49 protein-coding genes, 1 tRNA gene and 1 pseudogene are annotated in these 57,671 nt (G+C 71.1%); 33 read left to right on the top strand and 18 right to left on the bottom strand.

What is annotated here, in order from left to right; genetic code table 11:
• The first annotated feature begins 151 nt into the window (after positions 1-151).
• Positions 152-1,402: a polysaccharide deacetylase family protein gene (locus CUT83_RS26790; RefSeq protein ID WP_101258492.1), complete on the top strand. Its 1,251-nt coding sequence runs from the start codon at positions 152-154 to the stop codon at positions 1,400-1,402.
• 95 nt (positions 1,403-1,497) lie between these two features.
• Here CUT83_RS26790 and CUT83_RS26785 read toward each other — a convergent pair whose 3' ends face one another.
• Positions 1,498-2,499 carry an ATP-binding protein gene (locus CUT83_RS26785; RefSeq protein ID WP_101258401.1) on the bottom strand — a complete coding sequence of 334 codons (1,002 nt, stop codon included), beginning with the start codon at positions 2,497-2,499 and terminating at the stop codon, positions 1,498-1,500.
• A gap of 104 nt (positions 2,500-2,603) precedes the next feature.
• Here CUT83_RS26785 and CUT83_RS26780 point away from each other — a divergent pair, with 104 nt between their 5' ends.
• Entirely contained in the window at positions 2,604-3,428 is an 825-nt protein-coding gene (locus CUT83_RS26780) for a Fic family protein (protein ID WP_101258400.1), read from the top strand.
• A 459-nt stretch (positions 3,429-3,887) separates the two neighbouring features.
• Here CUT83_RS26780 and CUT83_RS26775 read toward each other — a convergent pair whose 3' ends face one another.
• Positions 3,888-4,724 (bottom strand): HAD family hydrolase, encoded by an 837-nt coding sequence (locus tag CUT83_RS26775; RefSeq protein ID WP_101258399.1) that lies wholly within the window; start codon positions 4,722-4,724, stop codon positions 3,888-3,890.
• A gap of 453 nt (positions 4,725-5,177) precedes the next feature.
• Between CUT83_RS26775 and ssd the strand changes: the two genes are divergently transcribed.
• The 7 genes from ssd (at position 5,178) to CUT83_RS26740 (ending at position 10,412) form a co-directional block, all read left to right on the top strand.
• On the top strand, positions 5,178-6,281 hold the full coding sequence (gene ssd, locus CUT83_RS26770; RefSeq protein ID WP_240958071.1) for a septum site-determining protein Ssd: 1,104 nt from the start codon (positions 5,178-5,180) through the stop codon (positions 6,279-6,281).
• A 92-nt stretch (positions 6,282-6,373) separates the two neighbouring features.
• Positions 6,374-7,519 (top strand): TadA family conjugal transfer-associated ATPase, encoded by a 1,146-nt coding sequence (locus CUT83_RS26765; protein WP_101258490.1) that lies wholly within the window; start codon positions 6,374-6,376, stop codon positions 7,517-7,519.
• Between the two features lie 65 nt (positions 7,520-7,584).
• Positions 7,585-8,436, top strand: a complete 852-nt coding sequence (locus CUT83_RS26760) for a type II secretion system F family protein (RefSeq protein ID WP_101258491.1) — start codon at positions 7,585-7,587, stop codon at positions 8,434-8,436.
• A 461-nt stretch (positions 8,437-8,897) separates the two neighbouring features.
• A complete protein-coding gene (locus CUT83_RS31550; protein ID WP_338104188.1) occupies positions 8,898-9,329 on the top strand; it encodes a type II secretion system F family protein in 432 nt (143 codons plus the stop codon).
• Positions 9,330-9,561: 232 nt separating this feature from the next.
• The gene (locus CUT83_RS31760) at positions 9,562-9,699 is read left to right on the top strand and encodes a DUF4244 domain-containing protein (protein WP_241713936.1); all 138 of its coding nucleotides are present in this window, start codon (positions 9,562-9,564) and stop codon (positions 9,697-9,699) included.
• Complete coding sequence (locus CUT83_RS26745) at positions 9,686-10,048, top strand: TadE family type IV pilus minor pilin (RefSeq protein ID WP_101258395.1); 363 nt, start codon at positions 9,686-9,688, stop codon at positions 10,046-10,048. The genes CUT83_RS31760 and CUT83_RS26745 overlap by 14 nt, the downstream gene beginning before the upstream one ends.
• On the top strand, positions 10,032-10,412 hold the full coding sequence (locus tag CUT83_RS26740) for an Rv3654c family TadE-like protein (protein ID WP_101258394.1): 381 nt from the start codon (positions 10,032-10,034) through the stop codon (positions 10,410-10,412). Before CUT83_RS26745 ends, CUT83_RS26740 begins: the two co-directional genes overlap by 17 nt.
• On the opposite strand, the gene CUT83_RS26735 is transcribed toward CUT83_RS26740, so the two are convergent.
• The gene (locus CUT83_RS26735) at positions 10,336-12,801 is read right to left on the bottom strand and encodes a DEAD/DEAH box helicase (RefSeq protein ID WP_101258393.1); all 2,466 of its coding nucleotides are present in this window, start codon (positions 12,799-12,801) and stop codon (positions 10,336-10,338) included. The two genes, CUT83_RS26740 and CUT83_RS26735, sit on opposite strands and share 77 nt — an antisense overlap.
• 162 nt (positions 12,802-12,963) lie before the next feature.
• Here CUT83_RS26735 and bldG point away from each other — a divergent pair, with 162 nt between their 5' ends.
• From bldG to CUT83_RS26705, 6 genes and pseudogenes are all read left to right on the top strand, one after another.
• A complete protein-coding gene (gene bldG, locus CUT83_RS26730; RefSeq protein ID WP_093657489.1) occupies positions 12,964-13,305 on the top strand; it encodes an anti-sigma factor antagonist BldG in 342 nt (113 codons plus the stop codon).
• Between the two features lie 130 nt (positions 13,306-13,435).
• The gene (locus tag CUT83_RS26725) at positions 13,436-13,867 is read left to right on the top strand and encodes an ATP-binding protein (protein ID WP_101258392.1); all 432 of its coding nucleotides are present in this window, start codon (positions 13,436-13,438) and stop codon (positions 13,865-13,867) included.
• 461 nt (positions 13,868-14,328) lie between these two features.
• Positions 14,329-16,725, top strand: a pseudogene (locus CUT83_RS26720) (sodium-translocating pyrophosphatase); the annotation flags it as partial.
• A gap of 351 nt (positions 16,726-17,076) precedes the next feature.
• Complete coding sequence (locus CUT83_RS26715; protein ID WP_240958074.1) at positions 17,077-17,655, top strand: small secreted protein; 579 nt, start codon at positions 17,077-17,079, stop codon at positions 17,653-17,655.
• 168 nt (positions 17,656-17,823) lie between these two features.
• Complete coding sequence (locus CUT83_RS26710; RefSeq protein ID WP_101258389.1) at positions 17,824-19,410, top strand: DUF7059 domain-containing protein; 1,587 nt, start codon at positions 17,824-17,826, stop codon at positions 19,408-19,410.
• A 128-nt stretch (positions 19,411-19,538) separates the two neighbouring features.
• Entirely contained in the window at positions 19,539-19,736 is a 198-nt protein-coding gene (locus CUT83_RS26705) for a hypothetical protein (RefSeq protein ID WP_101258489.1), read from the top strand.
• A gap of 115 nt (positions 19,737-19,851) precedes the next feature.
• Here CUT83_RS26705 and CUT83_RS26700 read toward each other — a convergent pair whose 3' ends face one another.
• The 3 genes from CUT83_RS26700 to CUT83_RS26690 all read right to left on the bottom strand — a co-directional run bounded on the left by CUT83_RS26700 (position 19,852) and on the right by CUT83_RS26690 (position 21,316).
• The gene (locus CUT83_RS26700) at positions 19,852-20,097 is read right to left on the bottom strand and encodes a TM2 domain-containing protein (protein WP_101258388.1); all 246 of its coding nucleotides are present in this window, start codon (positions 20,095-20,097) and stop codon (positions 19,852-19,854) included.
• A 224-nt stretch (positions 20,098-20,321) separates the two neighbouring features.
• Entirely contained in the window at positions 20,322-20,729 is a 408-nt protein-coding gene (locus CUT83_RS26695; protein ID WP_240958076.1) for a DUF2752 domain-containing protein, read from the bottom strand.
• A 113-nt stretch (positions 20,730-20,842) separates the two neighbouring features.
• On the bottom strand, positions 20,843-21,316 hold the full coding sequence (locus CUT83_RS26690; RefSeq protein WP_101258387.1) for a TM2 domain-containing protein: 474 nt from the start codon (positions 21,314-21,316) through the stop codon (positions 20,843-20,845).
• A 412-nt stretch (positions 21,317-21,728) separates the two neighbouring features.
• On the opposite strand from CUT83_RS26690, the gene topA reads away from it, so the two are divergent.
• The 5 genes from topA to CUT83_RS26665 all read left to right on the top strand — a co-directional run bounded on the left by topA (position 21,729) and on the right by CUT83_RS26665 (position 31,283).
• A complete protein-coding gene (topA, locus tag CUT83_RS26685) occupies positions 21,729-24,605 on the top strand; it encodes a type I DNA topoisomerase (protein ID WP_101258386.1) in 2,877 nt (958 codons plus the stop codon).
• A gap of 127 nt (positions 24,606-24,732) precedes the next feature.
• Positions 24,733-27,951 (top strand): dTMP kinase, encoded by a 3,219-nt coding sequence (gene tmk / locus CUT83_RS26680; protein ID WP_101258385.1) that lies wholly within the window; start codon positions 24,733-24,735, stop codon positions 27,949-27,951.
• 219 nt (positions 27,952-28,170) lie between these two features.
• Complete coding sequence (locus CUT83_RS26675) at positions 28,171-29,400, top strand: DNA polymerase III subunit delta' (protein ID WP_101258384.1); 1,230 nt, start codon at positions 28,171-28,173, stop codon at positions 29,398-29,400.
• 75 nt (positions 29,401-29,475) lie between these two features.
• The gene (locus CUT83_RS26670; protein WP_101258383.1) at positions 29,476-31,080 is read left to right on the top strand and encodes an alpha/beta hydrolase; all 1,605 of its coding nucleotides are present in this window, start codon (positions 29,476-29,478) and stop codon (positions 31,078-31,080) included.
• A gap of 129 nt (positions 31,081-31,209) precedes the next feature.
• Positions 31,210-31,283: transfer RNA gene (locus tag CUT83_RS26665), tRNA-Thr, on the top strand.
• Between the two features lie 129 nt (positions 31,284-31,412).
• Here CUT83_RS26665 and CUT83_RS26660 read toward each other — a convergent pair.
• Positions 31,413-33,035, bottom strand: coding sequence for a tyrosine-type recombinase/integrase (locus CUT83_RS26660; RefSeq protein WP_101258382.1), 1,623 nt, complete (start codon positions 33,033-33,035; stop codon positions 31,413-31,415).
• A complete protein-coding gene (locus tag CUT83_RS26655) occupies positions 33,032-33,712 on the bottom strand; it encodes a helix-turn-helix transcriptional regulator (RefSeq protein WP_101258381.1) in 681 nt (226 codons plus the stop codon). Before CUT83_RS26655 ends, CUT83_RS26660 begins: the two co-directional genes overlap by 4 nt.
• A gap of 96 nt (positions 33,713-33,808) precedes the next feature.
• Between CUT83_RS26655 and CUT83_RS26650 the strand changes: the two genes are divergently transcribed.
• From CUT83_RS26650 to CUT83_RS26625, 6 genes are all read left to right on the top strand, one after another.
• A complete protein-coding gene (locus tag CUT83_RS26650) occupies positions 33,809-34,039 on the top strand; it encodes a hypothetical protein (RefSeq protein ID WP_101258380.1) in 231 nt (76 codons plus the stop codon).
• 233 nt (positions 34,040-34,272) lie between these two features.
• Positions 34,273-35,562 carry a DUF3631 domain-containing protein gene (locus CUT83_RS26645; RefSeq protein ID WP_101258379.1) on the top strand — a complete coding sequence of 430 codons (1,290 nt, stop codon included), beginning with the start codon at positions 34,273-34,275 and terminating at the stop codon, positions 35,560-35,562.
• Positions 35,563-36,110: 548 nt separating this feature from the next.
• Entirely contained in the window at positions 36,111-36,995 is an 885-nt protein-coding gene (locus CUT83_RS26640) for a DUF2637 domain-containing protein (RefSeq protein WP_101258378.1), read from the top strand.
• A 578-nt stretch (positions 36,996-37,573) separates the two neighbouring features.
• Positions 37,574-37,915 carry a plasmid mobilization protein gene (locus tag CUT83_RS31220; protein WP_338104189.1) on the top strand — a complete coding sequence of 114 codons (342 nt, stop codon included), beginning with the start codon at positions 37,574-37,576 and terminating at the stop codon, positions 37,913-37,915.
• A gap of 4 nt (positions 37,916-37,919) precedes the next feature.
• On the top strand, positions 37,920-39,587 hold the full coding sequence (locus tag CUT83_RS26630) for a relaxase/mobilization nuclease domain-containing protein (protein WP_101258376.1): 1,668 nt from the start codon (positions 37,920-37,922) through the stop codon (positions 39,585-39,587).
• A 93-nt stretch (positions 39,588-39,680) separates the two neighbouring features.
• Positions 39,681-40,538 (top strand): hypothetical protein, encoded by an 858-nt coding sequence (locus CUT83_RS26625; protein ID WP_101258375.1) that lies wholly within the window; start codon positions 39,681-39,683, stop codon positions 40,536-40,538.
• On the opposite strand, the gene CUT83_RS26620 is transcribed toward CUT83_RS26625, so the two are convergent.
• The 8 genes from CUT83_RS26620 to CUT83_RS26585 form a co-directional block, all read right to left on the bottom strand.
• Positions 40,526-41,386, bottom strand: a complete 861-nt coding sequence (locus CUT83_RS26620; protein WP_101258374.1) for an aldo/keto reductase — start codon at positions 41,384-41,386, stop codon at positions 40,526-40,528. The genes CUT83_RS26625 and CUT83_RS26620 overlap by 13 nt on opposite strands.
• Positions 41,326-42,531 (bottom strand): JmjC domain-containing protein, encoded by a 1,206-nt coding sequence (locus CUT83_RS26615; RefSeq protein WP_101258373.1) that lies wholly within the window; start codon positions 42,529-42,531, stop codon positions 41,326-41,328. The genes CUT83_RS26620 and CUT83_RS26615 overlap by 61 nt, the downstream gene beginning before the upstream one ends.
• An 82-nt stretch (positions 42,532-42,613) precedes the next feature.
• Positions 42,614-42,775 carry a hypothetical protein gene (locus CUT83_RS30420; protein WP_155071312.1) on the bottom strand — a complete coding sequence of 54 codons (162 nt, stop codon included), beginning with the start codon at positions 42,773-42,775 and terminating at the stop codon, positions 42,614-42,616.
• A 542-nt stretch (positions 42,776-43,317) separates the two neighbouring features.
• Positions 43,318-43,905, bottom strand: coding sequence for a class IV adenylate cyclase (locus tag CUT83_RS26605; RefSeq protein ID WP_101258372.1), 588 nt, complete (start codon positions 43,903-43,905; stop codon positions 43,318-43,320).
• On the bottom strand, positions 43,902-44,579 hold the full coding sequence (locus CUT83_RS26600) for a class I SAM-dependent methyltransferase (protein ID WP_101258371.1): 678 nt from the start codon (positions 44,577-44,579) through the stop codon (positions 43,902-43,904). The genes CUT83_RS26605 and CUT83_RS26600 overlap by 4 nt, the downstream gene beginning before the upstream one ends.
• Complete coding sequence (locus CUT83_RS26595; protein ID WP_240958079.1) at positions 44,497-45,138, bottom strand: P-loop nucleotide/nucleoside kinase family protein; 642 nt, start codon at positions 45,136-45,138, stop codon at positions 44,497-44,499. Before CUT83_RS26595 ends, CUT83_RS26600 begins: the two co-directional genes overlap by 83 nt.
• Positions 45,131-46,033, bottom strand: a complete 903-nt coding sequence (locus tag CUT83_RS26590) for a radical SAM protein (RefSeq protein ID WP_101258370.1) — start codon at positions 46,031-46,033, stop codon at positions 45,131-45,133. The genes CUT83_RS26595 and CUT83_RS26590 overlap by 8 nt, the downstream gene beginning before the upstream one ends.
• A gap of 107 nt (positions 46,034-46,140) precedes the next feature.
• Complete coding sequence (locus CUT83_RS26585) at positions 46,141-46,833, bottom strand: HAD family hydrolase (RefSeq protein WP_101258369.1); 693 nt, start codon at positions 46,831-46,833, stop codon at positions 46,141-46,143.
• Between the two features lie 96 nt (positions 46,834-46,929).
• On the opposite strand from CUT83_RS26585, the gene CUT83_RS26580 reads away from it, so the two are divergent.
• A complete protein-coding gene (locus CUT83_RS26580; protein WP_173915155.1) occupies positions 46,930-47,703 on the top strand; it encodes a DUF5919 domain-containing protein in 774 nt (257 codons plus the stop codon).
• A complete protein-coding gene (locus CUT83_RS26575) occupies positions 47,690-48,157 on the top strand; it encodes an NUDIX hydrolase (RefSeq protein WP_101258367.1) in 468 nt (155 codons plus the stop codon). Before CUT83_RS26580 ends, CUT83_RS26575 begins: the two co-directional genes overlap by 14 nt.
• Here CUT83_RS26575 and CUT83_RS26570 read toward each other — a convergent pair.
• Positions 48,139-48,708, bottom strand: a complete 570-nt coding sequence (locus tag CUT83_RS26570; protein ID WP_101258366.1) for an HD domain-containing protein — start codon at positions 48,706-48,708, stop codon at positions 48,139-48,141. The two genes, CUT83_RS26575 and CUT83_RS26570, sit on opposite strands and share 19 nt — an antisense overlap.
• Positions 48,709-49,577: 869 nt before the next feature.
• Between CUT83_RS26570 and CUT83_RS26565 the strand changes: the two genes are divergently transcribed.
• The 5 genes from CUT83_RS26565 to CUT83_RS26550 are packed head-to-tail and all read left to right on the top strand — an operon-like array spanning position 49,578 to position 56,321.
• The gene (locus CUT83_RS26565) at positions 49,578-51,374 is read left to right on the top strand and encodes a hypothetical protein (RefSeq protein WP_143688630.1); all 1,797 of its coding nucleotides are present in this window, start codon (positions 49,578-49,580) and stop codon (positions 51,372-51,374) included.
• Positions 51,374-53,524, top strand: coding sequence for a DEAD/DEAH box helicase family protein (locus CUT83_RS26560; protein ID WP_101258364.1), 2,151 nt, complete (start codon positions 51,374-51,376; stop codon positions 53,522-53,524). The genes CUT83_RS26565 and CUT83_RS26560 overlap by 1 nt, the downstream gene beginning before the upstream one ends.
• 60 nt (positions 53,525-53,584) lie before the next feature.
• A complete protein-coding gene (locus tag CUT83_RS29900; protein ID WP_143688629.1) occupies positions 53,585-53,770 on the top strand; it encodes a hypothetical protein in 186 nt (61 codons plus the stop codon).
• Entirely contained in the window at positions 53,767-55,845 is a 2,079-nt protein-coding gene (locus CUT83_RS26555; RefSeq protein WP_101258363.1) for an AAA family ATPase, read from the top strand. Before CUT83_RS29900 ends, CUT83_RS26555 begins: the two co-directional genes overlap by 4 nt.
• A complete protein-coding gene (locus CUT83_RS26550) occupies positions 55,845-56,321 on the top strand; it encodes a DNA phosphorothioation-associated protein 4 (RefSeq protein ID WP_101258362.1) in 477 nt (158 codons plus the stop codon). The genes CUT83_RS26555 and CUT83_RS26550 overlap by 1 nt, the downstream gene beginning before the upstream one ends.
• A gap of 459 nt (positions 56,322-56,780) precedes the next feature.
• Here CUT83_RS26550 and CUT83_RS26545 read toward each other — a convergent pair whose 3' ends face one another.
• A complete protein-coding gene (locus CUT83_RS26545; protein WP_101254054.1) occupies positions 56,781-57,527 on the bottom strand; it encodes a transposase family protein in 747 nt (248 codons plus the stop codon).
• Between the last annotated feature and the right edge of the window lie 144 nt (positions 57,528-57,671).

The raw sequence follows: 57,671 nt of genomic DNA, 5'->3' as shown, positions 1-57,671 counted from the left end.
TCGGGCTCACTGTTCACACCCGAGGGTGAATAAGTCATAGGAACCGGTCTCCTCGCTTGCGCCTCTCACAGTGCGTGTGAGGTTGGTCGCAGGTCGAACGAATCGGCCGGAAGAGCGCGAAAGCGACGACGGAGGCGATGAGGTGGAGAGCATGGGAGTCGCGAGGAGGCTGACCAGAGGCGCTGCGGGAGCGGCCGTACTGACCGTGCTGGCGGTCGGTTGCTCGAGCTCGTCCCCGAGCGTGTCGAAGGACGAGGGCCGCGCGAACAAGGACGGGCGGAAGGCGAAGTCCGCGGGCAGGGTCGAGCTCATAGGCGACGGCTCCACCGCCTACATAGGCGCCCAGCCGAACCAGCCCGAGTTCGGGCGTCTGAAGCCCGGCGACAAGCCTCCGCAGTTCGTCGTCTTCTCCTGGGACGGCGCGGGGGAGGACAGCAAGAAGCTCTTCTCGCACTTCCGCGAGGTGGGAAGGAAGTACGACGCGCACATGACGTACTTCCTCAGCGGCGTGTACGTGCTGCCCGAGGACGAGGCCCACCGCTACGAGCCCCCCGGCCGCGGCCGGGGCGCCTCGGACATCGGCTACCTCAAGGACGAGAACATACGGGCCACACTGGAGCAGCTCCGCGGCGCCTGGCTCGAGGGGAACGAGATAGGCACCCACTTCAACGGCCACTTCTGCGGGGCGAACGGCGTCGGCAGCTGGACGCCCGAGCAGTGGAAGAGCGAGATCGAACAGGCCAAGTGGTTCGTGAAGAACTGGAAGACCACGACCGGCTGGAAGGACCTGGAGCCCCTCCCCTTCGACTACGACCGGGAACTGGTCGGCGGCCGCACCCCCTGCCTGGAGGGCCGCGAGAACCTTCTCCCCGCCGCGAAGGAGATGGGCTTCCGCTACGACTCCTCCGGCAACGGCACCCAGGTCTGGCCCGACAAGGAGGGCGGTCTGTGGGACCTGCCGCTCCAGCAGGTGCCGATGCCCGGGCGTTCCTTCGAGACGCTCGCGATGGACTACAACTTCCTGGCCAACCAGTCGGGGACGGTCAACGGTGATCCGGCGCAGCGCGAGGCCTGGGGGCGCCAGATGCGCGACGGCCTGCTGGAGGGCTTCGACCGCGCGTACGACGGCAACCGCGCACCGCTGATCATCGGCAACCACTTCGAGGGCTGGAACGGCGGCGTCTACATGAAGGCCGTCGAGGACGTCATCAAGAAGGTGTGCCCCATGGCCGACGTGCACTGCGTCTCCTTCAGGCAGCTCGTCGACTGGCTCGACGCCCAGGACCCGCGGATCCTGGAGAGGCTCCGCACGCTCGGGGTGGGGCAGGCGCCCGAGGGCGGATGGAAGAGGTTCCTGACCGCCCCCTCGACGGCGGTCCCCTCCCGGCCCTCCGGCACGTAGCCCCCGGCCCTCCGGCAGGTAGCCCCCGGCCCCGGCATTCCTGTGGAAGCTGTGCGGCCGGAGCCGGGACCGGAGGGACGGGGACGGGAACCGGCTCAGACCGCCCGGGAGGCGGGGGCCGGCTCCTCGCGGAGCACGAAGGCGGGGTCGACCTGGGCCGCCAGGTCGGCTCCCGTTTTCGCGTTGCCCCAGCTCTCGGCGTTCTTCAGGTGGAAGTGCACCATCTGCCGGGTGTAGCGCTCCCAGTCGCGCAGCCCGTACGACGCGTCCGCCGTCTCCTGCATCATGCGCAGCGCCTTGTGGTTCGCGTCCTCCAGCTCGGAGAAGGGCCGGACACGGCCCTTCTCCATCGCGCGTACCCAGTCGGAGTGCCCGACGGTCACCAGCAGGTCGTCCCCGGCCTCCGCGTGCAGGAAGTCCAGGTCGTCCTGGCCCTGCACCTTGTTTCCCACCACACGCAACTGGACGTCGTAGTCCCGGGCGTACTCCTTGTACTGCCGGTAGACCGCCATGCCCTTGCGGGTCGGCTCGGCCACCAGGAACGTCATGTCGAAGCGTGTGAACATCCCGGAGGCGAAGGAGTCCGAGCCCGCCGTCATGTCGACGACCACGAACTCCCCGCGTCCGTCGACCAGATGGTTCAGGCACAGCTCGACGGCGCCGACCTTGGAGTGGTAGCAGGCCACGCCCAGATCCGCCTCGGTGAAGGGGCCGGTGGCCAGCAGCCGTACCTCGCCGCCGTCGGGGACGCCGCCGGGCCGGACGCGGCGGGCGCATGCGTCGTACACGGGATTGTCCTCGGTGATCCGCAGCAGCCGGGATCCCTCACCGGGCGGAGTCGTCTTGATCATCGTCCCGGCCGAGGCGATCCGGGGGTTGGCGCCGCGCAGGTAATCCTTGATCAGCGGCAGGTGGGCGCCCATCGCGGGCAGGGCGGCCGCCTCCTCCTCGTCCAGGCCCAGCGCGACGCCCAGGTGCTGGTTGATGTCGGCGTCCACGGCGACGACGGGAAGGTGCTGGGCGGCGAGGTGACGGACGAACAGCGAGGACAGCGTCGTCTTGCCGCTGCCGCCCTTTCCTACGAAAGCGATTTTCATGGTCGGAAGCGTAGTGGGGTGCTCGCGGTACGGAGGGGGACCGCGTGAAGAAGACCACTCGATCGTGGGGCGTTCACGCCGCCGGGGGTGCGTAGGGTCTAGGCATGTCTACGACTGCTGATCCCCTCGCCGCGCTGGGCGCGCTGCCCGGCGTCGCCGACTCCGTCGAATCGGTGCGCAAGGCCGTGGACCGGGTGTACGGGCACCGGGTGATGCGGCGGCGCAGCAGCGAGGTCACCGCCGAGGCGGTGCTGCGGGGCGCCCGCGCCTCGGCGGCGCTCGGCGGCGCCGACTGGCCGCTGGAGGAGGTGCGGCGCCGCAGCGACTTCGGTGCGGACACCGAGGCTCGTACGGTCGGCGCGGCCCTGCGGGCCACCGCGGAGGCGGGCCAACTGCTGGACGTGTGGCGGCAGTCGCCCCTGCGGGTGCTGGCCAGACTCCATCTGGTGGCGGCGGGCGGCGAGGCGGAGGGCGACCGTGTGGGCCGGCCGCGGCTGGCGGGCGAACCGGTGGAGGAGACGCTGGTGTCCGGGCCGGCGCTGCCGGACGCCGCCGAGGTCTCGGCCCGGCTGGACGCCCTGGCGCAGCTCGTCGTGGCGGGCACCTCCGCGCCCGCGCTGGTGGTGGCGGCGGTGGTGCACGGCGAGCTGATGGCCCTGCGGCCCTTCGGCACGTACAACGGCCTGGTCGCCCGGGCGGCGGAGCGGATCGTGCTGATCGGCGGCGGTCTGGATCCGAAGTCCGTCTGCCCCGCGGAGGTCGGTCACGCGGAGCAGGGCGCCGACGCCTATGTCGAGGCGCTGAAGGGATATGTCTCCGGCACCCCGGAGGGAGTGGCGGGATGGATCGGCCACTGCGGCCGGGCGGTGGGGCTGGGCGCGCGGGAGAGCACCGCGGTCTGTGAGGCCCTTCAGCGCGGGGCGGCCTGACGCCCGGGAACCCGGGAGGCGTTGCCGAAGACCTCCGCACACAGTGATGCGGCGGCACCGGCGCGAGGTCGGTGTCGCCGCTGGCACGTCGGCCGGGGTACCAGGCGTGCACGGTATCGCCGTCATCAGGGGGGACTTCGCCCGACCCTGGTGCGGCCGGCCCTATCGCGGGTCTGCTGCGCGTGGGTTCCCGGCTTCCATGCTCGGTCCGTGGGGCCTTCGTCTGTGCCGAGCCTCCCTTTCGGGTGGTATCGACCAGGTCTCGCGGGCCGTTGACTCCTTTGTACCCCACCCGGGGACGAAGTGGAACCCATCCCGGCAGAGCTTTGCTTTACCTTTCAAAAGCCCCATGGACGCCCATGGATACCCATAGGCGTCCATGAAGGCCCGTGGACGCCCACGGGTGCCTGCGGGGGGTGTGCGGGGCGCCCATGGGATCCGGCCGGGGAGGGGCGGCGCTCATGCCGTGTTGAGGCGGGCGCGCCGCCGGTTCGCGTACCAGACCAGGCCGGCGGTCGCCGCCGCCGCTCCCACCGCCACCGCGGCGGCCAGCGCGGGACGCCGGGGCATGGCGAGGGAGGGCACCCGCTGCTTGAGGCGGACCGGGCGCTGGAAGGCGAGGATCGGCCAGTCCCGGGCCACCGCCTCCCGGCGCAGTGCCCGGTCGGGGTTGACGGCGTGCGGGTGGCCGACCGCCTCCAGCATGGGGATGTCGGTGGCCGAGTCGCTGTAGGCGTAGCAGCGCGAGAGGTCGTATCCCTCGGACTCCGCCAGTTCCCGCACGGCCTCCGCCTTGGTCGGGCCGTACGCGTAGTACTCGATCTCGCCGGTGAAGCAGCCGTCCTCGACGACCATGCGCGTCGCCACGACGCGGTCCGCGCCTATCAGCTCGCCGATCGGCTCGACCACCTCCGCGCCGGAGGTGCTCACGATCACGACGTCGCGTCCGGCGAGGTGGTGCTCCTCGATGAGGGAGGCGGCCTCGTCGTAGACGATCGGGTCGATGAGCTCGTGGATGGTCTCGGCGATGATCTCCCTGACCTGCTGGACGTTCCAGCCGCGGCACATCGCGGACAGATAGGCGCGCATCCGTTCCATCTGGTCGTGGTCGGCGCCTCCGGCGAGGAACACGAACTGCGTGTACGCGGTGCGCAGCGCGGCGCGCCGGCTGATCAGCCCGCCATGGTAGAAGGACTTGCCGAAGGTGAGCGTGCTCGACTTCGCAATGACCGTCTTGTCCAGGTCGAAGAAGGCAGCGGTGCGCGGCAGCGAGTGGTTTTCCACGAGGTTGAGCATATGCGCCCACCATTCGGCGTAAGGTAGGGCGCGTGGGTTTGCCTGAGAAGGCTCTCGGGTACACCATGGAAGTCACGGATCGTTCGCGACCGTGCTACCCCGGTCCGGCTCCTCCCCCCCCCGAGTCGGCCGTGGAGACGACCCCCGCTCTCCCCCCCGGCGGGGGTCGTCGCATGTCCGGGCGCGTTTTCGCCTTGCCGGGCCCTCTTCCTCCCCTCCCGCGGTCTGCGGCGGTGCGGGTCTCCCCTCTCTGCGATCGGTCACTCTCCGTATTCGTCAGTCTGCTCATGCGGAGTCGCTCGTTTGGGTGAGTGAGTTATTCACAACTGCCGAGTTGTCCACGTATTTAGACCAAGATCATCGAGTTTTTCCGTTCCCCGGCACGGTGATTGAGCACGGAGTTCGCGGATCCGCCGCGAACTGGAGAGCGAGAATCCGGAAGGGGAACGGGACGTGACCGGAAGCATCCTGATCGTCACCGAGGACGAGAAGTTGCTGGACGATCTGCTGCGTCTGTGCGCGGCGGCCGGGGCCGAGGCGGAGGTGGCCCACGGGGCGCCGCCGGTCCAGGGGCGATGGGAGAACGCACCGCTGGTGCTGGTCGGTGACGACCGGGCCGACGCGCTGTACCGGTCGGCGCGTGCGCCTGCGCGCCGACCGGGGGTGCTGCTGATCGGCCGGGATCTGGACGACCCCGGCGTCTGGCGGCGCGGCGTGGGGATCGGAGCGGAGCACGTGGTGCTCCTGCCCGACGGCGAGTCGTGGCTCACCGGCCGGATCGCCGACGCGGCCGAGGGCGTCGGGCGGCAGGCGCTGACCGTCGGGGTGATGGGAGGCCGAGGCGGGGCCGGGGCCTCCACACTGGCCTGCGCACTGGCTCTTACGGCCGCGCGTGCCGGGCATCGCACGATGCTCGTCGACGGCGATCCGCTCGGCGGCGGGCTCGACATCCTGCTCGGAGGGGAACGGGCGGAGGGCCTGCGCTGGCCCGCGTTCGCCGACTCGCGCGGCCGGGTCGGCGGTGCGGCTCTGGAGGAGTCCCTGCCCAGGCTGCACGGTCTGCGGCTGCTCAGCTGGGACAGGGGGGAGAGCGCGGCCGTCCCACCGGAGGCGGTGCGCGCGGTCCTGGGGGCGGCCAGACGGCGCGGCGGAGTGGTCGTGGTCGACCTGCCGCGGCGGCTGGACGAGACGGTCGCCGAGGTGCTGGCGCAACTCGACCTCGGTCTGCTGGTCGTGCCCGCCGAACTGCGGGCCGTCGCGGCGACGCAGCGGGTCGCCTCCCGGGCCGGCCTGGTACTGCGGGACATGCGGGCGGTGGTGCGGGGCCCCTTCGGGGCGGGGCTGGACGGTGCGGAGATCGCCCGGCTGCTGGGGCTGAGGCTCGCCGGTGAAATGCCCTCCGAGACAGGACTGCCGGCCGCGGTGGAAGCGGGTCGGCCGCCCGGAGCGGACACGCGTGGTCCACTGGCCCGGTTCTGCTCGGAGTTCTGGGCCCGCGCACTGCCGGAGGGCGGCGGAGCACGGCCCGCCGGCGGCCGGGGGAGTGTGGCCGCGTGAGCGCGCGTGCGCACGCCCTGGGAGGGACACGCGGGGGAACGGACGCCCGGGCGCGGGCGGATGCTTACGGCGGGGCGCCCGCTCCGCGGACGCTGGTGGACGCGGTGCGTCTGCGGCTGGCGGAAGCCGGCGCGGAACCCACGCCCGCCCGGGTCGCGGCGGCGCTGCGGGCCCAGGGGCGGCTGCTCGGGGACAGCGCGGTGCTGGGCGTGGTGGAGGCACTGCGGTCGGAGATGGTCGGTGCCGGTCCGCTGGAGCCGCTGCTGGCGGAGCCGGAGGTCACGGACGTCCTGGTGACCGCTCCGGACGAGGTCTGGGTGGATCGCGGTGGCGCGGTGGAGCGGACCGCCGTCCGTTTCCCCGACGCGGCGGCGGTGCGCAGGCTCGCCCAGCGGCTGGCCACCTCGGCGGGGCGGCGGCTGGACGACGCCCACCCCTGGGTGGACGCCCGGCTCCCGGACGGCACCCGGCTGCACGCGGTGCTGCCCCCGGTGGCGGTCGGCTGCACATGCCTGTCCCTGCGGGTGGTCCGCCCGCGGGCCTTCGCCCTGCCGGAACTGGTGGCGGCCGGCACGGTGCCCCCGGGCGGAGAGGCACTGCTGGGGGCGATCCTGGACGCCAGGCTGTCGTTCCTGGTCAGCGGCGGGACGGGGTCGGGAAAGACGACCTTGCTGTCGAGCCTGCTGGGGCTGGTGGGGCCGAGGGAGCGGATCGTCCTGGCCGAGGACTCCGCCGAGCTGCGTCCCGACCATCCGCATGTGGTGCGGCTGGAGACGCGTCCGGCCAACCAGGAGGGCGTAGGCCGTGTCACCCTGCGGGATCTGGTGCGGCAGGCGCTGCGCATGCGGCCGGACCGGCTCGTGGTCGGCGAGGTGCGCGGCGCGGAGGTGACGGATCTGCTGGCCGCGCTCAACACAGGCCATGAGGGGGGCTGTGGGACGGTTCACGCCAACGCGGCGGCCGACGTACCGGCCCGGCTGGAGGCGCTGGGCACCACGGCGGGGCTCGACCGGACGGCGCTGCACAGTCAGCTCGCGGCGGCGCTGTCGGTGGTGGTCCATCTGGTCCGGGACCGCCGGGGCCAGAGGCGGATCGCCGAGATCCATGTGCTGGAGCAGGACCGGTACGGCCTGGTGGTGACGGTGCCCGCCGCCGTCCGGGGGCCGGACGGCTTCCTGCGGGAGCGGGGCTGGCCGCGGCTGGAGCGGCTGTGCGCACGGGGCGGTGGTGCGCTGTGACGGCGGCCGGAGCGCAGGCCGGTGCGCAGCCCGAGGTGGTGTACGCGGGTTCGCTGTGCGCGGCGATGGTGTGCGCCAAAGCGATGAGCCGGCTGCCGGGCCGCCCCGGTGAGGGGCTGCGGAGAGCCCGGCTGCTGTGCACCGACGGTGCCGAACCGGTGTCCCGGTGGGGCGGTCCGACAGCCGGTGCCGTGGGGGCGGTCGCCCGGACGGTGCGCGGGTTCGGGGCCCGGGTGGGTCCTGCGGGGTGGTGTCCGGTGGGAGGCGCCCTGCTGGCGCTACTGGGGGAGTCGGTGCTGCCGCTGCTGGCCGGTGCGGTGGCGGTGCCGCTGCTCGGCCGCCGGTTGCGCGCACGGGAGCGGCGCCGTGTGGGGGCGGTGAGGGAGGCCGCCGTCATCGCCCTGTGCTCGTCGGTCGCAGGCGAGCTGCGGGCGGGCCGTACGCCCGAGCGGGCTCTGCTGGCGACGGGCATGCCCGGCTTCGGGGACACCGGAGCGGTGGTGCTGGCGGCCGCCCGCTTCGGAGGGGATGTACCGGGGGCACTCCGGCAGGCGGCCCGGCAGGAGGGGGCGGAAGGACTCGGCGGGATGGCCGCCTGCTGGCAGGTGGCGGTGGACGGGGGCGCCGGCCTCGCGGACGGGCTGGACCGGGTGGCCGGTTCGCTGCGGGCGGAGCGCGACCGGCGGGAGGAGTTGCGCGCCCAGTTGGCGGGGCCGCGTTCCACGGCGCTCGTCCTGGCTCTGCTGCCGCTCTTCGGGCTGCTGCTGGGCGGTGCGATGGGGGCGAGACCGCTGCACGTGCTGCTCCACAGCCCTGCCGGGTGGGCCTGCCTGGCCGGTGCCGGGCTGCTGGAGTGGGCCGGGCTGGCGTGGGTTTCCAGGATCGTCCGGAGGGCGGAGGAGGGCGGGCGGAGATGAGTGGCGGCTTTGTCCACAGTGTGTGGACAACGTGTGCGGAGCTCTCCTCGTCGCCTCTGTCGCCGCTGCCCGCGCTGTCTCTGTCGGCCGTGGCGCTGTGTCTGGCCGGCGGGGCGTCGGCGGCCGGCCGGGTGCGGCGCCGCCGAGGCCGGCCGGTGGAACTGCTGGGGTCCGGGTCCGGGTCCGGGGTCGGGGTCGGATCCGGCACCGGGGCCGGGGTGCGGAGAGTGCTGCGCGTGATCGGCGTGCGGCGATCGCCGGTCCGGGAGGCGGCCGCGATGGCCGGGGCCGTCGCTCTGGGGGTCGCCCTGGTCGGAGGTCCGGTCGGCTGTCTGCTCGGGGCGGTGGCGGCGTACGGGGTGCGGTGCCTGCTGCGAGACAGGGGGGCGCGAGGAAACACCGCGAAAAGATCATATGTGAACGAAAAGGATACAGAGGGTTCCGCGGGTGTCGGGTCGGCGGTGACCGGACAACTGCCGATCACCGCGGAACTGCTGGCCGCCTGTCTGGCGGCCGGATCGGGGCCGGGCGAGGCGGCCGGCGCGGTGGGGGGCTCGGTTGGCGGTCCGCTCGGTGAGGGACTGGTGCGGGCCTCGGCCGAACTGAGGCTCGGCGGCGACCCGGCGGCCGTCTGGGCGCGGCTGGGCGGACTGCCGGGAGCGGCGGAACTGGCCCGGTGCATGGAACGGGCGGCGACGACCGGCGTGCCCGCGGTGGAGCCGGTGGGCCGCCTGGCCGCCGAGTGCCGGGCCCGGCGGGCCCGGGCGGCCACCGGGCGGGCACGGCGGGCCGCGGTCCTGGTCACCGGACCGCTGGGGCTGTGCTTCCTGCCCGCCTTCCTGCTGGCGGGGGTGGTCCCGGTGGTCATCGGTCTGGCGCGGTCGCTGCTGTGAACCGCGCGGTACGGGCCGCGCCCGCGGTGGGTGCGGCCGACAGGACGGACGGCGAGACGGAGAGCGGGTCATGTGGGGACGAACGACGGAAGGACGAGCGGTGCGGACACGAGCGGTGCGGACACGAGCGGTACGGGCACGGGTGTTGCGGGCACGGAGCGGGCAGGGGCGGACGGCGGCGTGGCTCGGCCGGAGAACGCGCGGAGTCCGGGGCCGGGACGCACAGGCCGGGATGAGCACCGCGGAGTACGCGGTGGGCACGATCGCCGCCGCGGGTTTCGCGGCGGTGCTCTACAAGATCGTCACCAGCGGCCCGGTCTCCACGGCGATGCGGCAGCTGATCGAGCGGGCGCTCGATGCGGGCTTCTGAAAGGCGGGCTTCTGAAAGGCGGGACCAGGGCTATGTCACCGCGGAGACCGCCGTGGTGGTGCCCTCCCTGATCGCGCTGCTCGGTCTGCTGCTGTGGGGCGGGGCGGCGGTGGTCGCACAGGTCCGTTGTGTGGACGCGGCGGGCGCGGGAGCGCGGGCGGCGGCGAGGGGCGAGCCGCCCGAGAGGATCCACCGGGCCGTGCGGGAGGTCGCCCCGCGGGGAGCGGGGCTGCGGACGTCCCGGGAGGGCGATCTGGTGCGGGTACGGGTCACGGCGAGGGCGGCCGGCCCCGGTCCGCTGGGCGTGGAACTGGAAGCCGAGGCGGTGGCGTATGCGGAACCGGGATGATCGCCGGCCACCTCGCGGAGGCGTCCGATCCGGGGAGCGGGGTTCGGCCACGGTGTGGGCCGCGCTGTGCGGACTGGTGCTGTGCACGGTGGCGGCGGGCGTACTGGCACTGGGGCAGGCCGTCGTCACGCGCCATCGCGCGGGCGCGGCGGCGGACGCGGCGGCGCTCGCGGCGGCCGATCACGCTCTTCGGGGCGCTCAGGAGGCATGCGACGCCGCGCGGCGGGTGGCCGCCGCGCAGCGGGCGAGGGTGGTGCGCTGCCAGGTGCGGGAGGAGATCGCGGACCTCACGGTGCGGGCGCGGGCGGGTCCGTACTCCGCCGGGGTGAGGGCTCGGGCGGGGCCTGCCGCAGCAGCTCCGTGAGGAGCCGTACCGCGCCGCGCTTGTGCAGGGGGTCGTTGCCGTTGCCGCACTTGGGCGACTGGATGCACGACGGGCAGCCGTTGTCGCACTCGCACGCGGCGATGGCCCGGCGGGTCGCGGTCAGCCAGTCGCGGGCGGTGTGGAAGGCGCGTTCGGCGAAGCCCGCGCCGCCTGGGTGCCCGTCGTAGACGAAGACCGTCGGCAGCAGGGTGTCGGGGTGCAGCGGCACCGAGACGCCGCCGATGTCCCAGCGGTCGCAGGTGGCGAAGAGCGGCAGCATGCCGATGGAGGCGTGCTCGGCGGCGTGCAGGGCGCCGGGCAGCACCTCGGGGCCGATCCGGGCGGCGTCGAGCTGGTCCTCGGTGACCGTCCACCACACCGCGCGGGTGCGCAGGGTGCGCGGCGGCAGGTCCAGTTTGGACTCCCCGAGCACCTCGCCGGTGACGAGCCTGCGGCGCAGATAGGAGACGACCTGGTTGGTGACCTCGACCGAACCGAAACACAGCCGTGCCTCGCCCCAGGGGATCTCGGTGTCGGTCTCCAGCACGGAGACCGAGGTGGTGTCCCTGGCCATCGTCGTCCAGGGCGGGCTCGCCTCCTCCACCAGGGCGACCGAGTCCTCCAGGTCGAGGCGGCGGACCACATAGGTGCGGCCCTGATGGAGGTGGACCGCGCCGTCGTGGACGGTGGTGTGGGCCGCCGCGGCGTCGACCGTGCCCAGCAGCCGCCCGGTGCCGTCCTCCACCACCTGGACGGGCCGGCCGCCCTGGCCGCGGATGTCGGTGAGGTCGGCGGCCCGCTCGCGGCGGGTCCAGTACCAGCCCGTCCCGCGGCGGCGCAGCAGTCCGCGCCGCTCCAGGAGCGGCATCAGCTCGGGCACGGACGGCCCGAACATTTCGAAGTCCGCCTCGGTGAGCGGTGCCTCCGCCGCCGCGGCGCACAGATGGGGGGTGAGGACGTAGGGGTTGTCCGGGTCCAGGACGGTGGACTCCACGGGGCGGCGGAAGATCGCGTCGGGGTGGTGGACGAGGTAGGTGTCCAGCGGGTCGTCCCGGGCGACGAGGACGGCCAGGGCGCCCTGGCCCGCGCGTCCGGCGCGCCCGGCCTGCTGCCACAGGGAGGCGCGGGTGCCGGGATAGCCGGCCAGGATCACGGCGTCGAGACCGGACACGTCGATGCCGAGTTCGAGCGCGGTGGTGGCGGCCAGCCCGAGGAGTTCACCGGAGTGCAGGGACCGCTCCAGGGCGCGGCGTTCCTCCGGCAGGTAGCCGCCCCGGTAGGCGGCGACCCGCCCCGCCAGGGCGCGGTCCACCTCCGACAGCCGCTCCCGGGCGATCACCGAGATCAGCTCGGCGCCGCGCCGGGAGCGTACGAAGGCGACGGTCCGCACGCCCTGGACGGCGAGGTCGGTCAGGAGGTCGGCGGCCTCGGCGGTGGCGGTCCGTCGTACCGGGGCGCCGCGCTCGCCGTGCATCTCCGTCAGCGGGGGCTCCCAGAGGGCGAAGACCACCTCGCCGCGCGGGGAGGCGTCCTGAGTGATCTCGGTGACGGGCAGGCCGGTGAGACGGGTGGCCGCCTCGCCCGGCTCGGCGGCGGTCGCGGAGGCCAGCAGGAAGACCGGCTCGGAGCCGTGGCGGGCGCACACGCGCCGCAGTCGGCGCAGTACCTGGGCGACATGGGAGCCGAACACGCCGCGGTAGGTGTGGCACTCGTCGACGACCACATACCGCAGGGCGCGCAGGAAGGAGGACCAGCGGGGGTGGGCGGGGAGTATCCCGCGGTGCAGCATGTCGGGGTTGGTGAGCACGTGGTTGGCGTACCGCCGCACCCACTCGCGCTCCTCGACGGGGGTGTCCCCGTCGTAGACCGCCGGGCGGACGGCGCTGCCCAGCGGCGCGGCCAGTTCGCTCACGGCCCGCCGCTGGTCGGAGGCCAGTGCCTTGGTCGGGGCGAGGTAGAGGGTGGTGGCGCCGCGCCCGTTCGGAGCCTGCGCGCCCTCCAGCAGCACGCTGAGCACCGGGGCCAGATAGGCCAGCGACTTGCCCGACGCCGTACCGGTGGCGACCACCACCGATTCTCCCCGCAGCGCGTGCTCGGCGGCACGGGCCTGGTGCTCCCATGGACGGTCGATGCCGGCGGCGCGGATCGCGGCGACCACTTCCGGCCGAATCCGACCAGGCCAGTCCGCATGACGACCGTTCCTCGGGGGCAGGTGCTCCACATGGGTGATGCGCACGGCCCGGTCGGCCCCCGCGGCGAGGCTTTCGAGGACCGCTCGGGGAGACGGGGACGGGGGATGTGCGCCTGCGGACGCCGCACGGTGGTTGGTGGCCATCGGAATCGAGTGTGTCACCGGCGCGACGGACAATGGCCGCAAGGCGTCGTGCAGGCCCCCGGGTAAGTGATTGAATGCTTCTGCGGCTGCCGATCCGTCCTCTACCTTCGGCGGGGAGACGACCTCCCCACGTCCGGTGGGGATGGCCCGTCCTCACCTTCCGGTGGGGAGGTGCCAAGGGGGCGGACCGCTCGATAGCAAGGTGCTGGAGGATCTGTGGACCTGTCCCTGTCGACCCGTACCGTCGGCGATCGCACGATCGTCTCGGTGGGTGGCGAGATCGATGTATACACCGCGCCCAAGCTGCGCGAGCAGCTGGTCGAGCTGGTGAACGACGGCAGCTACCACCTGGTCGTGGACATGGAGGGCGTTGACTTCCTCGACTCCACCGGCCTCGGTGTGCTCGTCGGCGGACTCAAGCGCGTACGCGCCCACGAGGGATCTCTGCGTCTGGTCTGCAACCAGGAGCGCATTCTCAAGATCTTCCGTATCACCGGCCTGACCAAGGTGTTCCCCATCCACACCTCGGTCGACGAGGCCGTGGCGGCCACCGACTGAGAGCCGAGCCGAACAAGCTCGCACAAGGCGCGCAGGGGCGCCGGACCGGCACCTGACCGGTCCGGCGCCCCTGAACGGCCGTCAGGCAGCAGGTCACCGGGTGACCGCAGGCATTACCGAGGGGGATGGCATGGCCACCGTCGAACTGCGCTTCAGCGCGCTGCCCGAGCATGTGAGGACGGCGCGCCTGGTGGCGGCCGCCGTCGCGCGCCGGGCCGGTGTCGACGACGCCGTACTGGACGAGGTACGGCTCGCGGTGGGTGAGGCGTGCAGCAGAGCGGTCGGTCTTCACACCGGCCACGATCTCGGCACACCCGTCCGGGTGGCGCTGACCGAGGACGAGAAGGTCTTCCGCATCGAGGTGGGCGACGACGTTCCCCAGGCGGCGCGGGGCGCGGCCCGCACTTCTCCCGAGGGCGCGGACGGCGCCGAGGGCGACGACGAGGTCGACATGGGGCTCGCGGTGATCAGCGGGCTGGTGGACGATGTCGAGGTGACCGCCGACGAGCGCGGCGGCCTGATCCGCATGAGCTGGCCGACCAACCCCGAGCCGCTCGTCTGACCGTCCCGCGCGGGTTCGCCCGCGCGGCCGACCGGCTTCCTGGCTCTCCCGGCCCCCGGAGCCCTCCCAGCCCTCCCAGGCGCCCCTTACCGGGGCGCCTGTCCCATGTCCGGCCCCGTCCGGTCCGTTCCGCCTGTCCGGCCCGGCCGCCCCCGCTCCCGCCCTGCCGCCCCCGCTCCCGCCCTGCCGCGGCCTGCCTGCGCATATCCGTCCCGCGCCCCGGCAGGGATCTCCCGGGTATTCCGAGATCTTTTTCTTCCGTGTCGCCGGAGAGGAATATCTCGGCCGTCCAGGGGAATTATCTCCGGTGCCCGCTATTCGATCTTTGCGGGTGCGGACCGGCAGGAAATACCGCACTCTGTTGTGAGACGAAGCAGCTCCCTACAATCCGTCCACATCTTTGCAGCAGGACGCCTGAGCGTGCTTGCGCGCGCCCATGTGCCAAACGTCAAGGAGGACGAATGGCGGGGCACCACACCCCTTTGCAGGCTTTCCAGCCTTTCCAGGACCGGCTACAACTGGCCGATGCCGTGCTCACCAGCGGCAACCGCGGCCTGGTGCTGGTGATCGCGCTCGTCGCCGCGGCAGCCCTGGCGGTCGCCGTGGTGCTGGTACGTCAAGTGCTCGCCGCGGGCGAGGGCACCGACAGCATGAAGGAGATCGCATCCGCCGTACAGGAAGGCGCGAACGCCTACCTCGCGCGGCAGTTGCGCACTCTCGGCATATTCGCCGTCGTGGTCTTCTTCCTGTTGATGTTGCTCCCGGCCGACGGTATGGGACAGCGAATCGGACGCTCGGCGTTCTTCCTGGTCGGTGCCGCTTTCTCGGCGGCCACCGGCTATATCGGCATGTGGCTGGCCGTACGCAGCAACGTACGGGTCGCGGCCGCCGCCCGGGAGGCGACTCCCGGTGAGGGAGAACCCGCGAAGGACCTGACCGAGGTGTCCCACCGGGCGATGAAGATCGCCTTCCGTACGGGCGGGGTCGTCGGCATGTTCACCGTCGGCCTCGGTCTGCTCGGGGCCGCCGTCGTGGTGCTCGTCTACGCCGCCGACGCGCCCAAGGTGCTGGAGGGCTTCGGTCTGGGAGCCGCCCTGATCGCGATGTTCATGCGAGTGGGCGGCGGCATCTTCACCAAGGCCGCCGACGTGGGCGCGGACCTCGTCGGCAAGGTCGAGAAGGGCATCCCCGAGGACGACCCGCGCAACGCCGCCACCATCGCGGACAACGTCGGCGACAACGTCGGCGACTGCGCGGGCATGGCCGCCGACCTCTTCGAGTCCTACGCCGTCACCCTGGTGGCCGCGCTCATCCTGGGCACGGTCGCCTTCGGCGACGCGGGGCTGGCCTTCCCCCTGCTCGTCCCGGCGATCGGCGTCCTCACCGCCATGATCGGCGTCTTCGCGGTCGCGCCGCGCCGCGCCGACCGCAGCGGGATGACCGCCATCAACCGCGGCTTCTTCATCTCCGCGGTGATCTCCCTGGTCCTGGTGGCCGTCGCGGCGTTCGTCCACCTGCCGGGCAGCTTCGGCGAACTGGAGGGTGTCACCGACACCGCCATCGCCGGCCACGACGGCGACCCGCGCGTCTTCGCGCTGGTCTCGGTCGCCATCGGCATCGTGCTCGCCGCGCTGATCCAGCAGCTCACCGGCTACTTCACCGAACCGAGCCGCAGGCCCGTGCGGGACATCGGCAAGACCTCGCTGACCGGTCCCGCCACCGTGGTCCTCTCCGGTATCTCCATCGGTCTGGAGTCCGCCGTCTACACGGCGCTGCTGATCGCGCTCAGCGTCTACGGCGCCTTCCTGCTGGGCGGCGCCTCCATCATGCTGGCGCTGTTCGCCGTCGCCCTGGCGGGCACCGGCCTGCTCACCACCGTCGGCGTCATCGTCGCGATGGACACCTTCGGACCGGTCTCCGACAACGCCCAGGGCATCGCCGAGATGTCCGGTGACGTCGAGGGTGCGGGCGCCCAGGTGCTCACCGACCTCGACGCGGTGGGCAACACCACCAAGGCCATCACCAAGGGCATCGCCATCGCCACCGCGGTCCTGGCCGCCGCCGCCCTCTTCGGCTCCTACCGCGACGCGATCGCCGGCGCGGTGTCGGACGTGGGCGCCCGGGCCGGGGAGCTGGGCCTGAGCCTGGACATCTCGCAGCCGAACAACCTGGTCGGCCTGATCCTCGGGGCCTCCGTCGTCTTCCTCTTCTCCGGGCTGGCCATCAACGCCGTCTCCCGGTCGGCGGGCTCGGTGGTCTTCGAGGTGCGGCGCCAGTTCCGCGAGCGGCCCGGGATCATGGACTACAGCGAGAAGCCCGAGTACGGCCGGGTGGTGGACATCTGCACCAAGGACGCGCTGCGCGAACTGGCCACTCCCGGCCTGCTGGCCGTCATGGCGCCCATAGCGGTCGGCTTCACACTCGGCGTCGGCGCGCTCGGCTCGTTCCTCGCCGGCGCCATCGGCGCGGGCACGCTGATGGCGGTCTTCCTCGCCAACTCCGGCGGGGCCTGGGACAACGCCAAGAAACTGGTCGAGGACGGGCACCACGGCGGCAAGGGCAGCGAGGCGCACGCCGCGACGGTCATCGGCGACACGGTCGGCGACCCGTTCAAGGACACCGCGGGTCCCGCGATCAACCCGCTGCTGAAGGTGATGAACCTGGTGGCGCTGCTGATCGCGCCCGCCGTGGTGCAGCTCAGCTACGGCGACGACGCCAGCGCCGGCGTGCGGGCCGCCATCGCGCTCCTCGCCCTCGGGATCATCGTCGGGGCGGTCTACGTCTCCAAGCGGCGCGGTATCGCGGTCGGCGGCGAGGACGGTGAAGGCGGTGAAGGCGGTGAAGTCGGCGGGAAGGACGTCGGCGGCACGGCCGGACGCACTTCCCGGGCGCCGGGTTCCTCCGGCTCCCCGGGCCCGTCGGGGCCGTCGGGTCCCTCAGGCCCCTCAGGTCCTTCCGAGCCCGGTGCCCCGGTGGCGGCGCCGTAGCGGGTCCGGCGGGGCTTCGTACGGAAGCCCCGGCGCATGGCGGTGGGCGGAGCGCCAGGGCTCCGCCCACCGCCATGCGCCGGGGGCGGGCCGTGTGAGATGCGCTCAACGCAAATGGGTATCCAAGCCTTATATATGACTTATTCACCCCGCCGGCCCGCGGCCGGTGAACCTCCTGCGTGTATGTTCCGGGCCGAACACCCACGAAGGGATCGATCCGGAGTGAACAAGAAGCTTGCTGCCGCGCTGTCCGGCACCGCGGTGCTCGTGCTCGCCCTGAGCGGGTGCGGCGACGAGGGCAACGAGAAGGCCGAGCGATGGGCCCAGGAGTACTGCGGCTCGCTGCAGAAGCAGAACAAGACCATCGACGGCGCCAACCAGGCACTCGCGCGGATCACCGAGGGGGACAAGGCCCCCAAGGAGGTCAAGAAGACCGACGTGGAGGCCTTCGGCGACCTCTCCACCGCCTACAAGGCCCTGTCCGCCGCCGTGCGCAAGGCGGGCGTCCCGCCGCTGGAGGACGGCTCCCGGATCCAGAAGAACGCGATCAAGCGGCTCGACGCGCTGTCGGCCACGTACGCGGACCTCCGCGAGCGGGCCGAGGCCCTGAACGAGAAGGACCGGTCGGAGTTCGCCGACGGGCTGCAGGACATCGCCGGGGAGATGGACAAGCTCCCCAAGCAGTTCGGTGAGGTGGAGAAGGCGCTGGGGGAGTTCCGGCAGGGCGATCTCCAGGAGGCGATAGCGGGTCAGAAGGGCTGCCGGAGGCCGTCGCCGGCGCCGTCCGCCTCGGCGGCGTAGCGGAGAGCGGTCAGCGGAGGGCGGCGGCGGAAGGCAGCGGCGGAAGGCAGGGAACGGGGGAGCCGGAGAGGCCGGAGGACAGCCCCGGAAGCGGCCCCGGAGGCAGCCCGGGAACAGGGGCGCGCGGGGGCTTACGTACGCCGGGGCGCTCCGCGTGACAATGGGGAGGTGAGTGACCGCCTCCCCACCCCCGGACCCGCCCTCCCCCGGCTGCGCGATGCCTTCCTCGCCGCCGGCTTCACCCCCGACGGGCTGCTGGAACTGCTCGGCGCCCCCGCCTACGCGGCCCTGGCCCGCAACGAGACCGTCCCCGCGCTGCGCGCCACGCGCGGCGGCGGGCGGCTGGAGACGCTGGTGCGGCTGTTCCTGCTCCAGCGGCCGGTGCCGTACGAACGGGCCCGCTCGGCGCTCCCGGCCGACGACGCGCTCACCGACGGCTGGCTGCGCCGCCACACCGGAGCCGGCACGGACGCGGGCGGAGACGGCGACGCCGTATCCGCCACCGTGGACGTTCGCCCGTACGCCGGACTGGAGGGGCTGAACTGGTGGATCGTCTCCGACCTCGGCTGCGCGGTCGGCGGAGCCGGCGGCATCCGTACGGCCGAGGACGCCGGTACGGGCCCGGCTGCGGGCACGGCCGGCCGGTCGCGGCTCGTCCTCGGCGTCGGCGGCGCCTCGACGACCCTGGCGGGCATCACCGTGCGCACCCCCGTGGCCCGCGCCCTGGACCTGGGCACCGGCTCCGGCGTCCAGGCCCTGCACGCCGCCCGGCACGCCGGCTCCGTCACCGCCACCGACCTCAACCCCCGCGCCCTGCGCCTGGCCCGGCTCACCCTCGCCCTCTCCGGAGCGCCCGAGGCCGAGCTGCGCGAGGGCTCCCTCTTCGAGCCGGTCGAGGGCGAGGCGCCCTACGACCTGATCGTCTCCAACCCGCCCTTCGTCATCTCCCCCCGTGCGGCGGACGGCACCCGTCTGACCTACCGCGACGGCGGCATGGGCGGCGACGACCTGTGCCGCACCCTCGTCGGGCGCTCCGCCGCCCACCTCGCCGACGGCGGCTACTGCCAGCTGCTGGCCAACTGGCGGCACATCGAGGGCCGGGACTGGAGCGAGCGGCTGGCCTCCTGGGTGCCGGAGGGCTGCGACGCCTGGATCGTGCAGCGTGAGGTGCAGGACATCGCCCAGTACGCCGAGCTGTGGCTGCGCGACGCCGGCGAGCACCTGGGCGACCCGGCCGCGTACGCAGCGCACTACGACGCCTGGCTGGAGGAGTTCGAGGCCGGCGGCACCACCGGTGTCGGCTTCGGCTGGATCACCCTGCGCAAGTCGGGCGCGCGGCACCCTTCGGTCACCGTCGAGGAGTGGCCGCACCCGGTGGAGCAGCCGCTCGGCGAGGAGGTGCGTGCCCACTTCGAGCGCCGGGACTTCCTGCGCACCGCGGACGACGCGGCCCTGCTCGCCACCCACTTCGTGCTGGCCGACGAGGTCGCCCAGGAACAGATCGGCAGGCCCGGCGCGGACGACCCGGAGTACGTGGTGCTCCGTCAGAACCGCGGCATGCGGCGCGCGACGAGGGTGGACACGGTCGGCGCGGGCTTCGCCGGCGTGTGCGACGGATCGCTTCCGGCCGGCCGCATCGTCGACGCCATCGCCCAGCTCCTCGGCGAGGACCCGGTGGGGCTGCGCGACCGCACCCCGGAGTCCATCCGCCTCCTGGTCGAGCAGGGCTTCCTGCTGCCCGCGGGGGAGGAGTAGGGGGCGGGGGCGGTACGGAACCGCCGGGGCGGGCGGACCGGATGTTTGGCCGGAGCTCGCCCGGCTGTCCGAACGGCGTTCACCCGGCGTTCTCCGCCGCGATCCCCGCGGGTGCCACCGTGCTCCGCATGGAAAGCGGACCCGCCGTCTTCGCCGGAGCGGCCTTCACCCTGTTCGGCGCCGGACTGCTGCTGTGGACCTCGGTGCGCGTACGACTGCGTGAGCCGGTCGCCGACGGGGCCGAGCAGGTCACCGCGGCCGTGCTCGCCTCGGTGTTCGGTGCGGCCTTCCTGGCCGCCGGGCTCTGGACGTTCACACGCCTGTGAACCGTCCGCCCCGCTCCTCAGGGAGCGGGGCGGGGGCGGCCCGTGCCTCCTGACGTCAGGAGGCACGGGCCGCCGGGGTGCGCGCGCCTTCACGGCGCCGGTCGCCACCAGGCCGTCAGCCGCGCAGGACGCGGCCCTGCTTGTCGGTGCGGTCGTTGCTGGTGAGGAAGAGGATTCCGTCGATCAGCGACCAGAAGCCCAGACCGCCGCAGGTCAGCAGCTGTGCGACCGCCATGCCGGTGTGGCCGGTGTAGAAACGGCCGATACCCAGGCCACCCAGGAAGATCTGCAGCAGACCAGCGGTGATCTTGGACTTGTCGGAGTACGGCTGGCCGTTGGGCGCGGTACCGGAGAACGCCATGGGTGGCTCCTTCGTGCTTCAGATGGGGACACGCCACGGCCGCTGATGTCATGTACCAGACGCACCGTGGCGGAATCCCAGACCGCCGAGACCCGGCGAAGGTTGCGGCGAATCCGAGGTCGTGATCGAACAGTGATCCGACGGCACGTCACTTACCTGCGAAAACGTCCGGCATCCGGACTTCCCGCAGACGGTGGGCAGCCGGCGGAGGCCGCCGGCCGGGCTCAGCCGACCAGGTTGCGCACCACCGCCCACGCCACGGCCGTCCCCAGCACCACCGCCGTGCCGACCTTCCCCAGCTTCGGCCGGTAGCGGCGCCCGAGCAGCCCCTCCACCAGCCAGCGCCCGCCGAAGTACGCGGCGGCCGGGACGCCGAGGGTCAACAGCAGGGCGTTGTCGTGGAAGGCCGCGACGACGTCCCCGTGCATCAGGTCGTACGTCATGCGGGTGCCGCCGCACGCCGGACACAGCAGCCCGGTCACCACGTTGAACGGGCAGCGCGGCAGCCACTGCCCGGCCTGGTGCGGGTTGGTCCCCCACAGGTAGACCGCACCGGCCAGTCCGGCCGCGAGCGCGCCCAGCGGCGGCGCGGCGGGGTGTGTGCGCAGGGTGCGCACGGCACGGGAGAACACCCCGGCGCCCCGGCTCCCGTCCGTCCCCGCGGTCCCTTCCGCTCCTCTAGCCTCTTCCGTTTCTGTTTCCGTTTCCGTTTCCGTCCTCCCGGACACCATGGTCATCGCACTCATCAGCTCCGCAGCACGCGGCCCTGCGCGTCCGTGGGGCTGTCCTGGGTGAGCAGCATGATCCCGTCGATCAGCGACCAGACGCCGCAGCCGCCGCAGGTGAACAGCTGGCCGAGGGCCAGACCGGTGTGACCGGTGTAGAAACGCCCGATGCCGAAGCCACCCAGGAAGAGGGAGAGGACACCCGCCACGACCTTGGACTTGTCGGAGTACGGGCGGCCGTAGGGGTCGTAGCCGTACGGGGCGTTCGGGTCACCGGTGTAGCCGCCCGGTGCGGGCGGCGGGGTCTGCTGCGGGTAGCCGTACTCCGGCTGGCCGGGCTGCTGGGGGTAGCCGTACCCGGGCTGGCCCGGCTGCTGCGGGTAGCCGTACGCGGGCTGACCGGGCTGGCCGGGCTGGCCCGGCTGCTCGGCGTAGGGGTTGTTCTGCGGCTGCTGGGGGTGGCCGTACGGGTTCTGCGAGCTGGGGTCGGACATGGGAAGTTCCCCCGATGTGTGGCTGGGACGGACAGACGGCCACATCTTGCCAGCCGGTGCGGGGGCGCAGGAATGGCGGCCGCCGGGTTACCGTTCGAGTAACCGAGCGGTGAAGGCTCCGCCGGACGGCCCGGAGGCCCGGACACCCGCCCATCGCCGCGCTCCGGCGGGCACGGCGCCGGGATCCGGACGGCGGATCCGGTGAATCCGGTGAATCCGGTGAACCCGGGGAGATGGTTATCTCATCGGGTTACCGTTCGAGTGGCGTTGTGGACTTTTCCCGTTTGACACGGGGGCGGGAGGTACCGTCACACTCCGCAGCGAGAGCGCAGCCGCACGAAAGCGTGAAACACGCCGAGAGCAGACCGACCCGACGAAGCGGGATCACCGACCGGAGAAGAGCGAGAAGAAGTTGTCCCCGACCAGCAAGACCGCAGACGGCGGGCGCCGACTCGTGATCGTCGAGTCGCCGGCCAAGGCCAAGACGATCAAGGGCTACCTCGGTCCTGGCTACGTGGTCGAGGCCAGCGTCGGGCACATCCGCGACCTGCCGAACGGAGCCGCCGAGGTCCCCGCCAAGTACAAGGGCGAGTCCTGGGCCCGGCTCGGCGTCAACGTCGACCACGACTTCGAGCCGCTCTACGTCGTCAACAGCGACAAGAGGGACCAGGTCAAGAAGCTCAAGCAGCTCCTGGCGGAGTCCGACGAGCTGTTCCTGGCCACCGATGAGGACCGCGAGGGCGAGGCCATCGCCTGGCACCTCCAGGAGGTGCTCAGGCCCAAGGTCCCGGTGCGCCGGATGGTCTTCAACGAGATCACCAAGGACGCCATCCGGGCCGCCGTCTCCAACACCCGCGAGCTGAACCAGCGTCTGGTCGACGCCCAGGAGACCCGCCGCATCCTCGACCGGCTCTACGGCTACGAGGTCTCCCCGGTGCTGTGGAAGAAGGTCATGCCGCGCCTGTCGGCGGGCCGTGTGCAGTCCGTCGCCACCCGCCTGGTCGTCGAGCGCGAGCGCGAGCGCATCGCCTTCCGCTCCGCCGAGTACTGGGACCTGACCGGCACCTTCGCCACCGGTCGCTCCGGCGACGCCGCCGACCCGGCCTCCCTCACCGCCCGGCTGAGCGCCGTGGACGGCCGCCGCGTCGCCCAGGGCCGCGACTTCGGCCCCGACGGGCGGCTCAAGGGCGGCTCCGGCTCCGGCTCCGGCGACAAGGGGAACGTCCTGCACCTGGACGAGGCCGCCGCCCGCGCGCTGGCCGCCGCCCTGGAGGGCGCCGACTTCGCCGTCCGCTCGGTGGAGTCCAAGCCGTACCGCCGCTCGCCGTACGCCCCCTTCCGCACGACCACCCTCCAGCAGGAGGCCAGCCGCAAGCTCGGCTTCGGTGCGAAGGTGACCATGCAGGTGGCGCAGAAGCTGTACGAGAACGGCTTCATCACCTACATGCGCACGGACTCCACCACCCTGTCCGACACCGCCGTCGCCGCCGCCCGCGCCCAGGTCACCCAGCTCTACGGCGCCGACTACCTGCCCGAGCGCCCCCGCACCTACGCGAGCAAGGTCAAGAACGCGCAGGAGGCCCACGAGGCGATCCGCCCCTCCGGCGACCGCTTCCGCACCCCCGCCGAGACGGGCCTGACCGGCGACCAGTTCAGGCTGTACGAGCTGATCTGGAAGCGGACGGTCGCCTCCCAGATGAAGGACGCCACCGGGCAGTCCGTCACGGTCAAGGTCGGCGGTCGCGGTACGGACGGCCGGGACGCCGAGTTCAGCGCCTCCGGCAAGGTCATCACCTTCCACGGCTTCCTCAAGGCCTACGTCGAGGGCGCCGACGACCCCGGCGCCGACCTCGACGACCGCGAGCGCCGTCTGCCGCGCGTCGAGGAGGGCGACCCGCTGACCGCCACCGCGATGTCCGCGGACGGCCACGCCACCAAGCCCCCGGCCCGCTACACCGAGGCCACGCTGGTCAAGGAGCTGGAGGAGCGCGAGATCGGTCGCCCCTCCACCTACGCGTCGATCATCAGCACCATCCTCGACCGCGGATACGTCTTCAAGAAGGGCACCGCGCTCGTCCCCTCCTTCCTCTCCTTCGCCGTCGTCGGCCTGCTGGAGAAGCACTTCGGCCGCCTGGTCGACTACGACTTCACCGCCAAGATGGAGGACGACCTCGACCGCATCGCCGCCGGCGAGGCCGAGGCCGTGCCGTGGCTGCGCCGCTTCTACTTCGGCACCGACGAGCCGGGCGCCGAGGGCACCGCCGCCGCGGCGGCCGGGAACGGCGACGGCGACCACCTCGGCGGACTGAAGGAGCTGGTCTCCGACCTCGGCGCGATCGACGCCCGGGGCGTCTCCTCCTTCCCCGTCGGGGAGGGCATCGTGCTGCGGGTGGGCCGCTACGGCCCCTACGTCGAGGAGCCGCCGGCCGCCGAGGGCGAGACCGGCCGCCGCGCCGACGTGCCCGCCGACCTGCCGCCGGACGAGCTGACGGCGGAGTACGCCCGGGAGCTGCTGGCCAAGCCCAGCGGCGAGTTCGAGCTGGGCACCGACCCGGAGACGGGCCGCCCCATCGTGGCCAAGGACGGCCGCTACGGGCCGTACGTCACCGAGGTGCTGCCCGAGGGCACCCCGAAGACCGGCAAGAACGCCGTCAAGCCGCGCACGGCATCGCTGCTGAAGTCGATGTCCCTGGACACCGTCACCCTCGACGACGCGCTGAAGCTGCTCTCCCTGCCGCGCGTGGTCGGCACCGACCCCGACAGCGGCCAGGAGATCACCGCGCAGAACGGCCGCTACGGGCCGTACCTGAAGAAGGGGACCGACTCCCGCTCGCTCCAGAGCGAGGAGCAGATCTTCGCCATCACCCTGGACGAGGCGCTGGCGATCTACGCCCAGCCCAAGCAGCGCGGCCGGGCCGCGGCCAAGCCGCCGCTGAAGGAGTTGGGCACCGACCCGGCCAGCGAGCGCCCGGTGGTGGTCAAGGACGGCCGCTTCGGCCCCTACGTCACCGACGGCGAGACCAACGCCACACTGCGCCGCGACGACGACGTGGAGACGATCACACCGGAGCGCGCGTACGAACTGCTGGCGGAGAAGCGCGCCAAGGGGCCGGCGAAGAAGACCGCCAAGAAGACCGCCAAGAAGACCACCGCCAAGAAGACCACCGCGAAGAAGACCACCGCGAAGAAGGCAGCGGCCAAGAAGACCGCTGCCAAGAAGACGACGGCCAAGAAGACCGCCGCGAAGAAGACGACCGCCCGGAACACCGCGGCGGCCGACGCGGAGTAGCCCCGCGGGGCAGGCATACGGACGGCACGTGCGGGAACCTTCCGCACGTGCCCGTCCGTATCAGCTTCCCCGGCCGCTCCTCCGGCCGCATCGCCGCCCCCGTATCCCCGACCGATAGGCTGGCGGGATGACGCGTGCAGAGCAGCCACCGGTCGTGTCCTCCACCTCCGACGCCCTGGCCGCGGACTCCCGCGAGCGCGCCGTACGGGCCCTGCTGAGGCATGCCCCCCTGCGCCGGCTGTGGGGCGCACAGCTCGCCGGCGGGGTCGGCGACGCACTCGCCCTGCTGGTCCTGGTGCTGCTGGCCCTCCAGACGGCCGTCGCCGTACCGGCCATGGGAGGCGCCCCCGTCCTGGGCGGCGGCTACCGCGGCGTGGCGCTCGCCGTCGCCGCCGTCCTCGCCGTCCGGCTGCTGGCCACCCTGCTCTTCGGCGCCGTACTGCTGGGCCCGCTCTCCTCCCTCACCGCGGACTCCGGCGGCGTGCTCGACCGCCGCTGGACCATGATCGGGGCGGACGGCGTACGGCTGGCGCTGATGATCGTCGCGCCGCTGTGGATCGACTGGACCCCCGACCAGGCGTTCGCGTTCCTGCTGGTCACCGTCTTCCTCACCGGGGTCGCCGAACGGGTCCGGGGTGTGGCCAAGGACAGCGCCGCCCCCACGCTGCTGCCCGCGCCGCCCCCCGAGGGCGCGGCGGTGCGCCCCCTGCCGGACCACCACGACGCGCTGCGCCGCCTGTGGCTGCGCACGGGCTTCCTGGCCATCCCGGCGGCCGCCGCGGGACTGGTCGCGATCACCCTGGTCGGCAACCTGCTGGGCGCGGGCATCGAGTGGTTCACCACCCACCAGGCGGCACTGGCGTCGTACGCCGCCGCCGGCCTGTTCTCCGCGTCGATCGCCCTGCTGTACTTCCTGCACCTGCCCGGCGGCGACACCCCGCGCCCCCGCTCCCCGCTGGAGGGCCTGCGCCGCCCCCGCACCGGCAGGCCGGAGAAGGGCGCCGACGGAAAGACCGTCCGCAAGGCCGTGGACAGGGGCCGCACCGGCGCCGCCCCGCTGCTCGTCCTGACCGGCGCCTGCGTGGCCGCCGCGGTCGCCGCGGCCGCCGCGCTCGCGGTGCTGCACGCCATGGACCTGGGCGGCGGCCCGGTCCTGTTCGGGCTGTTCGTCCTGGCACTGACCGCGGGCACCGCCGCGGGGGTGCGCCGGGCCCCGCGCGTACTGCCCGCACTGTCCCGCAGGCGGCTGCTCGCCCTGTCCGTCGCGCTGGCCGGCCTGGCCCTGCTCGCGGCCGGGCTGACCCCCGACACCACCGCCGTACTGCTGCTGCTCCTGCTCGCGGGCCTGTCCGCCGGGGTCGCCGCGAACACCGGGCACACCCTCCTGGACGAGGAGACCGAGGAGTCCCGCCGCGCCCGGATGACCGACCACCTGCACGCCTCCGTGCACGTCGCCGTCGCGCTCGCGGCCGTCGCCGCGCCCGTGCTGGCGGCCCTCATCGGTCCGCACCGGGTCGCCGGCGGCGACTTCGTCTTCGCCCACGGCGGCGCGGCCTTCACACTGATGCTGACCGGCGCGCTGCTGCTGCCGGTGGCGGCCCTCGTCCTGGTCCGCCTCGACGACCGGCAGGGCGTACCGCTGCGGCGCGACCTGCGCGAGGCGTTCGGCGGCGGTGCCGAGCCGCTCCAGGCCCCCTCGCCCACCGGCTTCTTCATCGCCCTGGAGGGCGGCGACGGCGCGGGCAAGTCCACGCAGGTGGAGGCGCTGGCCGAGTGGATCCGCTCCAAGGGCCACGAGGTCGTCGTCACCCGCGAGCCGGGCGCGACCCCGATCGGCAAGCGGCTGCGCTCGATCCTGCTGGACGTCTCCTCCGCCGGTCTGTCGCACCGCGCCGAGGCCCTGCTCTACGCCGCCGACCGGGCCGAGCACGTCGACTCGGTCGTCCGCCCGGCCCTGGAGCGCGGCGCGGTCGTCATCACCGACCGCTACGTCGACTCCTCCGTCGCCTACCAGGGCGCCGGGCGCGACCTGTCGCCGACGGAGGTCGCCCGGATCTCCCGCTGGGCCACCGGCGGGCTCGTGCCCCATCTGACCGTACTGCTGGACATCTCCCCGGAGACCGCCCGCGAGCGGTTCACCGAGGCGCCCGACCGGCTGGAGTCGGAGTCCGCCGAGTTCCACCGGCGGGTCCGCTCCGGCTTCCTCGCCCTGGCCGCCGCCGACCCCACCCGCTACCTGGTGGTGGACGCGGGCCTGGAGCCCGAGGCCGTCACCACGGTGGTGCGGCACCGGCTCGACCAGGTGCTGCCGCTGTCCGAGGCCGAGATCGCCGCCCGTGAGGAGGCGCGCCGCAGGGCCGAGGAGGAGGCCCGCAGGCGTGCGGAGGAGGAGGCCGCGCGCAAGGCCGAGGAGGAGCGCCTGGAGCGCGAGCGCCAGGAGCGTCTGGAGCGGCTGCGCGCCGAGGAGGAGGAGCGCAGGAAGCGCGAGGAGGAGGAAGCCCGGCGCCGCGAGGAACTGCGCAGGGCCGAGGAGGCCCGGCAGCGAGCCGAGGAGGCCCGCCGCCGGGCGGAGGAGGAGCGCGCCCGCCGGGAGGCCGAGGAGCGCGCCCGCCGCCAGGAGGAGGAGCGCAGGCGCCGCATGGCCGAGGAGGAGGCCCGGCTGCGGGCCGAGGCCGAGGAGCGCCGGCTGGAGAAGCAGCGCAAGGCCGAGGAGGCCCTGCTCCGCGCCGAGCAGGCCCGCAGGGCCGCCGAGGCGGAGGAGACGGCCCGCCGGGGACGGGAGTCCCTGGAGGCGGGACGCAGGCACTCGCTGCGCAAGGACGAGACGCCGGGTGCCGGTGCCGGTACCGGCACCGGAAACGGCGGGAGCGAGGCCGACGAGACCACCGTCCTGCCGAGGGTCTCGCCGGACGCGGAGGAGACGGTCGTCCTGCCGCAGCAGGCTCCCCCGGCTCCCCCGGCTCCCCCGGCTCCCCCGGCTCCCCCGGCTCCTCCGGCTCCCCCGGCTCCTCCGGCTCCCCCGGCTCCTCCGGCGGGGCCGACAGCGGCCCCGGGGGACGAGACCACCCCGCTGCCGCGGGTGGCGCCCGGGGAGCAGGCCCCGTCGTGGTCGCTGCGCAAGGACGAGCCCGGCGCCGAGCCCCCGCCCGCCCCGCCCGCCGCGGAGGAGGAGCGCACCCGGGAGCTGCCGCAGGTCGACGAGACGGGCCGTCCCCGCCGCCGCCCCGAGTGGGCGGAGGAGACGCCGATGGACGACCTGCCCACCCTCGCCGACGAACTCCTCGGACCCCACCAGGAGTTCACCGACGACGAGGAGGACGGCCGGCGACGCGGCCGCCGGGGCTGACGCCCCGCGGGGCCCGCGGGCCGGGGCGCGGCGCGGGCCGGCCGTCCGCGGCTGTCACAGCAGTGCGGAACAATGGCGGGGAAGCCGTCCGGCGCCGTCCGGCGCCGTCCGGCGCCGAACGGCGGACGGCACCGGACGGCACCGGACGGCACTGAGCGGACCGAATGGGCCACCCGGGCCGGACGGCTCGGGCGACGCGCGGAGGGAGGGCGGCGGGACATGGCCGTATGGGACGACCTGGTCGGACAGGACAGGGTCGTGGAACAGCTCACCGCGGCGGCGCGCGACGCCGACGCGTACGTCACGGCCGCCGCCTCCGGTGAGGACGGGGACCGGGCGCCGGGACCGGCCGGGCTCTCCGGCTCGGCGATGACCCACGCCTGGCTGTTCACCGGCCCGCCCGGCTCCGGCCTGGCGACCGCCGCCCGTGCCTTCGCCGCCGCCCTGCAGTGCGTCAGCCCCGACCGCGCCCTGGGCGGCGCACCCGGCTGCGGCTTCTGCGACGGCTGCCACACGGCGCTGATCGGCACGCACGCCGACGTCGAGGTGGTCCGCGCGTCCGGGCTCAGCACCGGGGTCGGCGACACCCGAGAGCTGGTGCGCCGCGCCCAGCTCTCCCCGTCCGGAGGCCGCTGGCAGGTGGTCATCCACGAGACCGCCGACCGGCTCACCGAGCAGGCCGCCAACGCTCTCCTCAAGGCCGTCGAGGAGCCCGCCGCCCGCACGGTGTGGCTGCTGTGCGCGCCCTCGGCCGACGACGTCCTGCCCACCATCCGCTCCCGCTGCCGCCATCTGGTGCTGCGCACACCGCCGGTGGACGCCGTCGCCGACATGCTGATCCGGCGCGACGGCATCGAGCCGGACGTGGCGGTGGCCGCCGCCCGCGCCACCCAGGGCCACATCGACCGGGCCCGGCGCCTGGCCACCGACGCGCGGGCCCGTACGCGCCGCGCGGCCGTCCTCGCCCTGCCCACCCGGATGGACGACATCGGCGACGCGCTCCGGGCCGCCCAGCAACTGGTCGACGCGGCCGGCGAGGACGCCAAGGAGGCCGTCGAGGAGGCGGACGCCAAGGAGACCGAGGAGATGCGCGCCGCACTCGGCGCCTCCGAGGGCGGCCGGCTGCCGCGCGGTACGGCAGGAGTGATGAAGGACCTGGAGAAGCGGCAGAAGAGCCGCGCCACCCGCGCCCAGCGCGACTCCCTCGATCTCGCCCTGCTCGACCTCACCGCCTTCTACCGCGACGTGCTGGTCCGTCAGCTCGGCACACAGATGATGATCGCCAACGAGGACGTCCGCGACGCGGTGGAGCGGATCGCCTCCTCCACCCGTCCGGAGCAGACGCTGCGCCGCATGGAGGCGGTACTGGAGTGCCGCCGCGCCATCGAGCGCAATGTGGCCCCACTGCTGGCCGTTGAGGCGATGGCGGTGGCGCTCCGCGCGGGCTGACCTCCTCCTCGGCCACCGCTGACCCCGGCGGCGGCTCACCCCCTGGCGGCTCCGGCCCGTATACGCTCCAAGGTCATGGACACCAGGCGTCTGCTCCGTACCGGTGGCGTCGCGTTCGCGACGGCCGCGCTGTTGCTGTCGGGCTGCTCCGGTTCGGACGATCCGGAGCCCGAGCGCGGCTCCGAGCCCTCCCGTTCGTCGTCACGCCCCTCGGACGACCGCGCGGTCAGTCCGGCCAAGCCGCTCCAGCCGCTGCCCGAGGCGATTCCGGCGAACCTCGAGCCGTACTACGAGCAGAAGCTGAGCTGGAAGGACTGCGGCGTCTCCGGCTTCCAGTGCTCCGAGCTGAAGGTGCCGCTGGACTACGCCGCGCCGAAGAAGTCCGAGGACCTGAAACTCGCCGTCACCCGCAAGAAGGCCTCCGGCCCCGGAAAGCGGCTGGGCACCCTGCACGTCAACCCGGGAGGCCCGGGCGGCTCCGCCGTCGACTACGTTCAGCTCGCGGCGGGCGTCGGCTACCCGGCCCCGGTGCGCGCCCGGTACGACATCGTCGGCATGGACCCGCGCGGCGTGGCCCGCAGCGAGCCCATCGAGTGCCTGACGGACAAGGAGATGGACGAATACGTCCGCACCGACGTCACCCCCGACGACAAGGGCGAGATCGACAAGCTGGCGGCGGCCTTCGAGAAGTTCGCGGAGGGTTGCGAGAAGCGGGAGGGCGACCTGCTCGGCCATGTCTCGACCGTCGAGGCCGCCCGCGACATGGACGTCCTGCGCCAGGTGCTCGGTGATGACAAGCTGACCTACTTCGGAGCCTCCTACGGCACCTACCTCGGCGCCACCTACGCCGGGCTCTTCCCGTCCCGTGTCGGCCGGCTCGTCCTGGACGGCGCCATGGACCCCTCGCTCACCGCCGAGCAGCTCAACCTCGACCAGACCGCGGGGTTCGACACCGCCTTCACCGCCTTCGCCGAGGACTGCGTCAAGCTCGACGACTGCCCCCTGGGCAACGGGAGCGTCAAGGAGGCGGGCGAGCGCCTGAGCGCCTTCTTCGAGAAGACGGACGACAGGCCGCTCGCCACGGGCCAGTCGCGGAAACTGACCGAGTCGCTGGCCACGATCGGCGTGCTGAACGCCATGTACACCGAGTACTACTGGCCGAAGCTGCGCTCGGCGCTCACCGCCGCGCAGAAGGGCGACGGCGCGGAGCTGCTGTCGCTGGCCGACGACTACTACGAGCGCGGCGCCGACGGCGGTTACGGCAACATCATGTACGCCAACGCCGCCGTGAACTGCCTGGACCTGCCCGCCCCCTTCAAGAGCCAGGCCGAGGCCGAGAAGGCCGTCCCGGACTTCCGCGAGGCGTCCGAGGTCTTCGGCCGCAACTTCGCCTGGACGGCCCTGAACTGCACGTACTGGCAGCACCCGCCCACCGGTGAGCCCCACCGCATCGAGGCCGAGGGCGCCGCCCCCATCCTGGTCGTCGGCACCACCCGGGACCCGGCGACCCCCTACAAGTGGTCCCAGGGCCTGGCCGAGCAGCTCTCCTCGGCGACCCTGCTGACGTACGAGGGCGACGGCCACACGGCGTACGTGCGTGGCAGCGACTGCGTCGACTCGGCGGTCAACGCCTACCTGCTGCGGGGGAAGGTCCCCGCCGACGGCAAGAAGTGCTCCTGACCCCCTGCCCCCCCCGCCCCCCTGCCCCCTGGTCCGCTGACCCCTGATTCCCGCCCCGCACCGAATCCGGTGCGGGGCACCCCCGGGCACTGTGTAGACTTGGGCGCGCTGCGGTTCGCCGCACGCATCGCCGCCTTAGCTCAGTCGGCCAGAGCGACGCACTCGTAATGCGTAGGTCAAGGGTTCGATTCCCTTAGGCGGCTCCGAGGAACCCCAGGTCAGATAGCCTCTGACCTGGGGTTTTCTGCTGCTCGGGGCATGGCGCGTCACACGGCCGGAGCGTCGTGGGGTGGCTCGCGTGAGCGATGCGTGAGCGGAGGGGCAGGCGGGCCCTACTTCCTGGGCTTCTTCCGCTTGGCCTTCGGGCTCTTCTTCTCGCCCTCGGCCTGGGTCTTCCTGGCTCGCTCGGCCTTCTTCCGGGCTTTCTCCGCCTTGCGCGCGGCCTCTTCCGCTTCCGCCTTGCGTCGGAGGGGGACGAGTCTGGCGGTGGCCTCGGCGGCGTTCTTGCCGACGTGGGGGAGGACGCTCTGGTAGATGTCCCGCGTGATCCGGGTGTCGCTGTGCCCGAGGGTGTCCGACACGATCTTGATGTCGATGTCGGCGGCGAGCATGAGCGTGGCCGCACCGTGCCGGAGATCGTGCAGCCGGATCGGCGGGAGGCCGGAGGCCGCGACAAGCCGCTCGAAGAGGTCGGTGACCTTGCCGGGGTGCAGCCAGGAGCCGTCTTCCTGGGTGAAGACGAGGCCGGTCTCGACCCAGGCGGAGCCCCACTCCGCGCGGTCCGCCTCCTGTTGCCTGCGGTGCCGCTCCAGCACGCCGACGGTGTCGTCATCCAGGGCCACGACGCGGAAGCCGCTGTCGGTCTTCGGCTCCGACGCCTCCACGCCCCACCCGTCCTGCACGAGCTGACCGGCGACCGTGAGGGAGTGGCGGTCGAGATTGGTCTCCGACCAGGGCTGGCCGCACGCCTCACCGCGGCGCAGGCCGCGGAAGGCGATCAGGTGCCACATGGCGTACAGCCGGTCCTCGGCCACGAAGTCGAGGAACGCACCCGTCTGCTCCGGCGTCCAGACCATGACGGGGGAGGGCTTCTCGCCGGTCTCCTGCCACCGGGCGACCCGCTCGTCCGTCCACACCAGGGCCTTCGGCTTGCGGACGGGGTCGATCTCGACGTGGGCCGCCGGGTTGAACGTGATGATCTGCCGGCCGATCGCGTCGTTCAGGGCGGCACGGAGCGTGGCCTTGATGTGCTGGCGCGTCGCGGGTCCGGTGACGCGGCGGAAGGGCGGCATGGCGTCGATCGCCGCCTTCATGGCCTTGCGACGGGCCCGGTTCTCCGCGCCCTTCCACGGCACAGTCGCCAACTCTTCGACCGCTGCGCGCCGCTGGGCGTTCTGCTCCAGGATCTCGGCGTTGGCGTCGGTGATGGCGGTGAACATCTCGCTGAGGTGGCTGACGCGCAGCCGGTCGAGGCGCCGGTCCCCGATGCGCGGCTTGAGGTGGACGCGGACATCGGTCTCGTAGCGGCTGATGCCTGACTTCCGGATGCGCTTGCCGGCGAGCCACCGATCCAGCCATTCACCCACGGTGAGGCTGCCGACGAGGTCCTGGCCGGCGTTGAGGCGCCGCCTCGTCTCCTCTACATCGGGGAGCGGCAGCTTGTCGCGGCTGATCCCGGACAGCATCTCGGCGATCAGCTGGACGCCCTCGGGGTCGTCTGCCTCGGCGAGGCCGAGGAGGGCGCGTACGTGGTCGAGATCGGCCTGGGCCGCCCTGAGGCTGCTGTACCCGCCCCGTGCGAAGGAGCGCCGGCCCCCGTCCTCGCGGGGTGGCAGCTCCTGGCGTATGGAGTACGTGCAGTGGTTCCTGCTGTTGCGCCTGGGGCAGGAAGAGCCGAGTTCCTTGCCGGTTCTCGGGTCGCGGCACGAGCAGCGGCGGTAGGTGGAGCCCTTCAAAGGCGTTCCTCCGGGGTGGTGTCGGCGTCTGCTTCGGGCGGGTCGACGTCGCCCAGCGCGGGTGGCAGATCGGGTGGGGTAGCGCCGTCCTCGCGGAGTCGGCGGCGGAGGTGGCGAAGGCTGTATTTGGCGGAGATGGCCTGGTCGGCGTACTGGGTCCGCTTGCGCTCGGCTTCTTCCTGCTGGGCGCGGCTGGTGGCGGTCTTGGCTGCGAACCGTGCCCGTTCTTCTTCGTCGAGTGCGGCGAGGGCGGTTTGTACGAGGCTGGCGTGGTGCTCGAAGTCGGGGACCAGGCCGGCGTCGTAGCCGGGCACTTCCTCCTCGCCGGTGAAGCGGCGCAGCGCGTCCCAGGTGGGGACGAGGTCCTGGAACGGAAGTTCCTGCGTCCGGTCCACGTATCCGACCGGGAAGATCAGGCAGACCGGGTACGTCTCCAGGGCAGCTGCCAGGACCATGACGTCCACCAGCGGCAGACTGGCCCGGCGGCCGGACTCCATGTTGGCGATCACGTTGCGCGGGATGGGGTGTCCGAGCCGTTCGCACCGGTCCGCCAGGTCCTGCGCGCTCCACCCCATCTCCTTCCTTCTCCGCCGGACTTCGCCGGCCACGTTGGCCTTGATCCGGTCCGCCCACTCGGGAACGTCGTCCTCTTCATCATCGAAGCCGATTTGTGTCACAGAGACACATTAACTTGACCATCCTGGTTGGTGGACGCCTGGAGCCGGACGTGATGGGCACGTTCGCCGAGGGCGGTACCGAAAGGGGCGCAGTGCATGCGCGAAGACGCGGCAACTGGACGGTCGAAGGGGATGAGCCGGGAGGAGCTGCTGTCCCTTCCCGTGGCCGTTGACCTGGACACAAGCAACCGCGCACTCGGGCTCGGGCGCAGCAAGGGCTACGAGCTGGCCAAGCGGGGCACCTATCCGTGCAAGGTCCTGCGGCTGGGCAACGCCTACCGGGTCGTGACCGCGGACCTGCTTCAGCTACTCGGGCTGGCGGCGTGAGGGGGCGGCAGCGTAGCAGGCGATTCTGCGTTGAGCTGACACAGAAGCGCTGGACTGTTGCCGGGCGTGGACGTACGGTCCGTGTTCCCTCGCGATGGCCTGGCGCCCGCGAGACGGCAAGGAGCCCCCGGCGGCGCAACGCCGGAGGCCCCAGCACCCCCGAACGGCCCTGGAAGAACCAACCCGGCGGCAAGGGCGCGCAAGCCCGCCACCGCCAGACGAGGAGCTGCCCCGTGGAACATGCGGAAGCCGAGCCCTATTCCAGCCCCTGCCAGCCTTCGTGGCCGCCGGTCGCCCTCCCCGGCCGGCCCGGCCACCACACCGGCCAAGCCTCCACATCTGCCGACGACGGTGCCCCGGACACGGCTACGGCGGGCCAGCCCGCCGAGGAGGTGGTGCCGGAGCCGGAGCCGACTACCGGGTCGGTATTGCTCGGCGAGCTGCGGGCGCAGATAGCGAAGTTCGTGATCCTGCCTTCTGCGGAGGCGTTGGACGCGGTGACGCTGTGGGTGGCGGCGACGCATCTGCAGCCCGCGTGGCAGCACGCCCCGCGTCTGGCGGTGGTGGGACCGGCGAAGCGGTGCGGCAAGTCGCGGCTGCTGGACGTGCTGACCGAGACGGTCCACGAGCCGATGCTCACCATCAACACCACCCCGGCCGCGGTCTTCCGCTCGATCACCGATGAGCCGCCCACCCTCCTGGTGGACGAGGCCGACACCATCTTCGGCACCCCGAAGCAGGCGGAGAAGAACGAGGAGATGCGCGGCCTGCTCAACGCCGGACACCAGCGCAACCGCTACGTCACCCGGGTCGTCGGCAACGACCACACACCCCACAAGTTCGCCACCTTCGCCATGGCGGCCCTCGCGGGGATCGGTGACCTGCCCGACACGATCATGGACCGCTCCGTGGTGGTCCGCATGCGCCGCCGCGCCGAGGGCGAGAGCGTCAAGCCCTTCCGCTCCCGCCGCGACATCCCGGCCCTGCACGACCTGCGTGACCGTGTCGCCGCCTGGGCCCGGCCGCTGCTGGACGAGGCCGCGGACCTGGAACCGGTGATGCCGGTGGAGGACCGCGCCGCCGACACCTGGGAGCCCCTGGTGATCGTCGCCGACCTCGCCGCCGGACCCTGGCCCCGCCGGGCCCGCGCGGCGTGCGCACGGATGGTCGCCACCGAGGTCGAAGCGGAGGAGGACCAGCCGGGCGGAGCCCGCATCCTGGCCGACATCCGCAGGGTGTTCGCCGCCCAGCGCGAACCCGACAGCCTGCCCACGGACGAGCTGCTCCACCAGCTCCGCCAGGATGCCGAGAGTCCCTGGGCGGAGTGGGGACGAGGCGGGCTGACCGCCCGCGACCTGGCAGCCATGCTGCGTGAGTTCGGCGTCAAGCCCGGCAACGTCCGCCTTGCCGACGGAACTCAGCGCAAGGGGTACACGCGCAACAAGTTCCTCGACCCATGGCGGCGCTACTGCCCCACCGTCCACTCAGTGGACACCGCACCAACCAGCACCACGATGGCCTGAGCCCCGCGTCCCCCGGTTGCCGTCCCTGCCGTCCCTGCCGTAAAACCGCAGGCCAACCGGCATGCGGCCAAGACGGCAACCGGGGGCAAGACGGCAACGCGATCACCAGCCCCGCTGGGACGGCGCCCACATCCGTCTTGTGCCGTCCCTGGCGTCCTTGACGTATCACCGCAGGTCACAGCCTCTGGGCCAGGACGGAAGCCCGCACGCAACGTCCCGACGGGCGAGAGCCACGTTGAGACGGACACAGGCACAGCGGTGCATCCCCGCCCCAGGAACCAAGGTCCGAAGACGCTGGCAGGACCAGCCGGGACGGAAGGCCGACGCGGCTGCCGTACCGACCCTGACCTGCGCTTGCAACGGCCAGGACGGCGAAGACGGATCACGCGACCACGACCCGAGCCACACCGCAGGAGCACCCCAGACCCCATGCCCTCCCTTGCGATACCCACCGCACCAGCCGCCGCCCATAGCGGCAACAACATCAGCATCTCCGGACTCCGGATCATCCCGACGGTGGCGGAGCACACCACGGCGAAGGGCGGTACGTGGTGACCCAGCAGACCGCCGAGCGATATGTACTCGTCGCGGCCGGAATCGTCATCGTCGCCCTCACCGCCGGCGGATTCTGGCTCTCCTACGCACACCTGGCCGAGGTCGCCGGACAGCACGGGCTGGGTGACTCCCCGGCCCGTCGGTGGGCCTGGCCTGCGACCCTGGACGCCTTCATCGTCGCGGGCGAACTGCTCATGCTCCGCGCGGGACTGCGCCGGGCACCGGACTGGTGGGCCATCGCCCTGACCGCCACCGGATCGATCGGCTCCATCGTCCTCAACGTGGCCGGAGTCAGCGGCACGGGCGACGCCGACACCGTCCCCTTCCTGGACTACGTGGTCGCCGCCGTCCCTCCGACCGCCGCGCTGCTGGCCTTCGGCGTCCTGATGCGGCAGATCCACCAGCTCGTCGCCGAGCCCGCCAGCACCCCCGCCGCAACCGCTGAGGCTGTCAGGGGCGCAGGGATGGAAGCGGACCCGACTGCCGATCCGGTCACCCCTGATCCGAGCTCCGGCCCGGTGCATCAGGCTCTCGGCATGGCCAGGTCCGCCGAGGGACTGGCGGATCAGGACACCCCGACGCCCACGGACGTCGCCACGGAGACCGGCACCCCCGACACGTGGACAGCCGAGACGACCGAAGCAGATTCAAGGGGCGGAGGCAAGAAGACGGGCCGCCCTGCCGGAGCGACCATGGAACAGCTCCTCGCGGTCGCCCGCCCCGCCGTCGCCCAGCACCGCGTCTCACGATCTGTGGTCGAGCAGGCGGTCCGCTCAGCAGGGCTCCCCCTGGGCAGTACCCGCTTCACCCAGCTCATGCGCCAACTGCGCGCAGAGGAAGCACGATCCCAGGTACGCAAGCCCCCGGCCGTCGAATGACGCCTGACGCGGTCCGCTGCCCGGTGCCGGATCGGGCAGCGGACCGCGCTCACTTCTGCCGACCCCAACCAGCATCGGCAGAACTCCGCTTCCTTGCAGCGCGGGCCGGTTACCAGCCCACACCCTGTGGACACCGGCCATGCCGCCGCCGCACCCACAGATTCCACCCGCCGCGGCCGTCGGTCACCGTCGCCATCCGCCCAGACGCCTCGCCCCAACCAGCAACCATGGAGACGCTGTTCATGACCACCCACCAAAGCCCCGACGGCACCACGCCCACCACGGACGGCACTGCGGCGAGCAGGAACTCTCGCCTGACCAACGAGCCGCACCACGGACCCGTCCCCATCCAGCAGGAGGCACCCGCAGCCGACCTCGGGGCAGCAAGTTGTCGGGTTAGGAGTCCTTACCCGGCCTCCGCCCCGGGGGTGGCGGAGGCATCCGGCGCCGTGGGGGCGCCGGGGTCGGCCAGCCCGGGGGAGCCGACCGTGGGAGGGGCCACCGAGCCGTCGCCGAGCGCGCCGCAGCCGCCTACGCCGCGTCGTCGTCTGCGCGAGCATCAGCTACGTGAGCGCCGCGTGCATCCGCGCTACAGCGACGGCGAGTTCGCCGACCTTGCAAAGGCGGCCGGGGCCAGTGGCATGCAGGTGGGCGGCTACGTCGCCGAGGCGTCGCTGGCCGCCGCCCGCGCCGACGACCCCGCGGCGGCGGTCGCCGACTACCGCGCCGCGGTCAGAGTACTGATAGCCGCCAACGGGCAGCTGGGCAAGGTCGGCAGCAACCTCAATCAGCTCGCCCGGCACCTCAACCAGGACGGCGCCCTGCCCGAGCGGGAGGCGGTCCGCCGCCTCCTGGACCGCGTCGAGGCGTCGATCGCCGAGCTGGACACCGCCATCGCCCAGGTGACGGCGGGGCGGTGAGCCGGTGATACCGAAGATCATCCTCGGCAGAGGCAGCACCCGCCGCCTGGTCGCCTACCTGTTCGGCACGGGCCGGGCCAACGAGCACACCGATCCGCACCTGGTGGCCTCCTGGAACGACTTCGCCCCCGACCCCGGCCGCAGCCCGCACCGCGACCTGAAGGCGGTGGAAAGGCAGCTCGCGGCCCAGCTCGACCAGCCGGTGGCCCTGCTGGGCGACCGGGCGCCGAAGACCACCATCTGGCACTGCCCGGTCCGTGCCGCACCGGAGGACCCGGTCCTCACCGACGCCCAGTGGGCGGACATCGCCCGCCGGATGGTGGCCGCCGCCGGTCTCGCCTCCGACAGGGACGGCCAGGCGTGCCGCTGGGTGGCGGTACGGCATGCCGAGGACCACATCCACATCGCCGCCACCCTCGTCCGCCAGGACGGCCGCCGCCCCGACCGGGGCCACGACTACCGCGCCGTCCAGAGGGAGGCACGAAGAATCGAGGCCGACTACGGGCTTCGGCGCCTGAAGCCCGGGGACGGCACCGCGGCCAAGCGCCCCACCAGCAAGGAGCACTTCAAGGCCAAACGGCAGGGCCGGGACGCCACCGCGCGGGAGGTCCTGCGCCTGCGGGTCCGCCGCGCGGTGGCCGCCGCCACCGACGAGGCCGGGTTCTTCGCGCTGCTGGCCGCCTCCGGCGTGGAGGTGCGCCCGAAGGCCGGGCCGTCCGGCGACCTGCTGGGCTACAGCGTCGCCCTGCCCGGGGACACCAACGGCCAGGGCGAGCCCGTGTGGTACTCCGGCTCCACCCTGGCCGGCGACCTCTCCCTGCCCCAGGTCCGCCAACGCCTGGGCACCCTCACCCCCGAGCCGGTACCCGCCTGCCCGACCGATCCCTGGCACCAGGCCACCGCGGCCACCGAGCGCATCCCCCACCACCTCACCGGCAGCGACGACAGGGTGGCGCAGGGGCAGCTGGTCGCCCTCGGCGGAGCCTTGGACCTCCTGCCGGTTGCCGCACCGGCCGGTCTGCGGGACGAGCTGGAGCAGGCCGCCGTCGCCTTCGAGCGCGCCACCCGCTCCCGCATCACCGCGGACCTCGACAGCGCCCGCGCCCTGCGCCGCAGCGTTCAGGCGATCGTGCGCGACCCCACCCCGGCGGACGGGGCCGGGCTGGCCATGCTGCTGGACGCCGCGCTCCTCGCCGTGGCCTACGCCAGGCACTGGCACCGCACCCACCGGCACGCCCAGCAGGAAGCAGCTGCCGAGCAGACCCTGCTCCACCTCCAGACCGCCTACACACGAATCGCCGGGCCGGTCCTGGACCACTTCGCCCACCGCACCCCCAGCCTCCAGACCAAGCAACGCCTCGCCCTCCACCTCCAACAGGCGACCCCCGAGCACGCCGAGCGCATCCTGAACGACCCCGCCTGGGACGCCCTCGCCGCCGTGCTCGCCGACGCCGAGACCACAGGCCACAACGCCGCCACCCTCCTCGACCAGGCCCTGGGCCAGCGCACCCTGAACGACGCCCGCCACCCCGCCCGCACCCTGACCTGGCGCATCCACCGCCTCGGCCAACGCCACGCCCCCAGCCCACAAGCCCAAGCAGCCAGAGCACGCACCACCGCGCAGCACCCCGCCGCTCCAGACCCGCAGCCGTCCCGGACACGGCGCCGCTGACCACACTGAGCGGACCGCTGTGCCGCGTCTTCCCTTCCGGAGACATGGGAGGCCGGTTCCTTGCTAGCGTCGGACGGCCGCCAAGGAGGTTCCATGCCATCTTCCGCGCCTGCCGCCGCACAGGCCGACCTGAGAATCGAGCCGGTCGACACCGTGCTCGACGACGTCGAGCGCTCCCTCCGGACCCGGCTGGACCGGGACACGCTGGTACGCAAGCGGCGCTCGCTGGGCGCGCGGACGGACCGGGGCACATGGGTGCGCATCGAGCGGCGCCGGATGGAGAAGATCGGCGGCCAGGGCTGGAACGGCACCGAGTGCGCGGCCGTGCTGGAAGGAGTCGCGCAGCCCCGGTGGCACCGGGCCGTCGTGTGGCGTCAGCCGGACGGTGCCGCGATGTGGCGGGCCGACGAGACCGATCTGCTGCCCGGAGCGCCGATCGGCACCAGCGTCCTGGCCTCCGACCCCGGGCTGCCGGATGCGTGGTGGCAGGCGTTGAACGCCTCGCTGGACGTGCTGGCCGCCCACCGCACGAGCCGCGTCGCCACCCCGGACACCGTCACGATCACCCAGCGGGATGTCACCGAGGCGATCGGTCGGTTCCTGCCCGATGGCATCGATACGACGGTGAGCCAGTGGCGGCCCGCGCACGCGGACCTGAACTGGGCGAACATGACCGGTCCGCAGTTCTGCCTGTTCGACTGGGAGGACTGGGGCATGGCACCTCGAGGGCTGGATGCCGCATCGCTGTGGGGCAACTCCCTCGCCGTCCCGGCCCTGGCCGAACGCGTCCGCCACGAGCGGCGCCGCGACCTGGAGAGCCGGGACGGCAAGCTGATGACCCTGTTCGTCTGTGCGAAGATCCTGGCCCCGGACGCCCACCCCGAGGATCCCCGCCCGGAGCCGGCACGCCGGACGGCGGCGCGGATCGCGGAGGAACTTCAGACCGGCTGACGGCCCGTCCGCTCGCGGAGAAGCCGCCGGTACGTGCGCAGGCTGCCGACATCCGCCTCGTACCGCAGGGCGGTGACCAGCTCCGCCAGGTGGGACGGATCGTCCGTGCCGACGGCGACCCTCCCCACCTGCGGCAGCCGGTAGGCGGTGCGGAACGCGGCCTGTACGGCGGAGAGACCGTCGTCAGGGTCTTGGACGAAGACCTGCGGGTCGAAGGTCTTCCACAGCGGGTCTCCGGTCCCGCCTCCGAAGGGGCTCATGCCCCACAGCTGATCGAGGCCGAGGCCCCATCGTGCTGCCAGGGCATCCGATGCGTCCAGGACGTCGATCGGAACCAGAAGCCCCGCCCGAATCATGAGCACGTCGGGCCTGGGCATGGTGTCGTCCACGAGGCCGGGCAGTGGGCGGGGGTCCCATGAGGAGACGCCCCAGGCCCCGCACAGCCCGTCCGCCGCGGCTTTCTCCAGGGCGGCGCACGCCGTACCCAGCGCTTCCTGACCAGCGGAGGAGCGTTCGGGCAGGGAGCGTTCCGGGTTGTGCAGGAACACCAGGTCGGGGACGCGTCCGAGGTCACGGTTGGTCTGTTCCACGGCTGCCCGGAGCCTGCCGGGGTCGAGTGAGTGCTCGGCCCCGCAGGCGGCCGGGAAGAATCCGACCTTGGTGGAGACCGTGAAGCGGGGCAGGAGGTCGCCCCCCACCTTCGCCAGGGCGGTGTGGGCCGAGAAGCCGTGGTAGTTAAAACTGGTGTCGATCGCCTCGACACCGAGTTCCAGCGCGCTGGTGAGGATCAGGCGCTCATGACGAGATCGGTGTAGCCCGAGGACAATTCGGGGGTCAGGTTCGCGCACAGTTCCTCCTCCACCAGGATCTTCGCCAGGGTTCCCACCTCGGCGCCCACGACCTGGGCGGCCTCGTCCAGCCGCACCGGGTGGCCGCTCAGGAGCAGGCGGAGTCCGGGCAGGGCCTTGGAGGCGAAGGTGAGTTTCTTTCCTGCGGCCACCACGGTGACCGTCTCCTGTTCCTCCTGGATCAGCGGCGGGAACTCGCTGACACACACCACGGCCCCAAGCGGTCCGAAGATCTCCAGGAAGGGGACGTGCCGACCGGAGGGAGCCTCGCGCTCGCGGAGCCGGAGGAACTCCGCCGGGCCGCGTGCGTCGAGGAGCCGGGAGGCCGCGTCGGTCAGCCGCCGTTCCTGGACCTGCTGCTCCTCCGGGCTGCCCCAGCGGTCGAGGTCATGGCGGAACACCTCCTCCTGGCGGGACCAGTCGGCGAGCCAGGTCAGCCAGCTCACGGCGGTGCGCTTGGCGAACCCGAAGGTCACGTGGGTGCTGTGGCCGCCGCCCCGGCCCGCCCGGGTGGCGGCGTGCCAGTAGCCGCGGGGAATGTGCATGACGTCGCCGGCCTTCATGGTGCCGGTCCACACGATCTCCTCGCTGGGGGTGTTATTCCGCTCGGCGTCCCGGAACATGGGCACGGGCCGTGACGTGCCACGCACCTCCCACTGCTTCTCTCCGGCGAGTTGCACGATGAGGACGTCGTGGTCGTCCCAGTGCAGGTCGAAGCCGGAGGCGTCGTTGGTGGTCAGGTACACGTTCGCCTGGACGTGCTCCCGGGACCACCACTGCAGGGCTCGGCACGTCACTTCCATCGTGGGGTCGAAGACGTTCGACTGGTCCAGGACCAGCGTCGCACCCTCGCGCAGCAGGCTGCCCACGCGGCGCATGCCGGCCATCGGTATCGCCTGGCCCCGGGGTGTGACCTGCCGGTCCAGGTACGCGTCGGGGTGCAGCTCCTCGCCGCCTTTGAAGAAGCGGAACTGGGGGTTGGCCAGGCTCCGGCGCATGACCATGTCGAGCAGGCGCGCGGGCGTGAGCAGTCGGGTGACGAGCTGGGGGTCGCCGACGCTTCCCCGGGCGAAGTCCTTTCCGAGCGGGGCCGGGCCGTCCCACCCCAGTGCCTCTTCGACGGCGCGGACCAGACGGTGCTCCATGGGCTGTTCCCTTCCTTGCGTCAGATGGGAGGTGGAAGGTGGAGGGGCCGCGTGCGCGGCCCCTCCACCGGAGAGCCGGCGGTTACGCCGCGTGGTTCAGGCCGTCGCCACCGGGCCAGGGGCCGTCACCGGAGCTGCCCTGCCCCGGGTCGGAGGCGCTGCTGTCGTGCCGGTCGTGGACGCTCGCGAGGACTTCCACGGCGACCAGAAGACCCTCCTCCACGGAGGGGGTGGTGTCTCCCACTTGGTGCTCCTTCCTCTACCGGTTCTCCCGCCGGGTTCGGCGGGAAGCTGTGGTGTGCGGAGGCGCTGGTGTTGCCGGGGCCGCCCCGTGGCCGTAGGGGAGTCGTCCACGGGGACGGGGTAGGAGGGGGGCGGCTCGCCGGCCCGGGCGGTGTTCAGCCGCGACGCGGGAAGCCGCCTCGTGCTCGGTGCCTTCCTCCACGCCGCCTGCCGGGCGACTCGGCTCCGGCGGGAGCGCCAGGGTGCGCGGAGCGCGTCGGTGCGTCGTTGAGGAGGACGGCTTGCCAGACCTGCTCCTGCAGCTTCCGGATGCAGGAGCCGCAGGCGTACATCGGTGCCTGGACACCGGCCACGTTCACGGGACCGATCCACAGGACGCGGGTCCACCGCCGGCCGCAGTAGAGCCAGCAGGAGCCGTCGACCCACCGGTTTCCGTCGTCGGTGGCCGCCGGGGCGGGAAGCCCGCCCGGGCGAAGTCGGGGATGCCCGGTGCCGCCCTGTGTGGCCCGGCCGGTTCCGGAAGCACGGTGCTCCCCCCGGGGGTCAGGTGCCCTGGGTGGGCACGGGGCGGGACTCGTCCTTCTCGGAGTCGGCGAAGAGGAGGGTGGGCTCGGAGAGGATGTCGCGGCCCGCCTCGCTCTTGTAGATCTCGTCGACGCTGCCGAACCGGGCCTCGGAGTAGTCGAGTTCGAGGAGGGCGGCGGCCTGGCGGACCGATGCCTCGTCCGGGCCCTCGATCTCGACGAAGGTGGGGAGGTCCGGCCAGGTGTCGAAGTCGAAGACGACCTCGCCCAGGCTCCACTCCTCCCGGTAGTTCTCCTGGTAGCGGACCTCGCGCAGCCCGATGCGGCGAAGGATCTCGGCCATGGCGTGCAGGTCGGCCACCTCGGTCTCGACCTCGGTGGTGCCGTCGATGGTGGTGGCGTCGGTGACCTGCTTGAGCGTGAGCGTGGACCGGGTGCCCTCGTTCCGCAGGCGGATCCAGGCGCCGACGTCGAGGGCGTCGTTCTCGAAGATCTTGCGGGTGAGGAGGGTGCGCGGGAGCACCTGGACGGCACCGAGCCGGGTCAGCCTGGTCTGCAGGTCGGTGACGTCGACGGCGAGGAACTTCGCTTCGTACTCGTGCTTCATGAGTCCTTCTTCCCGTAACGGTGGGAGGGGCCGGGCGTACGGGCCGCGAGGATCAGACCCATGCGATGGGTGTGGTCCTGGAGCCGGCCGACGTGGGCCCGTTCGGTGAACTCGTTCGTGCGCAGCGTGAGCAGCACGTTCCAGTCGCCGATGAAGTGGCGCCGGAGCCTTTCCGGGGACGTGTAGTGCTCGACCAGGTGGTGGCGGTGCTCGACGGGCATCATGAACTCCGCGCCGAAGAGGCCGCCCGGACCGACCAGGCGCTGCATGTGGTGGACGAACTCGGCGAGCGGGCGGTGGTGGTTGGCACTGTAATGCCAGGAACAGCTCGTCCAGACCGCGTCGCAGGGCGTGCCCGGCGGTTCGTTCTGGAGGAAGTCGCCCTCGACGACCTGCACGCGCTCGTGGAGCTCTTCAAGTTCGAGCCGGTCGGTCAGGCCCATCGCATGGGTGTGCTCCTCACCCGGAAGGCGGACCTCGCCGCCGTGCAGGGCCAGCGGGTCGCGTTCGATGGCGATGACGCGGTAACCGGCGGCTGCCAGCGGCAGGACGAACTTGCCGTCGCTCGCGCCGACGACCGCGACGGTGGCATCAGCGGTGATGTGCTCCCTCAGCGCGGCGAGGAACTGGGGGAAGAAGGTGAGGGTGTGCTCCCACAGGCTCTGTGTCCGCACGGTGGTGGGCTCCTTGCGTGTCGATGGTGAGGATCGCCCGGAGGACCTCGTCGGGGTCGAGGCCGGTGGTGTCCACACGGTGCATCGGGAACCGGGCGTAGGCGGCGGTGAGCCGGTCGACGGTGGCCTCGGCGAGAGCGTCCCAGTGGGTCACCGGCTTGTCCCGCCCGGCCAGGCGCCGCCGGCGCTCGTCCTCGTCGCAGACCAGGTGGTAGGTGATGGGCTGTGGCAGGTCGGGCGGCAGCGTGATCCCGAGGCGGGTGCCGAAAGCGTGGTGGGTGGCCAGGCAGCGGGCGAAGTAGCTCTCCACGACGACCGGGATGCCGAGGGCGAGATGGCGCCGTATCTCGTCGGCCGCGGTGAACAGCGCGGAGAGGTGGAAGCACATCCGTGCCTCGACGTTCCCCCGCTTGTCCACGTCGCGCCGCAGGTGCTGGTAGGCGGGCGGTACGGTCGGGACCAGCACCGCGCCGCGAGCCGCTGCCAGCATCGGCGCGATGGTCGACTTGCCGGTGCCGCGGAGTCCTTCGAGGCTCTCGAACAGCGGGCGCTCAGACACGGCCGTACACCACGTCCGGCACCGCGAGGGCCAGTTCGTCGGTGGCGGTGGGCCGGTGGACGATGCGGTTGGCGCGCTTGTCGTACCAGAAGGCGTGCGCGTCCCTGCCGACGGCCTTGCAGGACATGGTGAGCGCACCGCGCGGGTCGGCCTCGATCCGTTCGATCTCGGTCGGGCCGCCGGCGGGTGCGCAGACCTCCGGGGCGCCGTGCTCGGACAGGTCCTCGTCGACGACCACTTCGACGGCCGGCTGGGCCTCCCGGAGCCGCTCGCGCAGGCGGGCGTACGCGGCGGGGTCGGTGACCAGGAGCTCCGGGTGGGCGGCGGCGTTGCCGACCGGACGCAGGCAGTGCAGCTTCAACTGCCGTACCCCGAAGTGTTCCAGGACGCGGGCCAGCGGCAGTACCTCGTCGATGTTGCGGGAGGTGACCGTCATGGTCGCGCCCGCGGGGACGCCGAGTTCCCGGGCGAGGCCGAGCGCGTTCAGCGCGCTCTGGTAGCTCCCGGACCTGCGGATGTGGTCGTTGGTCGAGCCGACACCCTCCAACGAGACCCGCAGCAGGTCCAGGTGCGGGGCGATCTCGGCCAGCCGGCGCTCGATCCGGTAGCCGTTGGTGCAGATCTCGACCCGCAGGCCCAGCTCCTGCCGGGCGTGCCGGACCACCCGGGCGAGGTCCTTGTAGACGAACGGCTCGCCGCCGAGGAGGGTGACGGCCTCGGTGCCGTACCGGTTCCGCATGAGCGTGAGGAGGTTGGCGGCCTGCTCGGCGGTGAAGGCGTCGGCGTGCTGGAGCCGGGTGCCGTGGAAGCAGTGCAGGCACTCGAAGTTGCAGCGGTACAGCAGCTGCAGGTACAGCATCCGGATCCTGCGGATACCGGTGACTTCCGCGATCACGTGGGCCTCCTCCGGCCAGTCGCCTGGTTGGAGACCCGATGGTGGCGGAGCGTACGGGGACCGCGTCACCGCGTATCCGGACGCTCCGAGGACGTCCCGGGACGTTTTCAGTGCGCCGCGAAGGACTCCAAGATCCTCAGGAGGCCCGCGGTGTCCGACAGGTCGGGCAGTACGACGGACGCGCCGGCGGCGGCCAGCTCCTCGGCGCTGTGGATGCCCGAGGCGACCGCGACGATCCCGGAGCCCGTGGTGAGTGCGGACTCCACGTCCCGTGGCGTGTCACCCACCAGCGCCACGGGCACGTCAGGGCGCACACCGCGAAGGAGGCGGGCGCGCTCCCGGGCGACGGCCACGAGGCCGGGGCGCTGGAGCGCGTCGGCACCGTAGGCTCCGACCGACAGGTCGAGCAGAGGGTCGAGGTCGAAGGCCGACAGCTTCACCCGGGCATTGGCCGCGATGTTCCCGGTCAGGATCGATGACACCCAACCGTCCTGTACCGAGACGGCCTTGAGCGCGTCCCGTACGCCCGGCAGAGCCGTCCCACGCCTGCGCAGCTCCTCAAGCCGCTCCTGGCCGGCGAGGGCGAGGGCGACCTCGACGGCGGTCCAGTCCGGCTCGGGCAGACCCTCACGCAGGAACATCTCCCGCATGATCAGGCGGTCCGTGCGGCCCTCGGTCCGTGCCGGTTCGGTCGGCGGACGGCCCGCCAGCGCCGAGAACGCGGCCGCGTAGATCTCCTTGCTCACCCCTGCGTTGTCGATGAGCGTGTGGTCGATGTCCCACAGGACGATGAGCTGCATTCCGCCAGGGTAAGCACCCGGGTGCGGCGCCGGCCTCGCAGGAACGTCCCATAACGTCCTTGCCCGATCACGCCCGCCTCGGCTTCCATGGGCCCTGTGAACGAGCGACTTCACTCCGTACTCGCCCAGCGCGGCGTCCCGCCCGAGTCGCTTGCCGAAGCCTGCGGGGTGGACCCCAAGACCGTCAGCCGCTGGCTGGGCGGGCGCGTACCCCATCCGCGGCACCGCTTCCGTGTCGCGCAGCACCTGCGGGTGGAGGAGACGTTCCTCTGGCCCGCCCCGCAGCCCCGGGCCGGCCGCCCCGCCGCAGGATCAGGCGCCGAACTCGTCGGCACCTACGCCAACCGCGCCAGCGTTCCCCGCGAGATGTGGCTCTCACTGCTGCGGGAGGCCCGGAGGGAGATCGGCGTACTCGTCTTCTCCGGCACCTTCTTCGCCCAGTCCAACCCGCACGTCGCCAAGATGCTCGCCGAGCGCGCGGCCGACGGCGTTCGGGTCCGCCTGTGCTTCGGCGACCCGGCGGGCCGGGCGGTCGCCGTCCGGGGCCGGGAGGAAGGCATCGGCGACACCCTCGCCGCCAAGATCCGCGCCTCCCTGACCTACTACCGCTCCCTGCTCTCCGAGGAGGGATGCGAGGTGCGGCTGCACGACACCACGCTCTACACGTCGATGTTCCGCTACGACGACCACCTGCTGGTCAACCCGCACATCTGGGGTCAGCCGGCCAGCGCCAACCCTCTGCTCCACCTCCGAAGAGTCGACGCCTCCGGGTGGTTCGACAACTACGCTCAGAGCTTCGACGCCGTCTGGGCCGGTGCCCGGCCCTGGACGCCCGACCAGGAGGGGATGGCCGCCCATGGGCAGGACTGAGTACTACCACGACCCCGACGCCCCCAAGGCGAACACCCTCATCCCCGCCAGCAACCTGCTCGTCGTCGATGAGGACGGCGCCATCCTGCTCCAGCGCCGCCGCGACACCGGCCAGTGGGCCCTGCCCGGCGGCGCCCAGGACATCGGCGAGACGGCCGCGCAGTGCGCGGTGCGCGAGTGCCTGGAGGAGACCGGCATCGTCGCCGAGATCACCGGCTTCCTCGGCGTCTACACCAACCCCCACCACATCGTCGCCTACACCGACGGCGAGATCCGCCAGCAGTACGAGACCACCTACATCGGCCGCCCCGTCGGTGGCGAACCCACGATCAACGACGAGGCCGACGGCGTCCGCTTCGTTCCCCCAACCGACCTGGACCGGTACGACATCCACCCCAGCATGCGCCAGCAGATCGGCGACTACCTCGCCGGCACCTACCCCCACCTGGACTGAGCTGCCAGCGCCTCCTCCACCCGACCCACCGCGGCGAAGATCTCCGGCGCCGCCCGGCGGATGAACCGCCCCACCACACTGTCGTCCCCGTAGCGGCCCCGGATCTCGGCCACCCGCTCCTCGGCGGTGGTCCGCTCCCCGTCGGGCGTCGTCGTCATGTCGCAGTAGACCAGCGCGTCCACCAGCAACTGGTCCTCCAGCAACGGGAACTCCGCCTCCAGCACATCCCGCATCCCGCGCTCCTCGGCCTCCAGCAGAGCGAACGAGTGGTTCGCCACCAACCGCACCAACCGCTCGTCCGCACCATGCTCGTCACGCAGGAACCGGGCCCCGTCCAGCGGATGGAACCCCGTCACGGCCAGCCGTGGCGCGTACCCCACGTCGTGCAGCGTGGCAGCAGCAACGAGCAGGCTGGTGCTTTTGCCGAGCACCTGCCCGACTTCGGTCGCACGTTCTGACACTCCCTGGACGTGCGCCCATCGGCGTGGGAGTGCGGTGCTGAGTTCGGCTTCCGCTACCTGCGTTGCCCACTCTCCGATCAGTTCGTCCATGTCGGCTTTCTGCCCGTGGATGTTCCGTCCACCCCTTCAAATACGCTCATCAACTTGACTCCGTTGGGGATCTTGGGGTCCCGACGGGCAGTGTGATCAACGAGCACGCTCGGCTCTGTTCAAGGACCGATGCAGTTGCTGAGGTGCCCATTGTCGCTCCACGTCCGTTCTTGTGAGCAAGTCCCCTCTTTGACCGTGCAGATGGCGCGGGCGGGCAAACCGGGCGGTAGGACGGCGATGTGGGTGAGAGACCACCTGGACGGGCTGTGGTGTGACGAAGACTTCGCCGACTGGTACCTGGCAACGGCCGCCTGGACCTCTCGCCGCCCAGCCAGCCACCGCCTGTGTCCTGTAGTTCCTGCTCGGTCTACCGGACCTGCAGGTGGCCTAGTTGCCGCCCCCTGGCGGTCACGGCTCAGGAGTCGTGACGGCGAACAAAGCGGAGAACGTGAAGATCAACGAGCGGTAGATCAGCGGGATCGAAGGGTGGGAGGAAGAGAACGGAACGGTGGGTGTGACTGTCCCGCTGATGCTGAGAGGCCGCCACTGATCGGTAGGGCAGGCAGGCCAGGCCGATCTGGAGGGGTGCTCGCTACATGGACGGGGCGTGAGGCTTCAGGAAGCCGCGCCCACCGTTCCGCCTCTGCTGCAGATCAAGAAACCATGGATGAGTTTAGGGCGTCCCCTGTACCGTCGAAGCGACACGCTGTCGCTGGTGTCCCAGGAGGGGGGGAAGAGACACAGGGGTGTGCTGGAACGAACAACCCGATGACGCTTTTAACGTGCGGTGACCGGCAGTCCGGTCGCTCCGTGTGATGAGGCGCTGCTCCCAGCGTGCTGATCATCGTCCACCCCTACCTCTGAAGGCCATGAACGCATTCGACCGTTGGTACAAGGGGCTCAGCAACTTCGACCGGGACCTCGTCCTGCAGCACTTCTGCGCAGAGGATCCGGTTCCGCTAGGCGAGCTTGCTTCTCGGCATGCCCTTCTTCGGGAAACTGCGCGGCAGCGCCGAAACTTTCTCATGGAGAATTTCAACCGTAGTGTCGAGGAGGATTCGATACTTCATGCCTGGATAGAGCACGCGGAACTTGAATTGCGAAAACCTTGCCTCGTCAGTTCGTTTCTGGACCGCCACGCTTGGCTTGGCGAGAGTATTAGTGACAGGCTCACCGTCCTCCGCCTGCTCACCGGCATGCGCTGGCTGGATGCGACTACCTCCGCTTCCCCGACCGGACAGTGGATCTTCGCGGACGACCTGGAAGATTGTGGCGCCGCCACGGTGAGAGCCCTTGATCTTGATGTCGACGAGGTAATGAGCCTGTCGACAGCCTCCGCTCTCCTTGACGCACGTCAGGTGCCTGTCCCCAGTGATCTCGACACCCTACGTCAGTGGCTGATTCACTGCGGTCTTGACTGCGAGGGAAACCAGATCTCGTTGACTCGCTCCAAGCTCCAGCCGACTGAGACCGCTGTCGCCTCTGGCGAGCTGTCCGAGCTGGTCGAGCAGCTGTCCACCCTCATCCTAGTAAATAAAAAAGGCGAGAGTATTCTTACTCTCGGTGACCTCCTTGGTGAGGCGGAGACGGTGGACGGGGAGCTTGGAGTGGTCTCCCGCATGCTTCGCGACACCACCTTCACGGCGGACAAGGGCTGGGTTGTGCCGGATCGTTCCACCGATGCTGAGCGGCGTCGGGCAGTGCGAGGTGAAGGAACCTCGATGGATCAGAATGCTACGGAGGGTAATAGTTCTTCGAGTGTGATCGAGGAAGTCAGAAACAGGGAAGCAGAGGGTGACGAATCCATTCCGCTTGCAGGCATGCTGGCGGATGCCGACGAAGCGGGTCTGGAGGCATCGCCCGGAGACCTCATCGCGCAACTCCTCGAAGGCTGCGCTGAGGGTATGAGCACCTCGCTCATCGAGGGTGCGCTGGACGGAGTTGTGCCACAGGGAGAAGTGGCAGAAGCGCTCTTCACGGATGCGCGCTTCGCGATCACGGCCAGGGGAGCTTGGTGCCTCCAGAACGGTTCTGACACGACTGCCCCCTCCGCTGCAGCGATCCCGGCCCAGGGTCTTTCCTCCCGAGAAGAAGCGTCCGCCTCGACCACCGAGGCCGCCGGCGGCGTCGGCTCGCGCGGCGGGCTTCAGCGTGAGCGCGAGCGCCTCGACAAGGTGGAGGCTGCCTTGCGCGAGGCGGACATCCCGCTGACTGCCGAGGAACTGAAGGAGCGCACGGGCGTCACCATCGGGATCCAGTATCTCCGGCAACAGATCGAAGGGGATGCCCGCTTCAGCCGGAGCCAGCGGAACCAGTGGGCGCTGACCGAGTGGCACCTCCCGGTGTACAAGCCGATCAAGGAACTGATCTCCGATATGGTCGATGCACACGGCGGCCAGGTTGAGGCAGACAAGGTCGTGGCGCTTCTCCGCCGAGACTTCGATATCAAGGAGTCCAGCCTGCGGGCCGCCATGTCCATTGCACCCTTCACTGCACGCGGAGGGATCGTCCGCCGTATAGGTGATGACCTGAACACTGGCTCCGAGGAAGCAACTGTTCCCGCAGCCCGCACCGCTGAGGCCGACACGTCGGCCGAGCAGCAGCCCCACCCCGTCGACGAGGCCCCCGACGTGGACGACCTCATGGACCATCTGGGGTTGATCTGATGGTGGCTTCCCTTTTCCTCCGCGACTGCGGCGCTGAGTCCGACTACCGCAGCGACCGTAACAACCTTGTCGAGGACTTCTACCTGCCTGCCCTCGCTGCCTCCACCGCCTATGACCGGGCCGTGGGCTACTTCGCTGCGTCCGTGATCGCCACGCTCGGGCAGGGAATCGACGAGTTCACCGCGCGCGGCGGCACTATGCGGATCATCGCCTCCCCCTACCTTGACCCTGTCGACATCAAGGACATTGAGGACGGCTACGAGCTGCGCGAAGTGCTCCAGCGTGCTGCCCTCCGCGACCTGGAGCAGGCGGTCGAGGACGCGCGGGCAGCCCGCGGCCTCGGCAAGCTCGGACGACTGGTCGCCGAGCACCGAGTCGATTTCAAGCTGGCCTATGTCGAAGAGCGTGGCCGCGTCGGCATATACCACGAGAAGATTGGTGTCTTCAGGGACGGCCGAGACGTCATCGCCTTCAAGGGCAGCGCCAACGAGACCCGCTCCGGCCTCGTCGGCAACTTCGAGGCGATCGAGGTCTACCGGAGCTGGGATCCGAGCGATGCACGCCGGGCCGCGCGCATAAGCAAGGACTTCGATGACCTCTGGGAAAACCGCACGCGGATGCTGCGCGTCATCCCGTTTACTGAGGCCGCCAAGGTGATCGTCGAGCGCAGCGCCCGGGCCACCGCCGACCAGTACGAGCTGGATGACCTCCCGACCGGCGGAACCCCCATCCGCACCACGCCGCTGCCTACTCCTGGCACGCTTGCGATCCCGCCCAGTCTGAAGGTTCGCGACTACCAGAAGGAAGCCGTCCAGAACTGGTTCCGCAACCACTGCCGAGGCATCCTCCGCATGGCCACAGGTACAGGCAAGACCCTCACCGCGCTCTCTGCTGCCTCTCAGCTCGGCACGCTCCTTCGGAAGAGCGATGCGTCCGCCTCACTCCTCACCGTCGTCGTGGCCCCGTACCAGCATCTAGTCGACCAATGGGCCAAGGACATCGAGTGGTTCGGCGTGACACCGTTGCGGGCCTACGAGGCGACCAGTAGATGGTCCCCGCGCGCTCACAGCTTGCTTCAGAACATCACCCTCGGCGGTACCCGAGGCGGTGTCATCGTCACCACCAACGCCACCTTTAGCGGCGATGCCTTCCAGAACCTGCTCAGCTCCTACCGGGGGCACCTCCTCCTCATCGCGGACGAGGCTCACAACCTCGGCGCCGCGCACCTGCGTACCTGCCTCCCGGAGAAGGCCCAGTACCGCCTCGGTCTCTCCGCCACCCCGGAGCGCTGGTTCGATGAGGAGGGCACCGACGCCCTCACCGACTACTTCGACCGAGTCGTCTTCGAGATGGGCATTGGCGAAGCCATCCGCCGCGGCGCTCTGTGTCGTTACACCTACACGCCCATCCTCGTGGAGCTGGACGACGAAGAAGCCGAGCTGTACGCAGAGACCAGTGCGAAGATCGCCCGCCTGATCGCGGCCGGCACAGACCTGAAGGAGACCGCCGACCGGGACAGCCCGCTCGGTCGACTTCTGAAGAAGCGCGCTGACATCATCGGCCATGCCCGCGGCAAGCTAGAGATCCTCCACGCGGAGATCGAAAGGCGCCGGGACACCAGCCACCAGCTGATCTACTGCGCCGAGGGCAAGCACCCCCTTCTCCACGAACATGGCACCGACGGCCCGCGCCAGATTGACCAGGTCATGGAGATAGTCGGCAACGAGCTGCACATGCCCGCTGCCCGCTACACCTCGGAGACCAAGCGCTCGGCCCGCCTGGACATCCTGCGCCGCTTTGAGAACAACGACCTCCAGGTCATCTCCTCCATGCGCTGCCTGGATGAAGGCGTGGACGTCCCGGCCTCCCGGACCGCCTACCTCCTGTCCAGTTCCTCCAACCCCCGCCAGTTCATTCAGCGCCGCGGCCGCGTCCTGCGCAAGGCACCCGGCAAGGAGCGGGCGGACATCATCGACTTCGTCGTCGTGCCGCCTGCGGGCGGGGACGCGATTCAGTACGAGACCGAACGCAGCCTGCTCCGTCGCGAGCTGGCTCGCGTCGAAGAATTCGCTCACCTCGCTGACAACGAAGGGGAAACGCTCAATGTCCTCCGCCCCGTGCGCGAGCACTACGGCATCTTCGACACCTGAGCCCTCATTGCAATTACCCCCATTCCTTTCGTACCTGCTACCTCGAACCAGGAGTAACTCGTGAGCGACGAAACAGCCGGCCAGCCTCCCGTACGAACGGTGCGCGACGTCCTGAACGAGCTGCCGCGGGAAGCCAAAATCCTCGTCCAGAAGGTCATCGACCTGGAGACCGAGAACATTCACATCAGGGAGACGACCAAGGTCGTCCCGAAGATCGTAGACGCCGTGAGGGAGCTGACCAAGTGAAGCTGCTCAAGCTGACGCTGAAGAACTTCCGCGCCTTCTACGGTGAGCAGGTCCTCGACCTTTCTGTAGAAGAGGGAAAGCCCGCCGTCCTCATCTTCGGTAACAACGGTGCTGGCAAGACTACCCTGCTCAACGCATTCGCCTGGGCTCTCTACGGCACTTTCTCGGAAGACGTGGAGCAACAGCATCGCGTCATTCATGACAAGGCATGGGCGGACACCGCGTTCGGGGAGGACGTCACGGCCTCGGTTCGGCTGGACTTCGAGCACGACGGGACCCGGTTCTCTGTGGTCCGGCAGGTTACTGTGACCAAGGAGAAGGCGGATCAGGAGCCCGTCGAGCCTGAGTTGACGGTCACGGAGGTCGGGACGGACGGCGAAGCCCAGAGCATCCTCAACGGACAGGACCGGATCGAGAAGATTCTGCCCAAGGGTCTGCGTCAGTTCTTCTTCTTCAACGGTGAGCGCATGGAGAAGATGTTCTCCGGCGACGTGAAGCGGGGAGGCGAAGGCAAGAACGAGGAGGTCCAGAAGGCCATCAAGACCCTTCTGGACTTGGAAGCCATCGAGCGTGCTCTGGAGGATCTTCCGAAGGTCTCCCGAAAGCTCGCCAGCGAGATCGATTCCAAGGAGGACAGCAGGCTGAAGCAGCTGTCCGACCACATGGACCACCTCGCCATCCGCGAGAAGGAAGAGGTGGCAGAGATGCTGCGTCTCTCCGGCGAGATCAGCGCCTTCCAGAAGGAAGTCCAGTCCATTGACCGCGCCCTGCTCCAGAACAGGGAGGCGGAGCCGCTCCAGAAGAAGCGGGACTCGCTGACCCGCCGGATCAAGGCTGCACACGACCGGCACATGGAGTACAAGAGCCGCAAGCGCGAGCTGCTGTCGCGACACGGCTTCCTGGCTCTGACCAGCGGGATCGACACCAAGGTGATTCAGCTCGCAGACGCGATGCGAGAGCGCCGCCAGCTGCCCGCAGGTATCCAGCGCAGCTTCATCGAGGACATCCTCGAAGCTCAGCTGTGCATGTGTGGCCGTGAGGTCCGCGAAGGGACCCAGGAGTACGAGGAGCTGGACAAGCGTAAGTACAACGCCGGTCTCGAGGACGTCCAGGAGAGCTGGATGCGGGTCAGCGGCAAGATGAAGAACCTGGAGGAGAGGCGCCAGGAGATTCTGGAGCAGCTCACCCTCAACGCTTCCGACATCCAAAAGGCAGACGCCGAGATCAGCGAGCTGGAAGCAGAACGCTCCGATATCGATCGGCAGTTGGAGGGGGTGAACATCCAGGACGTTCAGCGCCTTATCGAGCGCCGGAAGAACTATGCCTCTAAGGAGACCGACGCCCGTGTCGCGCACAAGGAGGCTGAGAACAAGGTCACCTCGATCAGGCAGGAGGCAGAGTCCATAGGCCGTCAGTACCGGAGTGCTGAGGCCAAGAGTGAAAAGGCTCGAAAGGTTCAGAAGCAGGTCGAGCTCGTCGAGAAGGTGCGTGCCGCGCTGGAGGAGATCCTCGAAATCAAAACTGAGGAGGTCCGCGACCAGCTCGACAAGAAAGTCAAGGAGGTCTTCTCCCGGATCTTCATCAAGAGCTACGTACCCGAGCTGAACGACGACTTCGAGCTGGAGCTGCACACCGCGAGCGGAGTGGCCATCCGCTCCACCGGTGAGAACCAGATTCTCGGCCTCAGCTTCGTCGGCGCGGTCTCCGAGGTTGCCAGGAACATCAGTGCCCGGAAGAAGAACAGGGGGGAGGTGACCATCGAGACCGGCAGCGGCGGTGTCTACCCGGTCGTCATGGATGCCCCCTTCGGCAGCCTCGACCTGACCTATCAGGAAGAGATCTCCAAGGCCCTGCCAGCGCTGACATCTCAGATCATTACCCTGCTCTCGCAGTCGCAGGCGCGGGGCAAGGTTCTGGAGAACCTCCAGCAGGCCGCCAATCAGATGTACGTACTGCGTTCTTACACGCCGAACCAGTCGGCGGGCGAAGAGACGATCGTGATCAACAACCGTGAGGTTCCGTACGTGTCACACGGCGACTTCGAGCACACTGTTCTGGAGAAGGTGACCTTCTGATGGCCTACACGGACCGATTCCGCCGGCCCCGCGCGCATGAGGACTTGCTCGGTAAGCTCACCGACAGAAAGACCGGGACGTTCGCGACCATGGTCGAGGCGATGATGTTCGCCGCGCTGCTCGGCCGCCGCCGAGGCGAGCGAAAGCCGTTCGACGAGGCCGATGAGCCGATCCGCCTCGCGCTCATGGAGAGCAGGGACTACGGGGAGGTGCTCCTCGACATGCTTGGAGCCGTCGAGTACCCCGACGACCCGAAGATCCTTAGCGCGGACCGCCAGCCTGAGCGGGTCCTCATCTTCGAGGAGTACGCGAACGCCGGCCTGTCCCACCTGCAGACTCTCATAAACCGTCAGTCCGACCAGGACCTTGACACGATCATCTCGAACCTCGTCCTCGAAGGGCTTAGGAAGCCTCCGTTGGAAGAAGAGAAGGACGACGTTGGCGACATCCTCGCCAGCGCTGACCTGGACTGGTAAAGCCGCTACTTCAGGGCAGGGTTGGCAGCCGGAAGCCGTACGGCTGTCAACCCTGCCCACCTCTGTGGAGCGTAGTAGTTGGTCTCGTGTTCGTGGGGCGGGATGTCTCCGATGATGTGAAGCAGCTGGTCGTTGAACCAGTCGACCCACTCTGCAGTGGCTGCGGCCCCGGATGCCCGGGGCCGCAGCCACCGCCTTCACCATGGCCCACCCGGTGGGGTGGCTGTGAATAATCTCCGCGACCACGCGTACCGCGCAATCGCGAAGCTCGGCAGGGTCAAGGGATGGGCGGGCCATGACTCGATCAGCTCAGGGAACCGAGCCTCCAATTAAAAGCTGAGCGTTTCATGCTCTTTAATCCACTGATGCCGAGAGGGGCAACGTGCTCGGAGGTTGTGCGACTCCTGACAAGACGTTGAAGGTGATCCCAGATGGTTAGCCGGCGTCACTGAACGCTTCTCATCCTGAGCGCCAGGCGATCTCGATGGCGTGAACGGCGGCGACCGTGCGACCGATGCGGTTGGTGCTGCACCGGGCCTTGCGGAGGATCCGCCATTGCTTGAGGCGGGCGAAGGCGCGTTCGCCCGGGGCGCGCAGCCGGGCGTGGTCGCGGTTGTACTGCTGGTAGTGCTCGGGCAGGTCGCGATGACCGTAGTAGGGGGTGCGGACGGTCGCGCCGGCGCCCTGGTAGGCGCGGTCGGCCAGGACGAGGAGCTGACGGGACAGGCAGGCTTGGATCACACCGTGGGCGCGGGCTGCGGTCAGGTCGTGCGTGCGGCCCGGTGTCGCGCGGGAGAACCAGAGCGGGGTGCCGTCCGGGCGGGCGATGACCTGCACGTTCATCCCGTGGCGGCGGTGCTTCTGCGAGTAGTACGGCTCGTCCGCCGCGATGCGGTTGGTAGTGATCAAAGTGCCGTCGAGGATGACGAACCCCTCCGGCGGCAGCTCGCGCAGGGCCTCGTGCAGGCTCGGGGCGCGCTCGGCGAGGAGGTCGACCGTTTCGCTCACGTACCGGCCGGCGGTGGCGGTGGAGATGCCGAACCCCGCTGCGGCCTGGGCCAGGGTCTCGTTCTTGCGCAGGTGCACCAGGACCAGCAGGGCCTGGCGGAAGCAGCCCAGCTTCCGCCAGCGGGAGTTCAGCTCACGCCTTCGGGCGTAGATGAGCCAGGAAACGTGCTCCACGACTTCGTGGGGGACGTCGAGCATGGCACGATACGGGACCAACAGGGCTCCTGTGTCGAGACGTTGGCGAGTGAGATCACCAGCCGCAACGACCAGGAGCCCTGCCGCGTTACGGCCCCCCGACCACCAGCCGCCATCACCCACGAACCACAGGATGAGAAGCGTTCA

The organism is Streptomyces barkulensis, assembly GCF_002843305.1.
GTDB lineage: Bacteria > Actinomycetota > Actinomycetes > Streptomycetales > Streptomycetaceae > Streptomyces > Streptomyces barkulensis.
The sequence above is the reverse complement of the archived record's forward strand: the minus strand, read 5'-3'. Positions and strand labels throughout refer to the sequence as shown.

Coding starts and splice junctions, on each gene's coding strand:
- CUT83_RS26790 (WP_101258492.1), top strand. CDS start 152: ATGGGAGTCGCGAGGAGGCTGACCAGAGGCGCTGCGGGAGCGGCCGTA.
- CUT83_RS26785 (WP_101258401.1), bottom strand. CDS start 2,499: ATGAAAATCGCTTTCGTAGGAAAGGGCGGCAGCGGCAAGACGACGCTG.
- CUT83_RS26780 (WP_101258400.1), top strand. CDS start 2,604: ATGTCTACGACTGCTGATCCCCTCGCCGCGCTGGGCGCGCTGCCCGGC.
- CUT83_RS26775 (WP_101258399.1), bottom strand. CDS start 4,724: ATGCTCAACCTCGTGGAAAACCACTCGCTGCCGCGCACCGCTGCCTTC.
- CUT83_RS26760 (WP_101258491.1), top strand. CDS start 7,585: ATGGTGTGCGCCAAAGCGATGAGCCGGCTGCCGGGCCGCCCCGGTGAG.
- CUT83_RS31760 (WP_241713936.1), top strand. CDS start 9,562: ATGAGCACCGCGGAGTACGCGGTGGGCACGATCGCCGCCGCGGGTTTC.
- CUT83_RS26745 (WP_101258395.1), top strand. CDS start 9,686: ATGCGGGCTTCTGAAAGGCGGGCTTCTGAAAGGCGGGACCAGGGCTAT.
- CUT83_RS26740 (WP_101258394.1), top strand. CDS start 10,032: ATGCGGAACCGGGATGATCGCCGGCCACCTCGCGGAGGCGTCCGATCC.
- CUT83_RS26725 (WP_101258392.1), top strand. CDS start 13,436: ATGGCCACCGTCGAACTGCGCTTCAGCGCGCTGCCCGAGCATGTGAGG.
- CUT83_RS26705 (WP_101258489.1), top strand. CDS start 19,539: ATGGAAAGCGGACCCGCCGTCTTCGCCGGAGCGGCCTTCACCCTGTTC.
- CUT83_RS26700 (WP_101258388.1), bottom strand. CDS start 20,097: ATGGCGTTCTCCGGTACCGCGCCCAACGGCCAGCCGTACTCCGACAAG.
- CUT83_RS26690 (WP_101258387.1), bottom strand. CDS start 21,316: ATGTCCGACCCCAGCTCGCAGAACCCGTACGGCCACCCCCAGCAGCCG.
- tmk (WP_101258385.1), top strand. CDS start 24,733: ATGACGCGTGCAGAGCAGCCACCGGTCGTGTCCTCCACCTCCGACGCC.
- CUT83_RS26675 (WP_101258384.1), top strand. CDS start 28,171: ATGGCCGTATGGGACGACCTGGTCGGACAGGACAGGGTCGTGGAACAG.
- CUT83_RS26670 (WP_101258383.1), top strand. CDS start 29,476: ATGGACACCAGGCGTCTGCTCCGTACCGGTGGCGTCGCGTTCGCGACG.
- CUT83_RS26650 (WP_101258380.1), top strand. CDS start 33,809: ATGCGCGAAGACGCGGCAACTGGACGGTCGAAGGGGATGAGCCGGGAG.
- CUT83_RS26625 (WP_101258375.1), top strand. CDS start 39,681: ATGCCATCTTCCGCGCCTGCCGCCGCACAGGCCGACCTGAGAATCGAG.
- CUT83_RS26615 (WP_101258373.1), bottom strand. CDS start 42,531: ATGGAGCACCGTCTGGTCCGCGCCGTCGAAGAGGCACTGGGGTGGGAC.
- CUT83_RS26605 (WP_101258372.1), bottom strand. CDS start 43,905: ATGAAGCACGAGTACGAAGCGAAGTTCCTCGCCGTCGACGTCACCGAC.
- CUT83_RS26585 (WP_101258369.1), bottom strand. CDS start 46,833: ATGCAGCTCATCGTCCTGTGGGACATCGACCACACGCTCATCGACAAC.
- CUT83_RS26575 (WP_101258367.1), top strand. CDS start 47,690: ATGGGCAGGACTGAGTACTACCACGACCCCGACGCCCCCAAGGCGAAC.
- CUT83_RS26570 (WP_101258366.1), bottom strand. CDS start 48,708: ATGGACGAACTGATCGGAGAGTGGGCAACGCAGGTAGCGGAAGCCGAA.
- CUT83_RS26565 (WP_143688630.1), top strand. CDS start 49,578: ATGAACGCATTCGACCGTTGGTACAAGGGGCTCAGCAACTTCGACCGG.
- CUT83_RS26560 (WP_101258364.1), top strand. CDS start 51,374: ATGGTGGCTTCCCTTTTCCTCCGCGACTGCGGCGCTGAGTCCGACTAC.
- CUT83_RS26550 (WP_101258362.1), top strand. CDS start 55,845: ATGGCCTACACGGACCGATTCCGCCGGCCCCGCGCGCATGAGGACTTG.
- CUT83_RS26545 (WP_101254054.1), bottom strand. CDS start 57,527: ATGCTCGACGTCCCCCACGAAGTCGTGGAGCACGTTTCCTGGCTCATC.